General features: G+C 71.9%; 48 protein-coding genes, 3 pseudogenes and 1 riboswitch (2 of these 52 only partly in view). Of the genes and pseudogenes, 26 read left to right on the top strand and 25 right to left on the bottom strand.

The annotated features are described in order from the left end of the window. Window positions 1-4,831 carry the final stretch of a hypothetical protein gene (locus AB0D59_RS12590; RefSeq protein ID WP_362564143.1) on the top strand. 8,600 nt of this gene lie to the left of the window's left edge, so 4,831 of the gene's 13,431 nt are visible here — the last part of the coding sequence; its start codon lies off the left edge, out of view; it ends in the stop codon at window positions 4,829-4,831. A 37-nt stretch (window positions 4,832-4,868) separates the two neighbouring features. After that, complete coding sequence (locus tag AB0D59_RS12585; RefSeq protein ID WP_362564141.1) at window positions 4,869-7,391, top strand: right-handed parallel beta-helix repeat-containing protein; 2,523 nt, start codon at window positions 4,869-4,871, stop codon at window positions 7,389-7,391. 27 nt (window positions 7,392-7,418) lie between these two features. Here the strand turns inward: AB0D59_RS12585 and AB0D59_RS12580 are convergent, their stop codons facing one another. Continuing rightward, window positions 7,419-7,973, bottom strand: a complete 555-nt coding sequence (locus AB0D59_RS12580; protein ID WP_362564139.1) for a cysteine hydrolase — start codon at window positions 7,971-7,973, stop codon at window positions 7,419-7,421. Window positions 7,974-8,115: 142 nt separating this feature from the next. Here AB0D59_RS12580 and AB0D59_RS12575 point away from each other — a divergent pair, with 142 nt between their 5' ends. Next, window positions 8,116-8,742, top strand: a complete 627-nt coding sequence (locus AB0D59_RS12575; RefSeq protein WP_362564138.1) for a helix-turn-helix domain-containing protein — start codon at window positions 8,116-8,118, stop codon at window positions 8,740-8,742. An 18-nt stretch (window positions 8,743-8,760) separates the two neighbouring features. Here AB0D59_RS12575 and AB0D59_RS12570 read toward each other — a convergent pair whose 3' ends face one another. After that, the gene (locus AB0D59_RS12570) at window positions 8,761-9,399 is read right to left on the bottom strand and encodes an HD domain-containing protein (protein ID WP_362564136.1); all 639 of its coding nucleotides are present in this window, start codon (window positions 9,397-9,399) and stop codon (window positions 8,761-8,763) included. 102 nt (window positions 9,400-9,501) lie between these two features. Between AB0D59_RS12570 and AB0D59_RS12565 the strand changes: the two genes are divergently transcribed. After that, window positions 9,502-10,464: a GlxA family transcriptional regulator gene (locus AB0D59_RS12565; RefSeq protein ID WP_362564134.1), complete on the top strand. Its 963-nt coding sequence runs from the start codon at window positions 9,502-9,504 to the stop codon at window positions 10,462-10,464. A gap of 222 nt (window positions 10,465-10,686) precedes the next feature. Here AB0D59_RS12565 and AB0D59_RS12560 read toward each other — a convergent pair whose 3' ends face one another. From AB0D59_RS12560 to AB0D59_RS12535, 6 genes are all read right to left on the bottom strand, one after another. Then, window positions 10,687-11,874, bottom strand: coding sequence for a cytochrome P450 (locus AB0D59_RS12560; protein ID WP_362564132.1), 1,188 nt, complete (start codon window positions 11,872-11,874; stop codon window positions 10,687-10,689). Between the two features lie 39 nt (window positions 11,875-11,913). Continuing rightward, window positions 11,914-13,287, bottom strand: coding sequence for an FAD-dependent oxidoreductase (locus AB0D59_RS12555; RefSeq protein WP_362564131.1), 1,374 nt, complete (start codon window positions 13,285-13,287; stop codon window positions 11,914-11,916). Continuing rightward, window positions 13,277-13,486, bottom strand: a complete 210-nt coding sequence (locus AB0D59_RS12550) for a ferredoxin (RefSeq protein WP_362564130.1) — start codon at window positions 13,484-13,486, stop codon at window positions 13,277-13,279. Before AB0D59_RS12550 ends, AB0D59_RS12555 begins: the two co-directional genes overlap by 11 nt. 254 nt (window positions 13,487-13,740) lie before the next feature. Continuing rightward, on the bottom strand, window positions 13,741-14,034 hold the full coding sequence (locus AB0D59_RS12545; protein ID WP_362564129.1) for a hypothetical protein: 294 nt from the start codon (window positions 14,032-14,034) through the stop codon (window positions 13,741-13,743). Further along, entirely contained in the window at window positions 14,031-14,765 is a 735-nt protein-coding gene (locus tag AB0D59_RS12540) for a hypothetical protein (RefSeq protein WP_362564128.1), read from the bottom strand. The genes AB0D59_RS12545 and AB0D59_RS12540 overlap by 4 nt, the downstream gene beginning before the upstream one ends. Window positions 14,766-15,062: 297 nt before the next feature. After that, window positions 15,063-15,677, bottom strand: a complete 615-nt coding sequence (locus AB0D59_RS12535) for a TetR/AcrR family transcriptional regulator (RefSeq protein ID WP_362564127.1) — start codon at window positions 15,675-15,677, stop codon at window positions 15,063-15,065. A gap of 88 nt (window positions 15,678-15,765) precedes the next feature. Here AB0D59_RS12535 and AB0D59_RS12530 point away from each other — a divergent pair, with 88 nt between their 5' ends. Next, a complete protein-coding gene (locus AB0D59_RS12530; RefSeq protein ID WP_362564125.1) occupies window positions 15,766-16,581 on the top strand; it encodes an acetoacetate decarboxylase family protein in 816 nt (271 codons plus the stop codon). 517 nt (window positions 16,582-17,098) lie between these two features. Continuing rightward, the gene (locus AB0D59_RS12525) at window positions 17,099-17,764 is read left to right on the top strand and encodes a nitroreductase (RefSeq protein WP_362564124.1); all 666 of its coding nucleotides are present in this window, start codon (window positions 17,099-17,101) and stop codon (window positions 17,762-17,764) included. Window positions 17,765-17,885: 121 nt separating this feature from the next. On the opposite strand, the gene AB0D59_RS12520 is transcribed toward AB0D59_RS12525, so the two are convergent. The 3 genes and pseudogenes from AB0D59_RS12520 to AB0D59_RS12510 all read right to left on the bottom strand — a co-directional run bounded on the left by AB0D59_RS12520 (window position 17,886) and on the right by AB0D59_RS12510 (window position 23,915). Continuing rightward, complete coding sequence (locus tag AB0D59_RS12520) at window positions 17,886-21,968, bottom strand: discoidin domain-containing protein (protein ID WP_362564122.1); 4,083 nt, start codon at window positions 21,966-21,968, stop codon at window positions 17,886-17,888. Window positions 21,969-22,078: 110 nt separating this feature from the next. Next, a pseudogene (locus tag AB0D59_RS12515) lies at window positions 22,079-22,627 on the bottom strand (hypothetical protein); the annotation flags it as partial. A 10-nt stretch (window positions 22,628-22,637) separates the two neighbouring features. Beyond that, window positions 22,638-23,915, bottom strand: coding sequence for a multidrug effflux MFS transporter (locus AB0D59_RS12510; protein WP_362564120.1), 1,278 nt, complete (start codon window positions 23,913-23,915; stop codon window positions 22,638-22,640). Window positions 23,916-23,977: 62 nt separating this feature from the next. Here AB0D59_RS12510 and AB0D59_RS12505 point away from each other — a divergent pair, with 62 nt between their 5' ends. After that, a complete protein-coding gene (locus AB0D59_RS12505) occupies window positions 23,978-24,502 on the top strand; it encodes a MarR family transcriptional regulator (protein ID WP_362564118.1) in 525 nt (174 codons plus the stop codon). A gap of 123 nt (window positions 24,503-24,625) precedes the next feature. Here the strand turns inward: AB0D59_RS12505 and AB0D59_RS12500 are convergent, their stop codons facing one another. Next, window positions 24,626-24,976 carry an ArsR family transcriptional regulator gene (locus AB0D59_RS12500; RefSeq protein ID WP_362564117.1) on the bottom strand — a complete coding sequence of 117 codons (351 nt, stop codon included), beginning with the start codon at window positions 24,974-24,976 and terminating at the stop codon, window positions 24,626-24,628. A gap of 107 nt (window positions 24,977-25,083) precedes the next feature. On the opposite strand from AB0D59_RS12500, the pseudogene AB0D59_RS12495 reads away from it, so the two are divergent. Continuing rightward, window positions 25,084-25,409: pseudogene (locus AB0D59_RS12495) on the top strand (winged helix-turn-helix transcriptional regulator); the annotation flags it as partial. A 297-nt stretch (window positions 25,410-25,706) separates the two neighbouring features. Further along, on the top strand, window positions 25,707-26,102 hold the full coding sequence (locus tag AB0D59_RS12490) for a VOC family protein (protein WP_362564115.1): 396 nt from the start codon (window positions 25,707-25,709) through the stop codon (window positions 26,100-26,102). Between the two features lie 88 nt (window positions 26,103-26,190). Here the strand turns inward: AB0D59_RS12490 and lpdA are convergent, their stop codons facing one another. Both lpdA and AB0D59_RS12480 read right to left on the bottom strand, forming a co-directional pair. Next, entirely contained in the window at window positions 26,191-27,588 is a 1,398-nt protein-coding gene (lpdA, locus tag AB0D59_RS12485; RefSeq protein ID WP_362564113.1) for a dihydrolipoyl dehydrogenase, read from the bottom strand. Window positions 27,589-27,641: 53 nt separating this feature from the next. Further along, window positions 27,642-28,343 (bottom strand): SDR family oxidoreductase, encoded by a 702-nt coding sequence (locus AB0D59_RS12480; RefSeq protein ID WP_362564112.1) that lies wholly within the window; start codon window positions 28,341-28,343, stop codon window positions 27,642-27,644. A gap of 168 nt (window positions 28,344-28,511) precedes the next feature. Between AB0D59_RS12480 and AB0D59_RS12475 the strand changes: the two genes are divergently transcribed. From AB0D59_RS12475 to AB0D59_RS12445, 7 genes are all read left to right on the top strand, one after another. Next, the gene (locus AB0D59_RS12475) at window positions 28,512-29,012 is read left to right on the top strand and encodes a helix-turn-helix domain-containing protein (protein ID WP_362564110.1); all 501 of its coding nucleotides are present in this window, start codon (window positions 28,512-28,514) and stop codon (window positions 29,010-29,012) included. Between the two features lie 82 nt (window positions 29,013-29,094). Beyond that, the gene (locus tag AB0D59_RS12470) at window positions 29,095-29,601 is read left to right on the top strand and encodes an SRPBCC family protein (protein ID WP_362564108.1); all 507 of its coding nucleotides are present in this window, start codon (window positions 29,095-29,097) and stop codon (window positions 29,599-29,601) included. Beyond that, complete coding sequence (locus AB0D59_RS12465; RefSeq protein WP_362564106.1) at window positions 29,601-30,671, top strand: LLM class flavin-dependent oxidoreductase; 1,071 nt, start codon at window positions 29,601-29,603, stop codon at window positions 30,669-30,671. Before AB0D59_RS12470 ends, AB0D59_RS12465 begins: the two co-directional genes overlap by 1 nt. Window positions 30,672-31,186: 515 nt before the next feature. Then, the gene (locus AB0D59_RS12460; RefSeq protein WP_362564104.1) at window positions 31,187-31,309 is read left to right on the top strand and encodes a hypothetical protein; all 123 of its coding nucleotides are present in this window, start codon (window positions 31,187-31,189) and stop codon (window positions 31,307-31,309) included. A 48-nt stretch (window positions 31,310-31,357) separates the two neighbouring features. Continuing rightward, window positions 31,358-32,731 carry an alpha/beta hydrolase-fold protein gene (locus AB0D59_RS12455; RefSeq protein ID WP_362564102.1) on the top strand — a complete coding sequence of 458 codons (1,374 nt, stop codon included), beginning with the start codon at window positions 31,358-31,360 and terminating at the stop codon, window positions 32,729-32,731. A 448-nt stretch (window positions 32,732-33,179) separates the two neighbouring features. Next, window positions 33,180-33,962 (top strand): polysaccharide deacetylase family protein, encoded by a 783-nt coding sequence (locus tag AB0D59_RS12450; RefSeq protein WP_362564100.1) that lies wholly within the window; start codon window positions 33,180-33,182, stop codon window positions 33,960-33,962. 188 nt (window positions 33,963-34,150) lie between these two features. Continuing rightward, window positions 34,151-36,448 (top strand): FUSC family protein, encoded by a 2,298-nt coding sequence (locus AB0D59_RS12445; protein WP_362564098.1) that lies wholly within the window; start codon window positions 34,151-34,153, stop codon window positions 36,446-36,448. Between the two features lie 32 nt (window positions 36,449-36,480). On the opposite strand, the pseudogene AB0D59_RS12440 reads toward AB0D59_RS12445, so the two are convergent. The 6 genes and pseudogenes from AB0D59_RS12440 to AB0D59_RS12415 all read right to left on the bottom strand — a co-directional run. Then, window positions 36,481-36,582: pseudogene (locus AB0D59_RS12440) on the bottom strand (sugar isomerase); the annotation flags it as partial. A gap of 36 nt (window positions 36,583-36,618) precedes the next feature. Further along, entirely contained in the window at window positions 36,619-37,287 is a 669-nt protein-coding gene (locus AB0D59_RS12435) for a response regulator transcription factor (RefSeq protein ID WP_362564097.1), read from the bottom strand. Next, a complete protein-coding gene (locus tag AB0D59_RS12430) occupies window positions 37,284-38,579 on the bottom strand; it encodes a sensor histidine kinase (protein ID WP_362564095.1) in 1,296 nt (431 codons plus the stop codon). Before AB0D59_RS12430 ends, AB0D59_RS12435 begins: the two co-directional genes overlap by 4 nt. An 18-nt stretch (window positions 38,580-38,597) precedes the next feature. Next, window positions 38,598-39,437, bottom strand: a complete 840-nt coding sequence (locus AB0D59_RS12425) for an ABC transporter permease (RefSeq protein WP_362564094.1) — start codon at window positions 39,435-39,437, stop codon at window positions 38,598-38,600. Beyond that, complete coding sequence (locus AB0D59_RS12420; protein ID WP_362564092.1) at window positions 39,434-40,372, bottom strand: ATP-binding cassette domain-containing protein; 939 nt, start codon at window positions 40,370-40,372, stop codon at window positions 39,434-39,436. The genes AB0D59_RS12425 and AB0D59_RS12420 overlap by 4 nt, the downstream gene beginning before the upstream one ends. 509 nt (window positions 40,373-40,881) lie before the next feature. Then, window positions 40,882-41,457, bottom strand: coding sequence for a CGNR zinc finger domain-containing protein (locus AB0D59_RS12415; RefSeq protein WP_362564090.1), 576 nt, complete (start codon window positions 41,455-41,457; stop codon window positions 40,882-40,884). A gap of 196 nt (window positions 41,458-41,653) precedes the next feature. On the opposite strand from AB0D59_RS12415, the gene AB0D59_RS12410 reads away from it, so the two are divergent. Beyond that, window positions 41,654-42,835: an epoxide hydrolase family protein gene (locus AB0D59_RS12410; RefSeq protein WP_362564089.1), complete on the top strand. Its 1,182-nt coding sequence runs from the start codon at window positions 41,654-41,656 to the stop codon at window positions 42,833-42,835. Between the two features lie 93 nt (window positions 42,836-42,928). Continuing rightward, on the top strand, window positions 42,929-43,006 hold the full coding sequence (locus AB0D59_RS12405) for a winged helix-turn-helix transcriptional regulator (protein ID WP_362564188.1): 78 nt from the start codon (window positions 42,929-42,931) through the stop codon (window positions 43,004-43,006). Window positions 43,007-43,095: 89 nt separating this feature from the next. Here AB0D59_RS12405 and AB0D59_RS12400 read toward each other — a convergent pair whose 3' ends face one another. After that, window positions 43,096-43,770, bottom strand: a complete 675-nt coding sequence (locus AB0D59_RS12400; RefSeq protein ID WP_362564087.1) for an SDR family oxidoreductase — start codon at window positions 43,768-43,770, stop codon at window positions 43,096-43,098. A 783-nt stretch (window positions 43,771-44,553) separates the two neighbouring features. Between AB0D59_RS12400 and AB0D59_RS12395 the strand changes: the two genes are divergently transcribed. Both AB0D59_RS12395 and AB0D59_RS12390 read left to right on the top strand, forming a co-directional pair. Next, entirely contained in the window at window positions 44,554-45,654 is a 1,101-nt protein-coding gene (locus tag AB0D59_RS12395) for an LLM class flavin-dependent oxidoreductase (protein WP_362564086.1), read from the top strand. Continuing rightward, window positions 45,651-47,051, top strand: coding sequence for an NtaA/DmoA family FMN-dependent monooxygenase (locus AB0D59_RS12390; protein WP_362564085.1), 1,401 nt, complete (start codon window positions 45,651-45,653; stop codon window positions 47,049-47,051). The genes AB0D59_RS12395 and AB0D59_RS12390 overlap by 4 nt, the downstream gene beginning before the upstream one ends. Here the strand turns inward: AB0D59_RS12390 and AB0D59_RS12385 are convergent. The 3 genes from AB0D59_RS12385 to egtA all read right to left on the bottom strand — a co-directional run bounded on the left by AB0D59_RS12385 (window position 46,952) and on the right by egtA (window position 49,296). Further along, window positions 46,952-47,323, bottom strand: coding sequence for a hypothetical protein (locus tag AB0D59_RS12385; RefSeq protein WP_362564187.1), 372 nt, complete (start codon window positions 47,321-47,323; stop codon window positions 46,952-46,954). The genes AB0D59_RS12390 and AB0D59_RS12385 overlap by 100 nt on opposite strands. Window positions 47,324-47,430: 107 nt before the next feature. Next, window positions 47,431-47,829 (bottom strand): alcohol dehydrogenase catalytic domain-containing protein, encoded by a 399-nt coding sequence (locus AB0D59_RS12380; RefSeq protein ID WP_362564084.1) that lies wholly within the window; start codon window positions 47,827-47,829, stop codon window positions 47,431-47,433. 174 nt (window positions 47,830-48,003) lie between these two features. Next, window positions 48,004-49,296, bottom strand: a complete 1,293-nt coding sequence (gene egtA, locus AB0D59_RS12375; RefSeq protein ID WP_362564083.1) for an ergothioneine biosynthesis glutamate--cysteine ligase EgtA — start codon at window positions 49,294-49,296, stop codon at window positions 48,004-48,006. 359 nt (window positions 49,297-49,655) lie between these two features. Here egtA and AB0D59_RS12370 point away from each other — a divergent pair, with 359 nt between their 5' ends. Beyond that, the gene (locus AB0D59_RS12370; RefSeq protein ID WP_362564185.1) at window positions 49,656-50,477 is read left to right on the top strand and encodes a DUF1684 domain-containing protein; all 822 of its coding nucleotides are present in this window, start codon (window positions 49,656-49,658) and stop codon (window positions 50,475-50,477) included. Window positions 50,478-50,686: 209 nt separating this feature from the next. Here AB0D59_RS12370 and AB0D59_RS12365 read toward each other — a convergent pair whose 3' ends face one another. Then, on the bottom strand, window positions 50,687-51,502 hold the full coding sequence (locus tag AB0D59_RS12365) for a DUF427 domain-containing protein (RefSeq protein WP_362564081.1): 816 nt from the start codon (window positions 51,500-51,502) through the stop codon (window positions 50,687-50,689). 458 nt (window positions 51,503-51,960) lie between these two features. After that, window positions 51,961-52,074, top strand: a riboswitch (SAM riboswitch). On the opposite strand from AB0D59_RS12365, the gene AB0D59_RS12360 reads away from it, so the two are divergent. The 5 genes from AB0D59_RS12360 to AB0D59_RS12340 form a co-directional block, all read left to right on the top strand. Continuing rightward, window positions 52,053-52,226: a putative leader peptide gene (locus tag AB0D59_RS12360; RefSeq protein WP_362564080.1), complete on the top strand. Its 174-nt coding sequence runs from the start codon at window positions 52,053-52,055 to the stop codon at window positions 52,224-52,226. It overlaps the preceding riboswitch by 22 nt. A 236-nt stretch (window positions 52,227-52,462) precedes the next feature. Continuing rightward, on the top strand, window positions 52,463-54,082 hold the full coding sequence (locus AB0D59_RS12355) for an ABC transporter substrate-binding protein (RefSeq protein ID WP_362564078.1): 1,620 nt from the start codon (window positions 52,463-52,465) through the stop codon (window positions 54,080-54,082). Window positions 54,083-54,085: 3 nt separating this feature from the next. Continuing rightward, a complete protein-coding gene (locus AB0D59_RS12350; RefSeq protein WP_362564077.1) occupies window positions 54,086-55,045 on the top strand; it encodes an ABC transporter permease in 960 nt (319 codons plus the stop codon). Next, window positions 55,042-55,965: an ABC transporter permease gene (locus tag AB0D59_RS12345; RefSeq protein ID WP_362564076.1), complete on the top strand. Its 924-nt coding sequence runs from the start codon at window positions 55,042-55,044 to the stop codon at window positions 55,963-55,965. The genes AB0D59_RS12350 and AB0D59_RS12345 overlap by 4 nt, the downstream gene beginning before the upstream one ends. Beyond that, window positions 55,962-57,280, top strand: the 5' portion of a protein-coding gene (locus tag AB0D59_RS12340; RefSeq protein WP_362564075.1) for an ABC transporter ATP-binding protein. Its footprint extends 382 nt past the window's final position; only the first 1,319 of its 1,701 coding nucleotides appear in the window; it begins with the start codon at window positions 55,962-55,964; the stop codon falls past the right edge of the window. The genes AB0D59_RS12345 and AB0D59_RS12340 overlap by 4 nt, the downstream gene beginning before the upstream one ends.

The following is a 57,280-nucleotide window of genomic DNA, read 5'->3' as shown; positions in this document are numbered from 1 at the left end:
ACGGGGTGTCAGCGAATTCGACGTGCAGCTCAACCACGAACTGGTCGCCGCTCAGGACCGGTTCCGCACCGCATACCAGAACCTGCAGGACCTCGGTCTCCAGCCGACCGAGATCGAGGCCCGGATCCACGAGATCCAGGTGGGGGCCACCCGGCGCGGGGCGACGCTCGGCGCGGGCAAGCTCGACACGCTGCCCGACACCGCCCCGCCCGCGGTCAACCACGTCGCTCTGAACAACTCGGGCGTGAGCGGGCCGAACGGCCTGACCATCGAGCGGAGCGTGGGCCAGGACAACGCGGTGACGCTGCGGGTGGTCGACCAGCAACTGCACCCGGACCCGCTGCGCACGGTCGTCGCCCGGCCGGACGGCGGTTTCGACGTCCGGCACACTCCGTCGGACACCGTCACCACGTACACCGCGAACGGCGACCGGATCGCCGACGACATGCCGCTGTACGGAGCCGACGGCCGGCCCACGGGGCTGCGTCTGCACACGGATCTCAACGCCCACGGGCTGCGCCGGACCATGGCGGTGGGCGGCCCCGGCGCAGACCGGCTGACCGCCTTCCCGCTGCCCGGCGACGCGGCGCGGATCACCCATCTCGACACCGGCGCCACCCGGCGCGTGGACGCCCTGGGTCTCCGGCTCGACGAGGGCGTCCAGCTCACCGGCCGGGACGGCGTCCCCGCCGGGACCGACCGGGTGTGGGTCACCGACGGCGCCGACGTCCATGTCACCGATCTCGCGGGCAACCGTCTGGACCTGCGGGTGCAGGACCTGGGTGACGGGAACGGCATCAGGGTCACCGACGAGACGACCGGGGTGTCCGTACGCCACGACGGCCAGGGCCGCCTCCAGGAGACCGGTGTCGCGCTGACCGACCCGCAGGGCACCCGCGGGCAGCGGTTCCTGGCCGACGACGGCACGGGCCGCTTCACCCTGACCGACACGTCCGGTACCCGGCAGACCCAGACGGTCACCACACTTCCCGGCGGCACCGGCTTCCGGGTGACCGACGAGACGAGCGGCGCGACCAGCAGGTTCACGGCCGACGGCCGCTACCAGGACACCGGCCTGGCCCTGTTCGACCCGGCGGCGAACGCCCGCGGCGGCCGCATCGCCGTACCGGACGGCGCGGGCGGCCACCGTCTCACCGACACGGCGGGGCAGCCGCTGCCCCAGCGTGTGGTCGCGGTCGGCGGCAACCGGCCGCGCACGATCGACGACATCACCGGCGAGTCCGTGCTGTACAACGCCCAGGGCCACCCGGTGAGCACCTCGACCGCGCTGGCCGACCCGGCCGGCGGACCGCGCGGCGGCCGGTTCGCCGAGCCCGACGGGGCCGGCGGTCACCGTCTCACCGACGCCGACGGCAACCAGCTGCCCGACACCGTCACCGCGCTCGCGGACAACGGCGGTTTCCGCACCGTCCACGACACCGGGCACCGCACCTTCGGCGTCAACGGCGACTTCGCGGGCGACGGGCTGCGGCTGACCGGACGCGACGGCCTGCCGGCCGGGCGTCTGGACCGGCCGCTCGGCGCGGCCCCGCGTCGGCTGGACGACGCCTTCGCCCCGGACCCGGCGCGCGCGGTCACCCTCGATCCGGCCGGCCGGATCGAGATCACCCTTCCCGGCGGCGGCCGCCAGGTCTTCGACCAGGCCACCGGCCGATTCGTCCAGGAGACCGTCCCGCTGCCCGGCGGCGGCCACCAGACCACCCTGGCCGACACATCGTTCACCCGCTACGACGGCCAGGGCGCCGTCACGGCCACCGGCACCCCGCTGCCCGCGGGCCACGGCGGGCGTTTCCTCGTCGTGGAACCGCCGACCGCCGCCCACCCCGGGGCCTGGCTGGAGGACGGGGCGGGCGGCAGGCTCGCGCACTGGGACGCCGTCCGGCGGCCCGACGGCACCACCCGGATCGGGTTCGACGACCGGACCAGCCCGCGGCACGGCGAGTTCCTGCATCTGGCCGCCGACGGGACTCCGGTCCGGCAGGGCTTCAACGTGCTCGACAACGGACGGCGCACGGACTTCCGGTATGTCGTCGACCACACCGACCGCACCTGGGAGCGGATCACCCGGGGCGGGGCACCGACCTCCGCCGGTGCCTTCCATCACGGCACCGCCGACCTCTCCGGCGCGGCGAGCGGCCACATCCGGCTGCTCAGCTCGACCAGGACCCGGATGCCGATCTTCGAGCGGCGGGTGCTGCCCGGAGCCGCCGGCGACGTGGTGGACGCCTTCCGCCGTACCGACACGATCTCCTTCGCCCGTACCAACCCCCGTACCCACTGGGTGCGCTGGGACGAGACCGGCACCCCGGCCGGTACCGGCAGCCGGCACTACGACACGGCGGGCACCGGCTGGCGCGACACCGACGGCCGGGGCCGCACGGTGCGCGAGTACAGGGACGGGCTGCAGAAGTTCGACGGCCGGGCCGGGCACACCCTGGGTGTCGACAACGGCAACGGCGGCTGGACCTGGCACCGTTACGACGGCGCGGGCCAGGAGATCGCCTCCGGCCCGCGGACCCGCGAGCACCTCGGCGGCGGCTGGACCGACCGCACCACCGGCGGTGACATCGCGCAGCGGCAGTGGGGCACGGCCGAGTGGCCCGAGCGGGCCGGCCAGTATCAGGAGCACGCCATGAACCCGGACGGCACCCTGCGCGCCACCTGGGAGCGGCACTCCCCGCACGGCAAGGAGGTCGGCAGGCACGAGGCGTTCGGCGACGGCTTCCTGACCACCGACCGCTGGCGCGAGCAGCGCCCGCCGACCTGGGTGCGCACCCGCTGGCTCACCGGCGCCGAGCACACCCGGCCGCCGTACGCGCATGTCCGGGGCGACAACACCTACCAGTTGTTCACCTGGACCAAGGAGGCGAACGACGGCTCCGTCACCGCCTCCGGGGTGCGGTACGTCGGCATGGACGGCAGCGCTCTGGACCTGGCCGCCGACGGCGGTTTCGCCCGCTTCAGCGGCAAACTGCACGACGGCACGTCCCTGAAGGTCGGTGACCACGCCGGGCGTCCCGGCCACGCCCCGACGAACCCCACCGACCACCCCTGGCAGGCCGGCAACGTCAGGGGCTATCGCGAACCGCTCGCGAACGACCCGGCGGGCAGGCTCTGGCAGGACGTGTACCACGACGCCGGCGGCACCACCCGGATCGCCCGTGAGGGGCTGCCCGGCGGGGTGGTCCGGGAGTACACCGGCCTGCCGGAGAACCGTCTCTGGGTCGAGCGGGATCCGCACGGCAACCTCGTCGGCCAGAGTCACGCCAAGCCGAACCGCCCGGACCATGTGATCCAGGGTTCCGGCCGTGCCGACTCCGGCCGCTGGAGCTGGCGCGAGCTGGACGCGAACGGCGCCCAGGTCGCCACCGGCGAGCGGGAGTTCTTCCGCGGCTCCACCGACTCCCGGCTGCCCTGGGACGACTCCTACCGGGACTTCGACGCCCACGGGCAGCTGGTCCGCGAGCGCCGGATGCTCGACTCGGGCAACCACGTGGACGCCTGGCGCGACACCAACGGCTGGTGGACCGCGAACGTCTTCAAGCGCGACGGCACGGCCCTCGACCCGGCCCTGGCCAACCAGGTCCGCCGCTGGTGGCACGACGGCAGCTGGCAGGAGCAGTGGGCGCCCGGCGCCCGCCACTTCCGTGACTCGCTGCCCGGCACCGGCCAGGGCGCACCCACCGTCCTGCGCGAGACCCCGCGGCACAACGGCGGTCCGGTGCGGGTACGGACGTACGACACCGGTGCCGGTACACCGGGTTCGGTGTGGAAGGAGTACGACCACGGCGGCGTGGTCCGCGAACGGAAGGCGGACCGCGGCGGGTTCCTGGAGACCGACGCCTGGCGCGGCCAGTGGAACCGTTACGACCGGAACGGCGAACTGGTCGCCCAGCGCACCGGCAACGGGCTGGTGTTCGAGCGGGACAGCTTCGGCCGGATGCGGCTCACCGGCAACGAGTACGACTTCCGTGGCGCGCTCACCGAGATCCGCGGCTGGGGCCGTACGACCCGTGAGGCCCAGCGCATGCCCTGGTCCGGCACCGTCCTGCCGGACGGCGACGCGGCGCTGCGCGAGGCGCGTTACGAGCCGTACTGGCAGAGCGTGGCCAAGAAGGCGGCGCTCGAGTTCGGTCAGGAGTTCATCCTGGAGTTCGGCGCGAACCTCGCCGTCAACGGGATCGTGGCCGCCGTCCAGAACAAGCCGTTCACCGGCAAGGACGCGCTCAAGTCGTTCGCCAACGCGGCGGTCGGCGCGACCGTCAAGACCGGTCTGAGCACCGCGGTGCACGAGAACCGGGCCCTCGGGTTCGAGAATCTCGGCAAGTTCAAGGCCGGTGTCGCCAACGTCGACGGCGGCAAGCCGTGGACCCGGCGCCCGCTCAACCACGACAAGACCTGGGCCAACGAGTGGGCGGGCAACGAGACGCCGACCCGCTGGCGGGGCGGTGCCTACGACTTCTCGTTCGGCGTTCTCAGCAGCGCGCTGTCCGGCTGGGTCAACGGCAGTATGAACGCGGCCGTGTGGGGCGTGACCAACGCCGACGGCCAGACCGTGAAGCTGCACGGCGGGGACGCGGTCTGGGAGGGCGGTATCAACGCCGCCGCCTCGGTCACCACGGCAGCCACCACCGGACTGGTCAAGAACGTGTTCGTGATGAGCGCGGGCAGCCGGCTCTTCCACCGCCAGGGCTTCGCCGACTTCTGGATCCAGCTACCCTTCAAGATCTTCGAGAAGTCGATCCAGTCGCTGTACCTGACCAGCGCCTATCGTGCGAGCATCAATCCCACCTATTACCAGGCACCATGATCGGGACAGCGACGATCACCGAGGACTGAGGACGTAGATGACCACCCGTCACACCGTGGCGCCCAAGGGTCAGGGCGGCCGGGGCGCGTACCGGACCATCGGCGAGGCGATACGCGCCGCCTCGCCCGGCGATCTGGTGGTGATCGCCCCCGGCACCTGGACCGAGAACCTGGTCCTGGACCGTGCGGTCGTGCTCACGGCGGAGCACGGCCGGGGCAGCGTCGTGATCGCGGCGCCGCCCGGGGAGGCGCCCGCGGTGACCGTGGACGGCCCGGACTGCGCCCTGCACAACATCACCGTGTGGGGCTCCGACGCGGGCCGGCCCGCCGTGAGCGTGTCGCCCGGGGCCGGGCTGGTCCTGGAGGAGTGCTCGGTGGAGGGCGGCCGGGTGCAGGCGAAGGGCCCGGACGACGAGGAGGGCGGTACGACGGCGGTCGTCCTGCGCCGCTGCCGTCTGGAGGGCGCCCGGCTGGCCGGTCTGCATCTGGCGGGGGGTGTCCGGGCGCGTCTGGAGGACACGGCGGTCACCGGCGTCGACGGCACCGGCGTGGTGCTGTCCGGCGCCGCGAGCCTGGACGCCGTACGGCTGCGCCTGGAGCGCACGACCGGGTCCGGAGTACGGCTGCGGGGCCGGTCCCGGCTGCGGCTGACCGACTCGGTGCTGGCGGGCAGCGGCCGGGCGGGGCTGCTTCTCGAGGACGCCACCGAGGCCACCGCCGGCGAGTCGCGCATCGAGACGCCCGGGGCGGCGGGGGTCCATCTGACCGGGTCGGCGCGTGCCGAGCTGACCGACTGCAAGATCCGCGGGGCGGCCGCCAGCGGGCTGGTGGTGCAGGAGACCGCGCGGCTCAGCGCGTCCGGCTGCTCGGTGGCCGACGCGGGCGCCAACGGGCTGCTGGTGACGGGAGCGGGCGAGGCGGACCTGGCCGACTGCCGGATCGACCGCAGTGCCTTCAGCGCGGTCCACCTGGCCGGTACGGCCGTGGGGCGGCTCGCCGACTGCCGGGTGCGCGGCGGCTCCGAGCACGGTGTGCACGCCACCGGCGAGGCCCGGATCGAGCTGACCGACTGCGGGATCATCGACGTCGCGATGACCGGGGTGAGCGTCCTGGAGCGGGCGATGGCCACGCTCACCGGCTGCCGGGTCGCCGGATCCGCCGCCGGCATCGGCATCGGCTCGCCCACCGGCAGCACGGTCGCCGACTCGACGGTGACCGGCACCAAGGAGATCGGCGTCCAGGTCGCCAAGGGCGCCACCGCCTCGCTCGCCGGGATCCGGATCAGCGGCGCCGGGGCGGCCGGGCTGGTGGTCGACGAGGGCGCCGAGGCGACGGTCAACGGAGGCTGGGTCGAGAACTGCGCGGGCTCCGGTGCCGTCATCTGGACCGGCGCCAGGCCGGAGATGACCGGGCTGCACATCGACCGGCCGGGCAAGAACGGGGTGTTCCTGGCGGAGGGCGCGGGCGGCACGTTCACCGGGCTCGACGTCACCCGGGCCGGCTTCCCCGCGCTGCATGTCGCCGCGGGGGCCGACCCGGTGTTCCGGCACTGCCGGATCCGTGACTGCGCGGAGGCGCTGGGCACCGACGACGGCGCCAGGCCGGTCCTGGAGGACTGCACGGCCGACGGCACCCCGTTGACCTTCGGCACCCCGGCCGCGACGCCGGCGAACGGCACCCCCGGGACGGCGCCCTCCCCCAGGGCCGCGAAGTCCGCCGGCGCCGACGCCGAGGAGCCGCAGGAGGAGAATCTGGAGGACCTGCTCGGCGAACTCCACGAACTGGTCGGCCTGGACCGCGTCAAGCAGGACGTCGGCTCCCTGGTCAAGCTGATGCAGACGGTCCGCCGCCGCGAGGAGGCGGGGCTGCCGGCCCCGCCGCTCAGCCGCCACCTGGTGTTCGCCGGCAACCCCGGCACCGGCAAGACCACCGTGGCCCGCCTGTACGGCCGTCTCCTCAAAGCCCTCGGGCTGCTGCGCCGGGGCCATCTGATCGAGGTCGACCGCACGGCGCTGGTGGGCGAGTACGTGGGCCACACCGGCCCGAAGACCACCGCCGCCTTCAACCGGGCGCTCGGCGGTGTGCTCTTCATCGACGAGGCCTACTCACTGGCCCCGGCGCTGGCGGGCAACGACTTCGGCACCGAGGCCGTGGCGACCCTGGTGAAGCTGATGGAGGACCACCGCGACGACGTCGTGGTCATAGCCGCCGGCTACCCCGGTGACATGCACCGCTTCATCGGCTCCAACCCGGGCCTCGCCTCCCGTTTCGGCCGCACCCTGCTCTTCGAGGACTACGAATCGGCCGAACTGGTCTCGATCGTCGAGTTCCAGGCCGGACAGCACCGCTACGAGCTGACGCCCACGGCCCGCACCGAACTCCACGCCCTCTTCGAGGCCATGCCCCGGGGCGAGGGCTTCGGCAACGGCCGCTCGGCCCGCCAGATCTTCCAGGAGATGACCGAGCACCAGGCCCAGCGGGTGGCCGAGCTGTCCGCCCCGACCTCGGAGGAGCTGATCAGCCTGGAAGCCCACGACCTGCCCCACCCGGCCGCCCGCTGACGGCGCCGACGCCGGCCAGGACGAGCGTCAGAGCGTCGCCGCCCACCCGTCGACGGTCGTGACCTCCGCCTCCTTGGGGAACACCTTCTCAGTGAGCACCCGGTGGACCTCCGGGTCGGAGTCGAGGCAGCCGTCGGACAGGACGGTGAGTTCGAAGTCGAGGTCGGCGGCCTGGCGCAGGGTGGACAGCACGACGCCGCTGGTGGCGATGCCGGTGAGGACGAGGTGATCGATCTCGCCGGCCCGCAGCACCAGGTCGAGGTCGCTGCCGGCGAAGGCGCTGACGCGTCGCTTGGTCACGACGGTCTCGCCGGGTGCGGGCGCCACGTCGGGGTGCACCTGCGTGGTCGGGGCGTCGCCGGCCAGGCCGGCCGCGCGGCTCGGCATGGCGCCGAAGATCTTGTTGCGGGAGCTGATCTCCGGGTACCCGGGGCGGAAGCCGACGACCACGTAGATCACCGGGACCCCGCCGGCGCGGGCGGCGTCGATCGCCTTGGCGAGACGCGGCAGGTAGTCGTCGGCCTCGAAGCGGTCGGTGACGACCTGCTGGACGTCCATGACGAGCAGAGCTTGCTTAGGCACCGTCGATGTTCCTTTCCCACGGCCCCGTTAGTCATCAAGCGATTACTTGGTAACGTAGCCCCACCCCGGAGCCAAGTCAACGCAGGATTACTTACCGGCGGCCGCTTCCTGGGCCACGGGAATGTCCCTGAGAGGAGCCGAAGTGTCAGCGGACGAGGCACCCTCGCAACCCGATCCGGTCGCGGCCGACGGCCGCCGGCGCCGGGACGCCACGGCGACGCGGCGAGCGCTCCTGCTGGCCGCCCGGGCCCGCTTCACCCGGCTGGGGTACGACCGTACGACGCTGCGGGACGTCGCCGCCGACGCCGGGGTCAATCTGGCGCTGGTCAAGCGGTACTTCGGCTCCAAGGAGGGCCTGTTCAAGGCCGCGCTGGTGTCGACGCCCCGGTTCCTGGGCGACGAGGAGGAGTTCCCGCGCGGCCGGGCCGCCCTGGCCGAGGCGCTCAGCCGTCAGCTGGCTGCCGGGGCGTGGACGGAGTTCGGCGAGCATCCGGTGCTGATGCTGTTGCGGGACTCCGGCGACGAGCAGGTGGCCGAGCTGCGCCGGCGGGCACTGGAGGAGTTCGGCCGGCAGGTGCTCGAGGCGTCGGGTGCCGCATCGGCACCCGACGCTCTGCTACGGGCGGAACTGCTGGTCGCCCTGGGGGTCGGCGTCGCCGTCGTACGTTCGGCCGTCGGTCTGCGGCCGCTGGCCGACGCGGCACCCGAGGACCTGGTGGGCCCGCTCCGTGACGTCGTGGATGCCCTGCTCGAGCCCCCGCCGAAGTGACCTCCCACGGCAGGCCGGTCACTCCGGCCAGGCGGAACCCTTGATGACCTCGACGAAGTCGCCGCGGCGGAAGCCGGGGACGTAGTGGGCCAGTACGTCGGCCTTGACGTTGCCGAAGGTGGTGTCGGGGCGGTCCTGGATGCCCTCGGTGAAGGCGGCGAGGATCTGGTTCTTGAAGTCCGGGCGCGGGTGCGCGGCGACGACCGAGGCGCGCTGCGCGTCGGTGACCTCGTCATAGCCGATGCCCAGGACGTCCAGCTCGACCCCGCGCGTCACCAGGGCGATCTCGGGTGCCATGTGCAGCGGGATCTCCGGGGTGGTGTGCAGGGCGATGCTCGTCCAGACCCGGTCGGCGGGCTCGCCGCTGATGCCGTGGGCGTGCAGGAAGTGGCGGGCCTCGTCGGCGCCGTCGATCTCGAAGCGCTGGTCGGTGCGGCGCAGGCTCTTGGTCAGCCCGAGGTCGTGGAACATCGCCCCCACGTACAGCAGCTCGGGGTCGAAGGTCAGCCCCAGGGCCCGGCCACGCAGCGAGCCCCACAGGAAGACCCGCCGGGAGTGGTCGAACACCAGTGGTGTGGCCACCTCGCGCACCCTCTCGGTGGCCTCCCGCACCAGGGCGGTGTCCGGGATCCGTACGCCTGCGATCTCTTCGCTCATCGTCCTCAGCCTCCATACCGGATAGGTGATGTCCCTCCAGGGTTCTCCGGGGGACGTAGGCTGGGCCATGTCTCTGCTGCCGGGAAAACCACGGATTCGGACATGGCACATCGGGTGGGCTTTGTGGTCTTCGAGGGCGTGACCATGCTCGACGTCAGCGGCCCCTCGGAGGTGCTGCACCAGGCGGGCCGGCTCGCCGACCCCTATGAGCTGGTGCTGGTCTCGCCGCGGGGAGGCACGGTCACCACGTCCGCCGGGCCGGCGCTGACCGGCACGGTCCGGGCGGCCGACACCGGACCGGTCGACACGGTCCTGGTCGCGGGCGGCGACCGGCTGGCCGAGCGGCCGATCGAGGACGAGCTGCTGGCCACGGCCCGCGAACTCACCGAGCGGGCGCGCAGGGTCGCCTCCGTGTGCACCGGCGCGTTCGTGCTGGGCGAGCTGGGCCTGCTCGACGGCCGCCGTGCGACGACCCACTGGCGGCACGCGGCCGCGTTCGCCCGCCGTTACCCCCGGGTCCGGGTCGAGCCCGACGCCATCCACACCCGTGACGGGCGATACGTCACCTCGGCGGGCATCAGCGCGGGCATCGACCTCACCCTCGCCCTGGTGGAGGACGACCACGGCGCCGACGTGGCCCGGGACATCGCCCGCGAACTGGTCGTCTTCATGCAACGCCCGGGCGGGCAGTCCCAGTTCTCCACCGCCATCACCACCCCACCGGCCCGCAGCGACCTCCTCCGCACCCTGATCGCATCCGTGCTCGCCGACCCGACCGCCGACCACAGCCTGCCCGCCCTGGCGACGTCCGCCGCCGTCAGCCCCCGCCATCTCACCCGGCTGTTCCGCGCCGAACTGGGCACCACGCCCGCGCGCTGGGTGGAACGGGTCCGTCTCGACCGTGCCCAGCACCTGCTCCTCGAGGGCCACAGCGTCACCTCGGCCGCGCAGCACAGCGGTCTGGGCACCGACGAGACCCTCCGCCGCGCCTTCGCCCGCCACCTGGGCACGACCCCGACCCACTACCGCAGACGCTTCGCCACGACCAGCGGCAGCCGGGAGTAGCCGCCACCGGCAGGGCAGCCGCACCGGCAGCCGCCACGATCCGACGGTCGCGACCCCTACGGGACGGACCGGCTCGGGGTGCGCACGTCAGGTGAGGATGCAGCGTGCTCGCCGCCCGTCCCGGCGCCACCCGCGTTCGCGATCGGCGTGGTCGGTGAACCGGGCCAGGGTGAGCGGTTGGACTTGGCGGCACCGCCGCGCCCCGTCGGTCATCGACGCCCCTCACAGTTGGATCGGCAGGTGGCGGGGACCGCGCAGCATGGCGCTCTGGCGGTAGGGAGGCGGGTCCTGGACCAGGCTTGCCGTGCCCAGCACGGGGAGCAGGGCGCCGAGCGCGGTCTGGGCCTCGAGGCGGGCGAGCGGTGCGCCGAAGCACAGGTGGATGCCGCTGCCGAAGCCGAGGTGTTCGTTGTCCGGGCGGGTGGGGTCGAACCGGTCGGGATCGTCGAACCGTCGGGGGTCGCGGTTGCCGGCGGCCAGCGCCAGGATGACGGAGGTGCCCTGGGCGAGCGTCGCGCCGGCGATCGTGATGTCGGCGAGCGGTATGCGCTCGCGCATGTGGACCGGGGGTTCGTAGCGCAGGAGTTCCTCCACCGCCCGCGGCAGCAGGCCGGGGTCGCGGCGCAGGTGGTCCAGATGCTCGGGCCGGCGCAGAAACGTGAGCACTCCGTTGGTGATCAGGTTGACCGTCGTCTCGTGTCCCGCGATGAGCAACAGCACGGCGGTTTCGGCGAGTTCCTCCCGGGTGAGCCGCAGGGCCGAGTCCGGCTCGTTGACGAAGGCGGAGAGCAGGTCGTCGCCCGGGTTGCCGCGGCGCTGTTCGGCGAGGTTCACGAGATACCCGCCCATCTCGATCCGTGCCTGGTCGCCCGCCTCATGCGTCCTGGCGGAGTCGGCGTCCTCGGGCTTGAGGTCGGCTGCCGCGACCACGACGTCGGACCAGGCCCGGAAGAGCGGCTCGTCCTCGCGTGGCACACCGAGCAGGCGGCAGATCACCGTGACGGGCAGCGGGTAGGCGAAGTCGTCGACGAGGTCGATCCGCCGGCCCGCCTCGAAGGGTTCCAGCAGCTCGTCGGTGATCCGGTCGATCTCGCCGCGCATGGCGTCGACGTGGCCCGGGCTGTGCGGGGGTCCGAAGGGCCGCATGGCCAGCGTGCGCAGCCTGTGGTGTTCCGGGTCGTCGAGCCGCAGGAACGGTGGCTTGTGCGTCACTTGGCCGCGGGTGCGGGGATCGGCGCTCATCCGCGGGTCGTGGAGCAGAGCGGCGGTCTCGTGGTACCCGCCGACCAGGCAGCTGCCGTCCGCCTGTGGCACCACGGGGCCGGCCTCCCGGAGTTCCGCGTACAGCGGGTAGGGGTTGGGGCGGCTGGCGTAGTCGGTGATCCGTGCCAGCAGGGTCTCGGAGTCCATGGTGGCTCCTCGTGGTGGGAGTCGTGGACGGGACGCGGGTCAGCGCGTCGGCTGCACCACGGCCAGTCGGCGGTCGGGCAGGTATCCGGTGAGCGCCACGGTGGGGCCGTGGGAGAGCACGGAAGGATCCGGCACGTCGGACGGGATCGGGACGTCGGCCGCGGTCGCCCGGTCCGCCGCGCCCGGCGGGGGCGGGAACGGAGCGGCCGTCTCGATCAAGTGCCGGTAGTAGTCGAGCGACTTGGCCATGTCGACGGTGACCGCGGCGGTGACCCGCCCCTGGTAGCCGTAGACCATGGCCAGGCGGCGCGCCTCCAGCGAACCCTGGGCGATGACCACGTGGTCGGAGTAGGTGGGCACGCCCACCGACTTGATGTTGAGCCCGAACTGGGTCGACCAGAACGTCGGGACGGCCAGGTGCGGGCGTTGCAGCGGCCCCGGACTGACCATGTTGTGGGCCGCCACCGCGGCCTGCTCGACCGCGTTGCCCCAGTGTTCCAGGGAGAGCATCTGGTACCCGAACAGCGGGTGCGGGAAGCGGGAGACGTCACCGGCCACGAAGACGTCGTCGGTGACGATCCCGTACATGGTGAAGGCGCGGCAGCCGGCGTCGCAGGCGATCCCGCGCGGGCCCGCCGCCAGCCCGGACTCCGCCAGCCACTCGACGTTGCGGACCGCGCCCAGCGCCACGACGCAGACGTCGGCGTCGACGCGGCTGCCGTCGGACAACTGCGCGTGGGTGAAGTTCCCGTTCCCGTCCCCGTTCAGGGCGGTGACCGTCACCCCGGTGCGCAGGTCGACGCCGTGATTGCGGTGCATGACGGCCGCGAGTTTCGCCAGGGTGCCGCCGAGGGCGCCCACCAGAGGCGCGGGGCCGCGTTCGGCGACGGTGACGGCCAGTCCGCGTTCCCGGCAGGCGGAGGCGATCTCCGAGCCGGTGAAGCCGCCGCCGATGACCAGCACCCGTTCCGGTCCGGCGGCCAGCCGCTCGGCCAGTGCCCCGGCGTCCTCGCGGGTGCGCAGGGTGAACACTCCGTCCAGGGCGCCTTCCTCGGGGTTGGGCCAGGGCCGGGCGCGGGTGCCGGTGGCGATCAGCAGCCGGTCGTACGGCAGCGACTCGCCGTCCTCCAGCAGCACCTGTTTCGCGAGCAGGTCCACGCCCGCGGCGCGTACCCCGAGCCGCCACTCGGCGTCCGGATCGTGGCGCATCGGCAGCCCGGTGGTCTCCGCCGTCGCCTGCCCGAGCAGCACCTGCTTGGACAGCGGCGGCCGGTCGTAGGGCGGGTGAGGTTCGTCCCCGACCACGGTCACCGAGCCGGCGAAACCCTCGGCACGCAGTCCCTCCGCGGCCCTCAGCCCCGCCAGCGACGCGCCGACGATGACGATACGGCCGTCCTTGAGGTCACCGGGCACCGCCGCTCACCTCTTCCCCGAGGAGGATCGCCTGCACCGGGCACGCGGCCGCGGCCTGGCGCACCCGCTCCACCTGGTCGTCGGGGACGGCCGTCGCATAAAGCAGCCCCTCCTCCCCGTGCAGCTCGAACACCTGCGGGGCGAGGAACACGCACTGTGCATAACCCTGGCAGCGTGTGAGGTCCACGACGGTCCGCATCCCCACCACTCCCTCCGTTGCCGCATCCCCTCGTTGCCCGCCCCTCGGTTCCAGGATGGAGCCAGAGCTGTCCGCCCGCACGCCGCGCCGCCCGGGGCGGTGGATCGCGTTCCGTGAACAGGGCCGCAAGAGCCCCCTCGCCTTCGGCAGGACAATGCGCGGCGTGCCCGCCCGAGCCCCTCACAGAGGGGACACGGTCGTGATGACCGTGCGAGGCACCCACCCGCCAGGGGAACCCACGGGATGTCGCACAGTCACCAGCAGCCCGCACGCCACCACGACAGCCACACCCCGAACCTGAGCGACGGTGCAGCGGCTCCGATTCCTGCCGAGACCTGCGGACGGTGTCCGACCGTACGCGCCACGGCCGCCATGCCCACACCGGCAACGGCCCCACGGTCGAGCGGTGTCGAGGCGCCGTTCCAGACGTCGTGGAAGAGCGCCTCCGCGTGCGCGAAGCGGCCCTCGTGCACGGTCGGCACGCCGTGGAGACTGTGCACCGCTGCCCGCAGGTCGTCGGTGCCGGACTCGTCCGCGAGCCGGGTCACTTCTGCCGTTCGCGGTAGGAAGCGGCTTCCGCGTGCCTGCCCGCTGCCCTGAGAAGCCGGGTGAGCCACGCGACCGTGGTGAAGAGCGCCCACTCGTCCTCCTCGGTGGGCTCCAGGGCGGGTACGCCGGCCGCGGCGTCGTAGGCCTTGAGGGCACGTCGTAGTCGATCGATCCCCTCCTCCTCGCGGCCACTGATGAGCCAGTGATAGCCGAGGCGCGCTTCCAGCCTCAGCAACTGCGCGGTCCCGGCGTGGGCCGTCATGAGATCCGATGCCGCCCGCAGGTTGGGCAACTCCTCCGCGAGCTGCCGGGCCCGCTTGCGCTGCTCGCCGGATGCGAGGCCCTCGCTGCACTCCCGTACGAAACCGTCGGCCCAGGACATGAAGCGCTGCTCGGCTTCGGCCTCCGCGCCCCTCTCCCGCAGGCGGACGAGCGCGTACTCGCGCACCATCTCCAGCATGCGCAGCCTGCTCCCCCGCGGTGTGGTGACCGGCACGAGGAGGGACTTGTCGACCAGTCGGGTCAGCAGGGTGAGGGGCTCCCTCCCGCCCGGCTCCGCGTCCGCCCCGAGCGCCTCCGCGACCTCGACGGTGCAGCCGCCCACGTACAGGGCCAACTCGGTCAGCATCCGGTGTTCCGCGGCCCACCAGACGGCCTGGTACGAGGCCTGGATCCGCCGGCAGAGCTCCAGGCCGTCGAGGCGTTCGTCCGGGAGGTCTACCACCAACACGGCGCACTCCTGCTGGGATTGGCGGGACTGGAGCGAGGCCGGCGTCAGGCACCGGCTGCACGAGAGGGCGCAGTCGGCGGGCCGCTCGCCGCGTTACCGGTAGGCCGAGTCCGCCGTCGTCCGGAGTTCCGCCGGCCCGGTGGATGGCGTCACCCCGGTCCCAGCGGGTTTCGGCAGGAGGACAACGGGGTCGTTGTCGGTGTGCCCAGGAATCGGGCGGCGCGGTGCATGAACTCCCGGTTGGCCAGGGCCTGTCTTCTTGACCCCAGGAAAGGTGGACTCCCTTGGCCAGGGCGCTCAGTCGGACGAGGCGGGCGGACGGCGGGACAAGGCTGCTGTCGGGGCGTGGGTCACCAGTTCGACCAGGCGTTCGGCCAGGTCGTCGTCGAGGGGCGACCCGATCATGAGTCGGCGGTAGAGGATGGCGCCGGCCCACAGGTCCTGCACCAGTTCGGTGTCGAGGTCGGGCGGCAGGTCGCCCCGCTCCATCCCCCGGCGCAGGACGACGTCGATGTTCTGCCGCTTGCGTCGCAGGAAGGTTTCCCGGAAGCGGGCCATGAGCTCAGGGTGGGGCAACAGGCCGGCGGCGAGCGCGGGCAGTGACGCGGCCAGGTCCTCGTTGGCGTAGTTGCGGATCGTCATGTCGACCGCCTCGCGCACTTCCGCGCGGGTGTCTCCCCGGTCAGGGATCTCCTCCGCCCGGAACACCTCCGCGAGCGCGTCGGCGACGAGTGCCTCCTTGTTCGGCCACCAGCGGTAGATGGTCGACTTGCCGACGCCCGCGGCCGCCGCGACCCCCTCGATGGTGAGGGTGGAGTAGCCCTGCGCGGTCAACAGGTCCCTGGTGGCGTCAAGGATCTTGGGGGCCGAGCGCGGGGTGGCCGCCGGATCCGAGGTGAATGCGAGTCCCATGACCGCAACGATACGTACCGTTTCATTTTCGGGTCAAGACGTGTTAGCGTCGCATCGTTCGAATGAAACGGTACGTATCGTATCGATCATGGAAGGGAAATCTGCCGTGAAGGGTTACACCCTGCCCCTCTCCCCCCGCGGGACCGCCAATCTGGCGCCGGCCCCGCCGTGGCACTACGCCGGAACCGTTGTCGGCGTCGAGTTCTTCACCGACCCCGCCGCGGCCGAGGCCACGCTCCCCGAGGGCCTCGCTCTCGACCCGGACACCCCCGGACGTGGCGTGGCCATGTTCATCGACTGGCAGTACTCCTCCACGGGCCAGGAGTACCTGGACCCCGCCCGCTCCCAGTACCGGGAGTTCCTCACCACCCTGGACGCGCGTTTCGACGACATGCCCGTCGCCTGGTGCCCCTACATCTACGTCGACAACGACGCGGCCATGGCCCGAGGCTGGGTCCAGGGCTTCCCCAAGAAGCTCGGCGTCGTCCACCAGACCCGCGCGTATCCCGTCGCCAACCCCGCCACCCCGTCGGTCGCGAAGGGCGGTCGGTTCGGCGCGACCGCCTCCAGTGCCGGCCAGCGCATAGCCGAAGCCCACGTCACCCTGGAAGAGCCCCTCGGCGATCCCGCCGCCCTCATGAACCGCCCCGTGGTCAACCTCCGGCACTTCCCCCGCCTCGCCGCCGGACAGCACGACAAGCCCGCCGTTCACGAACTGGTCCTCGCGCTTCTCGACGACGTGAGCATCACCGAGGCCTGGATCGGCACCGGCGAGCTGGACTTCCTCCCGGCCCGCGGGGAAGAGCTCGCCGACCTCCCCGTCCGGCGCACCGGCAAGGGCTTCCGCTTCCATCTCGCCTACTCCGTCAACGACCTCAGGACCCTCACCGACTACGACAACTGACCACTCCCCGCGACCAGTTCGGGGCAACCCGGCAGAGCCGCGCACCTGTCCGAGGTTCCGTGTCAGGTCGGGCCCAGCCGACACGGAACCTCGCGAGTACGTCGGTCCCACGTCCCGAGAAGACGGCGCTCTGCGCCGATGCCCTCACCCCACCCCCACCCCCACCGCGCACCGCACCGCACCGCATCGCACCGCACCGCACCGCACCGCACCGCACCGCACCGCACCGCACCGCACCGCACCGGAGACGACATGCCCAGAACTGTGGCTGGTCAAGGACCATCCTCCTGAGATCCGGCAGCTCGCACGCGCCCGCTTCGCGCACCCGGCCTCACGAGCCTGGCTCCGCCGCCACGCCGACCTGCTGACCCGGGAATCCGTCGACTACGGCCACCGCCTGCTCATCGCGGGTACGGCGATCTCGGTACCGAGGGAGGCGGGCGATAGCGGCTCGCGTACCGACGTGCGCTGAAATCAGTGGGGAAGTGGCTGCCGTTGGATGAGAGGACGACAAGCCGTGGATGTGTACGAAGCCGTGGACAGCCGCAGGGCCGTGCGGGCGTTCAGCGGTCGGCCGGTGCCCAAAGAGGTACTCGAACGGGTTCTGGCCACGGCGGCGCGCGCTCCGTCGAGTGGGAACCTGCAACCCTGGCACCTCTACGTCGTGACCGGCGAGCCCCTGGCCGAACTGAAGAGGCGTGCGACGGCCAGGGCACTGGCGGGAGACCCGGGTGACGAGCGGGAGTATCCGATGTACCCGGCCGAACTGGTCTCACCGTATCTGGACCGGTTCTCCGCCGCGGCCGCCCAGCGGTACCAGGCGCTGGGAATCGACCGCGACGACCCGGACAGACCCAGGAGGATCGCCGCCCTGAACTCGGAGGCGTTCGGGGCTCCGGTCGTCCTGTTCTGCTACCTCGACCGGACGATGGGTCCCGGGCAGTGGGGGGACGCGGGGATGTACTTGCAGACGGTCATGCTGCTGCTGAGGGCGGAAGGACTGCACAGCTGTCCTCAGGTGATGTGGACGATGTTCCGCAAGACCGTCGGCCAGGTGGTCGGGGCCGATGACGGGCAGGTGCTGTTCTGCGGTGTCGCGGTGGGATTCGAGAGCGAAGGCGTGCCCCAGGTGCGCACCGGGCGGGCGGACATGACACAGACAGTGAGCTTCGTCGGAGGGTGACCGCGCGGCGGCCGAGATCCAGGGAAGCGGGGGGACCGTCGGAGGTATCGCCGCGCGGTGCACACGTGTCCCGCCGAGGGCCGTTCGGTGGTGCCCTCGGCGGGAACGCGCGGTCCTTCGGTCAGAGGCGGATCGTCGTCGCGCGGCTGTTGTAGGCCTCCGCCTTCAGCGCCGGACGGCGTGCGGGGAGGGCCCCCGACGGCCAGGACAGGGTGACGGTCTGCGATTCGCCGGGCAGCAGCCACAGGTAGTTGTGGCTGTAGAGCGTCGGCAGCACCCGGTGGCCACCGTCCTCGTCCACCAGCGACAGCCGGACCATGGCGGCGACGGCCGAGCCGCGGTTGCGGACGGTGGCGGTCAGTTCGTGACGGTCGCCGGTCCGGGACACCTGCCCGATGGAGCCGGACACGTTCACCTGCTTGGCCTTGTTGAGGGCCTGCATGGCGGCGGGTTCGCGGTGGCGCCAGTAGGTGTTGCGGGAGAGCTCCCTGCCGTGGGCGTCCTCCAGGGTGAGCCGCAGCAGGTGCAGGTCGGGCAGGTCGTCGGTCCAGCCGGCGGTGAACGCCTCCGTCGTGGTGGCCCGTGCCACGTCCACCCGGGCGGTCCTGCTCTCGCCGAGCTGCCGGCCGGCCAGGTCGTACAGGCGAGCCGTGACAGTGGCGTTCCTGAGGTCCGTGCGGGTGTGATTGACCGCCAGGACCTGCCACTTCACCGGGTCCGCCTGGACGTGCAGCGGCTCGCAGGCGGAACGGGCGCCGTAGTAGGTGCCGTTGACGTCGAAGTCGTAGTCGTAGGTCTGCCAGACGGTGCTGTGCCAGGCCGGGTGGGACATCCACAGCATCAGGCCGGTGGCGTTGTCCCAGAGGTTGGCGTTCCACGCCTCGAACATGGCCCGGGTGTTCTCGTAGTTGACGAACTGCGCCTTGCGGGCGAAGTCGTCGAGGCCGGCTGCCTCGCCCAGGCGGGCCTCGACGGCGGCCTTGTAGTTCTGCGGCGCCTGGTTCCCGCGCTCACTCCAGTCGTGGTAGTACCAGGCGCCGCGGATGGGCCACTCGGGCTCGTCGCCCGTCATGTTGCGCAGGCTCGCCGCGGTGGAGACCACCGGCATGCCGATCTCGGTGTGGAAGCCGAAGTCCTTGCTGCCGTAGGTGTCGGGGTCGAAGTACTTCTCCGGCTCGACCCAGCCGTAGGGGCCGCCGCCCGTGACGATGCCGCCGGCCGAGTTGTTCTGGTAGAGCAGGCCGGGAACCTGCTGCTCGACGGCCTCGCGCATCCCCTTGTCGACGGCGGCGGGCGGGTTGCCCTCGTTCGCCCCGCACCACACGGCCACACAGGGATGGATGCGATAGCGCAACACGGTGTCCCGCGCGGTCGAGTTGAACGCGTCGTGGTCCGGCGGATCCATGCCCCAGGCGTTCGGGAAGTCGTTCCAGACGAGGATGCCGTGCCGGTCGCAGGCGGCGAAGAACTCCTCCCGGTCGCTGCTGCCGACCCAGTTGCGGATCATGGTGAAGTTCATGTCGCGGTGCATCCGCACCGCCGCGTCCATCCGCTCCGGCGGCATCCTGCGCAGCAGCTCGTCCCAGCCCCAGTTGCCGCCGCGGGCCAGCACCCGCACGCCGTTGACGGAGATCTTCAGCGGATCGGGCGTGTTGGACACGGACTTGACGTCGGTCCACTGCTCGCCGTCGTCGGACACCTGGACGACGTACGTCTTCGGGTACGCCGTCTCCCAGACGATCGCCACCCGGTCGAACTTCTGCGCGGAGCCCAGGTCCACCTGGATCCACTGGTGGTCCTCGTACTGCGACGACCAGCGGGTGCCCGCGTCACCGTCGGTGGCGTGCGTGGCGGGGTGGTCGGAGTCCTCGGTCGAGGCCTTCGCCATCTTGTGCAGGGCGAGGTCGGTGCCGGGGGCGGCACGGTCGACGACGCTCAGGGACCACAGCGAGTTGCCCCAACTGGTGTTGCGAAGTCCGCAGTTGATACGTATGTAGCGGGCCGTCCGCTGGTCGAAGTCCTCGACCTGGAGGCTGGCGTCGCCGTTGTTGAACGGCAACGGCACGGCTCCGTTGTCCACCGACTTCACGTCGGTCCACTCGGAGCCGTCGGCCGAGACCTGCACCACGAAGGCCTTCGCGTAAGCCTGCTCCCAGGTGAGGTCGACCCGGTCGAAGGACTGCGCCGAGCCCAGGTCGACGCGGATCCACTGGTCGTCCTCGTACGCCGAGGACCAGCGGGTGCCCGGATCGCCGTCGGTCACATGGGCCGCGCCGTGGTCGTCGCCGTCGGTGCTGGAGGCGTCGGCGGGCGCGTGCAGGGCGAGGTCGGTGGTCGGCCGGATGCTGTCCCGCACGGCCAGGGTCCACAGGGAACTGCCCCACGAGGTGGCCCGGGTACGGCAGTTGATGCGGACGTACCGGGCCTGTTGCCGGTCGAAGGTGACGGACTGGAGGTAGGAGTCGCCGGACGCCGTGAACGGCAGCGGCACCTCGTACTCGTAGCCGAACTGGCGGATGCCGAAGCGGGTGGTGCGCCGGTCGCTCTCGGTGCCGTCGACCGACGCGATGAGCGTGAGGTCGTGCAGGTTCGGCTCGCCCAGGCCGTTCGGCCACCACAGCCTGGGGTCGCGCAGCCGCAACTGCCGGAAGGCGTCGGGGGTGAAGACCACGTCGACGCTCTCGCCGGCCGGAACGGTGACGACCTCGGACACCCGGATGCCGTCGAAGGCCGCCGAGACCGTCGTACGGCGGTCGGTGGAATCGGCGTTCCGCACCGGGACGACGATCGTCAGCTCGGCGACCGAGACGTCCGGCAGCTTCGGCAGGACGGTGTCCACCCGCGGGTCGCCGATGACGACCTGTCCGGTGGATCGCAGCCGGACGTGGTTCCAGATCCCCGCCGCACGGTCGCGGACGGCCGGCATCCAGTCCCAGCCCGAGGAGGCCAGGTAGGTGGGCGAGTTGAGGTTCATCTGCTGGGCGCCCGCGTCCACCCAGGACTCGCCGAGGGGGCCCTTGTCGCCGGGGCTGCCGGGCACCGGCATCGGCGTGATCTTGACGGCCAGCGCGTTCGCGCCGTCGGCGGCGAGCAGCCGGGTCACGTCGTACGAGGAGCGGGCGAACGGGTACGTCAGGTCTCCGGCCCGCTGACCGTTGAGCCAGACGTCGGCCTGGTGGTTGACGCCGTCGAACTCCAGCCAGATCCTGCGGCCGGACCCGGTCCGCAGGCCGTGCGGCAGCTCGAAGTCCCGCTTGTACCACCAGGAGTGCCGTGACAGCGCCTCGGGGATGCGCAGGTTGTTCAGCCCGGCGACCGGGTCCGGCAGCTTGCCCTGGTCCACGAGCGAGGCCAGGACCGTGCCGGGGACGGTGGCGGGCAGCCAGCGGCTGGTGTCGACGGAGGTCTTCGACAGACCGGGACCGTCGGCGCCGGCCCAGTCGTCCAGGGTGAGCCGCCAGCCGGACTCCACCGGCACCGTGCCGTCGTCGGCAACGGTCAGCCGGGGCGCCTCGCCGTGCCGGGTGCCCCAGTCGGTCCAGCCCGTCGCGGCGGGACGGTGGCCGTCGGGAGTGCCGTACACCTCGAAGCCGTTGAGTCCGAGGGGCAGGGGGCTGGAGCGCTTGCGGGACGTCATGCGCACCCAGCGCGCCGGCACCGGGCGGGGAAGCTGGATGTCCACGGCTCCGCCGGTGCCGGCGGTGGTGCGGTAGACACTCGTCCATGACTTCCTGTCAAGGGAGGTCTCGACCACGCAGTCCACCGCGTAGCTCGACAGGATCTCCTTGCCGGTGGTGCCGTCGGCCGGGTTTCCGCTGGTGGGCGGCGTGAACACCGGGTCCGCGGCGTCGGCTTCGAAGGTCAGGCGGATCCAGGTGACCTTGCACGCGGCCTGCAGATCGACAGTGATCCACTGCGGGTCGCCGGCCTCCGCCCGCCACCCGCTGCCCCGCACGCCGGGTGCGGTGAGCCGGTCGACCGCGAAGGACCCGGGCGTGGCGGCGTAGGCCGTCGAGGAGACCGAGACGGGACGGTTGAGCGCGAGCTCAAGAGGCGAGTCGGGTTGTGCCGGTCGGCCCGTGGCGGCGGCCGCGGTCGCGGCGGGGAGCGACGAGCTGAGTCCGAACCCTGCCAACAGGGTGGAGCCCGTGGCGACTATGGACCGCCGCGACGGATTGCGCCACGGATCCGATTGATCGGTCATGAATCTGACGTCCCATCAAAAAGCGGCGGAGTGAGCCGAAGCGGCTCCGCGCACCCCGCCCCGAGCAGAATGACAACGTTGCCAAAGGCTGTGGCGTGAGGAGCTTCCTGTCAACCCCTGGTGCGGACATCCGTGCCGAGCCGCAGGTGGGGAGGCTCCAGGGGAAGCGTCCGCGGGTGCGACGTCGCTCGTATGCCGGACCTACGCCGAAGTGGGTGAAACGCACGGCTGGGCGGAGACCGTGATGCGGGCGCCGGGGACCGGTCGTGGCCGTCACACGTATGCCGCACCCGCGACCGCAGTAAGCGAAACGCACGGCCGGGCGGAGACCGTGAAAGTGGCGCCGGGGACCGGTCGTGGCCGTCACACCCCGACGTGCGTGAACGCCCCGAAGTGCTCTTCCCGGCCAGGACGTTCGGCCCGCACCTGGTGCGGGGCCGCATGCGGCGCGAGGGCGGGACCCATGTCGGCCGAGCAGCCCGCCGGGGGTCGAAACGGTCGTGGAGCGCCTGGGCCAGGGCCGGCGCGATGTCGTCGGCGAGAGGCCACTGCGCGGCGACCACATGACGGAATTGGGCGAGCCGGCAGGCGGAGGCCACGCGCAGGGCTTCCGCCAGGTCGTCGCCGCCCCGGGCGGTCTCGCAGGCGCCCAGGTAGGCGAACTCGGCGTCAGGCGACCGGTACCGGTTCCCCCTTCCCCTCCCACGGCCTGGCCAGGCCCGTCAGCGCCAGCGCCGCCGCCACCAGCGAGATCAGCATGATGAGCGCCATCGGCCGGGAGCTGTCCTCCCCGAACACCCCGACCAGCGGTGCGGCCAGGGCGCCGAAGAGGAACTGGAGGCCGCCCAGGAGTGCCGAGGCGGCGCCCGGTGCCGTACGTCCGACCGTCTGGCCGATGCTCATGGCGCTCGGGAAGACCAGGCCGATGCCTCCCGCGGTCACGAACAGGGTGCTCCAGGTTCCCGCGAGGGTCTCGCCCGCGGTCAGCACCAGCACGACCTGGGCGAGCGCGCCCAGCAGGGCGATACCGACTCCGGCCGAGAGCATGGTGTTCAGGCGTGTGCCACGCCCGGCCAGGCGGGCGAAGGTCGCCCCGCCGGCCAGCATGGCGACGGCGATGGTGGCGAAGATCAGGGAGTACGTCGTCGACGAGACCCCGTGGAGGTTCTCGAAGACGAAGCTGGAGCCGCTGATGTAGGTGAACATCGCGGCCGAGACGAGGGCGACGACCAGGACGTAGCCCATGAACGTCCGGCCGGCGAGCAGTGCGCCCATGGCCCGGAAGGTACTGACGAGTCCGCCGTCGTGACGCCGCTCGGGCGGCAGCGACTCGGGCACCGCCCGCACCACGGCGAGCAGGAGCAGCACGCCGAGCACGGCCAGGACGGCGAAGACGGTCCGCCAGGTGGAGACGGCCAGGACGGCCCCGCCGAGCACCGGCGCGGCAACCGGAGCCACGCCGATCACCTGCGACAACACCGCGAAGTAGCGCGGCAGTTCGGGTCCGTGGAAGCAGTCGGTGAGGACGGCCCTGGCCAGCACCATGCCCGCCGCACCGGCCACGCCCTGCAGGAAGCGGGCGCCGGTCAGGACGGCGATGTTCGGGGCGACGGCGCAGGCGACGGAGAACAGGACGAACCCGGCCGTCCCGGCCGTCAGCAGCCGACGCCGGCCGAGCCCGTCACTGAGCGGGCCGATGACCAGCTGGCCGATGACGAGTCCGGCGAGGAACGCGGTCATCGTGAGCTGCACCGCCGAGCTGCTCGCTCCGAGCGCCTCCCCCAGCGCGGGAAAGCCGGGGACGTACATGTCGGTCGCGAGCGGGGCGACGGCGGTCAGCGCGCCGAGCACGGCGATCAGGAGGGTGGCCGTACGGCCCGATGGCGCTGGTCCGGTGGTATCGGGGACGGCGTCGGAGCCGTTGCGCGAGGATGACGGGGCTACCATGGAAATAAAGGTAACCGATAGTTCACCAGCTAACAAATATCCGGAACGAGAAGACGAGCCGCATGCCCACTCCCACCTCCCCGTCCCCCACCCCCACCCCCTCCGCGGCCGACGTCGGCGCCCAGTGGTCCGCCCACAACCCCGACCTGGACACCTCCCCCATGGAGCTGGTCGGCCTGCTCAAACACGCCACCGGCCTGCTCAACCGCGCTGTGGAACCCCTCTACGCGGGCGCCGCCCTCACCGCACCCGAGGTCGACATGCTGATCCCCCTCCGGCACGCGACCGCGCCGTTCATCGCCCGCAGCCTGGCAGAGCGGCTGGGGCTGTCCCGGGCGGGCGTCAGCAAGACCCTCGGCAAGCTGGAGAAGCGCGGCTTCATCGCCCGCACCCCCAACCCCGCCGACCGGCGTGCCGCCCTGGTCACCATCACCGAGGCCGGAGCCAAGGCGGTCGACGACCTCTTCCCCCGGCAACTCGCCATCGAGATCGGCCTGCTGGCAGGGCTGGGAGAGGACCGCGAGCAGGTGACCAAGGCGCTGCACCGGCTGGTGGGAGCCATGGAGGCGCATGTGGGGCACCTCTGATCCACGGTTGACGCATGGTCGGGGCAACGCCCCGCGGGCGGATCCGGGGCTCGGAAGCTGCCGGGGGTTACGGCACGAGGGTGCTGTCCGGATCGCCGGGGCTCGGCGCCCCGCACTCGTACCTCAGACCTCGCGCGCCCTTTCCTCCGCGGCCGAGGCGGCCAGCACGGCTGTCAGCAGGCCGGGAAAGCGCCGCTCCATCTCGTCGGCGCGGAGCGTGTTCATCTTGGCCGTCCCGACGTAGTACTGCCGGATCACGCCGGCCTCGCGCAGCACGTTGAAGTGGTGGGTCAGCGTCGAGAGCGACACCGGCGCCTCGAACGTCCCGCAGCTCAGGTCCTCGCCCGCGCGGACCAGCTGCGTCACCACCAGACGGCGCACCGGGTCCACCAGCGCCTCCAGCACCTGCTGGAGCGAGACCTCCGACAGCTCGGGGTGCTCCACTGTGCGTGTGGTGGTGCGGGGGCGGGCCACGGTGGCTCCTCGGGGCGGTTTCCGGACGGTCACGTCATAGTACGACCGTCATCGAAACGACCGGCGAGCCCGAGATCATTCCCGCGAGCCGCGCGCCGGCGGTTCTCCGGCCCTACCGGACGAACCCGGTCCGGCGCGAGTACGTCCGCACCGAGCGCGGCGCTCCGTGCGGCCCGTGATCGTCGCCCTGGCCGCCTGGGGCGACCAGCGCCTCGCCCCGGAGGACCGCTCGATGGTCCTCGTCGACGCCGAGGCCGGCGCGGAGGCCGAACCGATCCTGGTCGACGCGCGCACCGGCAGAAGCCTCGACGACAGTGAGGCGTATGCGTCCACCGCGGGTCCGGCCGCCGGTGTGGCGATGCGGGAGCGCCATGCGGAAACGGACCGGCGGCACGGCACGCGCGGCGCCGGCCGCCGAGCGGGTACGGCCTGACCGCACGCCGGACGGCCGCGGCCGTGCGGAAACGCCACAACTGCGTTGCCCCGGCCCGTGACGGTCGCTAGGGTCGGCCGGGTGACTGCCGGGTCGGCCATGGGCCATGCACGAGTGAGGTTCCCGGCCTCGGCGTGAGCCCGAGGCGGGCCAGAGCCCCGCCGTCTTCTCCGCGTCTTCGCCACCGGCGCCCGTACGCCCGAATGCGGCGCCCAGCCCGAGCAGATCCCAAGACCGGAGACTTCCTTGTCCTTTGAGCAACAGCGCCCGCATGACCAGACGCACCCTCACGCATCCGTGCCGTCGGTGGGCGCCGTCCAGTTGAACCACACCGCCGTCTACGCCAGCGACCGCCGCGGTTCCGCCGAGTTCCTCGCCACTGTCCTGGGCCTGCGGGTCGGCGCCCCGCTGGGTCCGTTCCTGCCCGTCGACCTCGGCAACGGCGTGACGCTCGACTACTACGAGAAGCGGGACGAGCCGATCCAGTCCCAGCACTACGCCTTCCTCGTGCCCGAGGAACGGTTCGACGGCATGATCGCCCGGCTGGAGGCGGCCGGCGTCACCTACTACGCCGATCCCCACCACACCCGACCCGGGGACGTAAACGGCCTGTTCGGCGGTCGGGGCGCCTACTTCGAGGACCCGGACGGCCACAACATGGAGATCATGACCCGGCCGTACGTCCGCCCCTAGCGGACCGGGGCGGTGTGTCCGCGCCGTCGCCGTCTCGTGCGACCGACGGCACGGACACACGCGCGCTCGGGTCCGGAGGGGCCCGACGTCAGAGGTTGATCATGTGTCCGGCGAGTCCGTGCAGGGCGTCCTGGACCGCCTCGCTCAGCGTCGGGTGGGCGTGGACGTTGCGGGCGAGTTCGGTCACCGTGAGGTCCCACTTCTGGGCCAGCGTCAGCTCGGGCAGCAGCTCGGTCACGTCCGGGCCGATCAGGTGGCCGCCGAGGAGTTCGCCGTAGCGGGCGTCGCTCACCAGTTTCACGAACCCGACCGTGTCGCCGAAGCCGTGGGCCTTGGCGTTGGCCATGAAGGGGAACTTCGCCACGCGGACGTCGAACCCCTCGGCGCGGGCCTCCGCCTCGGTCCAGCCGAAGCTGGCGATCTGCGGCTGGCAGAACGTGGCCCGCGGGATCATGCGGTAGTCCAGCTCCATGGTCTCCGCGCCGGCGATGCTCTCGGCGGCGACGATGCCCATCGCCTCGGCGGTGTGCGCCAGCATCAGCTTCGCCGTGACATCGCCGATGGCGTAGATGTGCGGCTGGCTGGTACGGCAGTACCCGTCGACGTCGATGGCACCGCGCTCGGTGAGCCGTACGCCCGTGGCGGCCAGTCCGTAGCCGGCCGTGCGCGGCTGGAAGCCGGTGGCCTGGAGGACCTTCTCCGCCTCCAGGACCTGTTCCGTGTCGCCCTGCCGGACGGTCACGCGGACGTTCTCCTCGGTCTCCTCGATGGCCTGAACGGCCGTCGAGGTCATCACACGGATGCCCTGCCGTTTGAAGCGCCGGGTGAGTTCGGCGGAGACCTCCTCGTCCTCCAGGGGCGCGATCCGGTCCAGGAACTCCACCAGCGTGACCTCGACGCCGTAGGACCGCAGCAGATAGGCGAACTCGATGCCGATGGCGCCGGCACCGGCGATGACCATGCTGGCGGGCAGGCTGTCGGAGAGTATCTGCTCCTCGTAGGTGACGACGCGCCGGCCCAGGGTGGTCCCGGGCAGCAGCTTCACGGTCGAGCCGGTCGCGATGATGCAGGAGCGGAAGGAGAGTGTCCTCTCGCCGTCCTGCATCCGCACCTGCAGGGTGTGGGGGTCCAGGAAGGTGCCCTGCCCCTCGAACTGCTCGATCTTGTTCTTGCGCATGAGAAAGCCGACGCCCTTGACACGTCCGTCGGCCACCACCCGGCTGCGTTCGTAGGCGGCGCGGTAGTCCAGGCCCACCTCGCCGCTGATCTTCACGCCGAACTTCTCCGCGTCGTGCAGGATCAGCTGGGCCACCTCGGCGTTGCGCAGCAGCGCCTTCGCCGGGATGCAGCCGATGTTCAGGCAGACACCGCCCCAGAACCGGCCCTCCACGATGGCGGTGCGCAGGCCCAGCTGGGCGGCCCGGATAGCGGCCACGTAGCCGCCCGGCCCGGCTCCCAGGACGACGACATCGAAGTCGGTTTGCATGGCTCCACCTCACCCTTGGGTTGAGTCGGTCTGCTGACTCCACCGTCGCACGATCAGGCGGTGCCGTAGATGAGATCGAGCGGCCCCGACAGGGCGGCGCGAACCTTCCGGGTCGTCTCGTCGACCAGCACTTCGGGCTCGTCACGGGCGATGGCGTCCATGGTCTGCGCCGCCACTTCGGCCGGGTCGATCTTCGGGCCGGCGATCTCCGTGGTGGCATCGGTTTCCACATAGCCGACGTGCACACCGACGACCAGGGTCCCCTGGTCCCGCAGGGCCAGGCGCAGCGCGTTGGTCAGCGACCACTGAGCTGACTTCGACGCCGCGTAGCTGGGGAACCGGCTGTTCGCCCGCCAGGAGGCCACGGACAGCATGTTCACCAGGGCTCCGCCGCCGTTGGCCGCGAGGACCGGCGCGAAGGCCCTGGAGACGGCCCAGGTGCCGAGATAGTTCACCTCCAGCTCCCGCCGGGCCCCGTCCAGGGAGCCGTTCTCCAGCAGGGGCGGCCCACCCTGGATGCCCGCGTTGTTGATCACGATGGTCGCGTCGGACGCCGTCCGCGCGGCGGCCGCGACCTGGTCGTGGTCGGTGACGTCGAGGCGCAGCGGTTCCAGTCCGGGCTCGGCGAGGTCCTCGGGCCGGCGGACGCCCGCGTACACCTTGGACGCGCCCCGGGCCAGCAGCGCACGCGCGAACGCCAGCCCGATCCCGCGGTTCGCTCCGGTCACCACCGCGACCGATCCCTCGATCCTCATGGTCGGACACCTCGTCTCGCCGCAGGGAATCCGTCATGACCAGTCAAAGCGCACTGGGCATCGCTGTCCACGCGGCCCGTACGCGGTCGGTCGTCGGCAAGCCGGTCCCCCACGTCATCGCCATCATCGTCAGCTGAGTTTTTTCATGAGACTCGCTATCGTAGGGACATGAAACGGACGTCGTTCGCCAAGTGGCCGTGCTCCATCGCACGGACCGTCGATCTGCTGGGTGACCACTGGACGCCGCTGGTGGTGCGGGAAGCGTTCTACGGGATCCGCCGCTTCGACGAGTTCCAGCAGGAACTGGGCATCGCCCGCAACACGTTGACCGACCGGCTGCGCCACCTGGTCGACGAGCGGATCCTGGAGAAGCGGCTGTACGAGGCGGAGCCGCCGCGCTACGACTACGTCCTCACGGAGAAGGGGCGGGACCTGTTCGCCGTGCTCGCCGCGATGTCCGCGTGGGGCGACCGCTGGCTGGCCGGGGAGCGCGGGGTGCCCGTGGTGTTCCATCACGACGCGTGCGACCACGACACCGCGGCGGAGGTGGTCTGCGCCCAGTGCCGGACCCCGCTGCGGGCCGAGGAGACCTCGATGCGGATGGGGCCCGGCTATCCCGAGCGGCTCAGGCAGCGGCCGGACGTACGACGGCGGTTCGGCACCGACTGAGCACGGTGCCCCCTCTTGACAGGGAGAGTCTCGGAAAGCAACTCTGGAGGTCAGACCCTTGACGGCGAGGAGGCCGACGACCTTGGAGTGGACGGGCGCACGCTACGCGGACAAACCCACGGTCGAGGTGCGGACCTGGATCGACGCCCCACCGGAGAAGGTGTGGGCCCTGGTCAGCGACATCGAACTGATGCCGGACATGAGCGAGGAACTTCGGTCCGTCGCCTGGCTGGACGGCGCGGCCGGGCCGGCGGTGGGCGCCCGGTTCGTCGGCCGCAGCGAGCACGAGGCGCTCGGCAACTGGGAGACCACGTCCCACGTGATCGAGTGCGAACCGTCGTCGGTGCTCGCCTGGGCCGTGCAGGACCCCGCCGAGCCCTCCGCGGTCTGGCGGTTCCGGCTGCGCTCCGAGAACGGCGGGACCGCACTGTCGCAGTGGATGCAGCTGGGACCGGGGCGTTCGGGGCTGTCGGTGGCGATCGACCGGATGCCCGACAAGGAACAGAAGATCGTGTTCGTACGGCTGCGGGAGTTCGAGCGCGGCATCACCGCCACCCTCGCGCAGATCAAGCAGCGGGCGGAGGCGTGATGCGGACGGCGACCACGATCGAGGCCTCGGGCGGCGAACACTGGTCCCAGATGGGCGACTTCGTCGTCGAGTCGGAGAAGCTGGGCCTGGACATCTGCTGGGTCGCCGAGGCCTGGGGCTCCGACGCGCCCTCCGCGCTCGGCTACTACGCGGCGCTCACCGACCGGATGCTGCTCGGCTCCGGTGTCATGCAACTGGGCACCCGGACCCCGACAGCCGTGGCCCAGACCGCCGTCACCCTCTCCAACCTGTCCGGCGGGCGCTTCCTGCTCGGCCTCGGCGCCTCCGGCCCGCAGGTGATCGAGGGACTGCACGGCGTGCCCTTCGCCCGGCCGCTGCGGCGTATGCGCGAGACGGTGGAGATCGTACGGCGGGTGCTCGACGGCGGCCGACTCGCCTACTCCGGCGCCGAGTTCAACGTCCCCCTGCCCGGCGGCGAGGCCGTTGCGATGCGGCTGTCGATGCGCGCCGAGCACGAGATCCCGATCTATCTCGCCGCCCTGTCCCCGGCCATGCTGCGGCTGACCGGCGAGGTCGCCGACGGCTGGCTGGGCACCAGCTTCGTGCCCGAGGGCGCGGCCGACGCCTACTTCGCCCACCTCGACGAGGGCCTGGCCCGCAGCGGTCGTACCCGCGCCGAACTGGACGTCTGCCAGGGCGCCGAGGTCGCCTTCGCGCCCGACGAGGAGGCGCTCGGCGCGATGGTCACCGGACGTAAGAAGGAACTCGCCTTCAGTCTGGGCGGCATGGGGTCGGCGTCCACCAACTTCTACAACGGCGCGTACAGCCGCCAGGGCTGGGCCGAGGTCGCCGCCGAGGTCCAGGAGCGCTGGCAGGCCGGCGACCGGGACGGCGCGGCCGCCCTCGTGACCGACGAGATGGTGCTCGGTACGACGCTGATCGGCACGGAGTCCATGGTGCGCGACCGGCTGGCCGTCTGGCGCGACGCCGGCGTCGACACCGTCCGCCTCTATCCGGCCGGCACGACCCTGGAGGACCGGCTCACCACCCTGGGAAGGGCGATCGAGTTGGTCCAGGAGGCCGACGGGGAGGCCGACGGGGCCGCCTGAGCCGACGGTGTCGTCCGGCGCGTCGGCCCGACGACACCCGGCGCAAGGAGCGCTGCGTCTCGCCGCCGCCAAGGGCGCCCTGCACGGCAGTTGACCGACCCGCGCCCCACCGTCGGAGGTCCTCGCACCGAGGGCCTCCGACTGTTGTGTCCCCCCGCTTTTCATGTATTCCCAGAGTCCCTCGGCCGATATACCGCGCGCATTCCAGGATTCTAAGGAAAACGACAGGAAATTCGCGTCCGCCGTTCAGCTGGGCCGACGAGATGATTTCGCCGCGCGCAATCTTAGATCCCGCGTCACCTCTGTTGACGGTCTCTCACCCCCGATGCAACGCTCACGGCGCGTCGGCACAACAATGTGTGTTCCTTTTCCCGGCGTCCGCTCGGCCGCCCGCTCGACCCGCGTTTTCTCGTCATATACCGCTGGGTCCAATCCGTGCGGTCAATTGATTTCAGCCGGAGGAGAGAAATTTTGACGCCGACCAACGACGGCTGCTGGAGGGCGGCGCCGAGGACATGGCGGACGCCCGGAGCTACGCCCGTGTCCCGTACGAGGCGATGGACTCCTCGTACGCCCAGGGCCCGGCCGAGACCCTCGCGGCCGAGATCTCCGACCCGCTCCGCTCACCGCGCGGCTGACCCCACCGTCGTACCCCCACCCTCGTCCCACCGATGAAGGAGTTTGTCTTGGTAACCAGGCGCACGCTCATCGCCGGCTCCGCCGGGATCGGCACCGTGGCCGCACTCGGCGGCACCGCCGTCGCGGCCGCCTCCCCCGACCCGACGGACCCGGCATCCGGGGCCGGGCACATCGTCGGCGCCACCGCGATCACCAAGGTCTACGGCGTAGGGCAGAAGCTCATAGCGGTGGCGGTCGAGTACGACCATGCCATCGCCGGCTCCTCCCTTGCCGCCTCGGCGTTCGCGGTCACCGACCGCACGGTCACGAGGGTCTACGCCAACACCTCCGCCGCGCTCGCCGAGCGGGGCAGGGACGGCCGCCATGTCATCGTCGAGCTCTCCCCCGACGACAGGGCCGCCCTGCTGTGGGGCAAGGACGCGGTCGGCGCGTCGAGCAGCCCGGCCCCCGCCCCCAGCGGTTCGGGCGGCCCGGGCGCCGGCGGTCCGACGGCCGGCGACACGACCCCCGGCGGCCCCATCGTCCCCGCGAAGGCCACCGTCACCCAGACCGGCACGGTCACCACGACCCACGGCAGGTCCTACGCGCCAAGCGGCACGGCGGTCGCCACGAGTGCGGTGGTGAGCCCGATCGTCGACGACTTCGAGCAGTTCACCTTCGACGACCCGGAGACCGGCAGGTCGCTCAAGTACAACCTCTTCACGCCCAAGAACTACGACCCGCGCAGGAAGTACCCGTTGGTGCTGTTCATGCACGACGCCAGTGTCGTCAACGTCGACACCGTCGGCCCCCTGGTCCAGGGGCTCGGCGCGGTGTGCTGGGCGAGCCCCGAGGCCCAGGCGCGGCACGAGTCGTTCGTACTCGCGCCCGAGTACGGCGAGGTCGTCATCGACGACACCTACCAGCCGACCTCGCTGTTCGAGACCACCGTGCATCTCGTCGAGGCGGTGTCGGAGCAGTACAGCATCGACACCAAGCGGCGGTACACCACCGGGCAGTCGATGGGCGCGATGCTGTCGCTCGGGCTGAACATCCGCTACCCGGACCTGTTCGCGGCCGCCTACATCGTCGCCGGGCAGTGGCCGGACAGCCAGGCCGCGCCGCTGGCGGAGAAGAAGCTGTGGATCGTCGTCTCGCAGGACGACGACAAGGCCTTCCCCGGCGAGAACGCCATCACCTCGGTCATCCAGGCGGAGGGGACCGAGGTCGGCACAGCGGTGTGGGACGCGGGCTCCACGGCCGCGCAGTTCGCGGCGGACGTACGCAACCTGGAGAAGCAGCGGGCGCCCGTGAACTACGCGACCTTCCAGACCGGCACGGTCACCGGCACCACCGGCGCCACGAGCGCGCACATGGGCACCTGGCAGATCGCCTACTCCATCCCCGGAATCCGTGACTGGATCATGAAACAGTCCCTGTGACCCGACACATGGGGTGCCCGCCGGCCTACGACCGACGGGCACCTCGGCGTTTCCCGGTGCCGGGGATTCCTGGTCGGCGGCTGGACGGCCGGACCGACAGGAACGAGCGAGCGGTCGGGCGGCGTCGAGGATCTCCGGCTCACGCTGCTGCGCGGCCGCCGCGCCGAGGGCGAGTCGGACTCGCGAACGGAAGCGTCGCACAACCCGGTTGCGTTGATGGTCGCCCCAATGGCGCAACCGTGTTCCGCCCATGACCGTGTTCCGCCCATGACCGTGTTCCGGTCCGCCAACACCGATCGCTCCACCCGCCGTTATAGGACACGCGGGGAGCCTGTCGCAGATCTCTCGCGGAATTGTCCGTGATCGGTAACGGATGGATCCGGTGCCCGCCGCCTTCCGTCTGGACGGGTGCACGAGATCAACGGAACGACACAGATCGGGGCGGAAGATGGCACGGCGCGGCGGACGAGGTTGGTACGGCCAGGTGGCCGCGGCGGCGATGGGGGTCACGGCGGTGGCCGTGGCCGCCTCGCTGTGGACCTCGCCGTCCGGTCCCGTCGACGGGAGGACGGGAGCCGGGACTTCGGCGCATCCCGCGGCACCCGGCGCCGACCGGGAGGCGGCCGCGGTGTCCATGGAGATCGCGCACGCCTCGGACCGCGGCAGCCGGGGCGTGAACATCACCATCGACGACGGCCCGGACCCGGTCTGGACCCCCCGGGTGCTCCAGGTGCTCAAGGAGTACGGCGTGAAGGCCACGTTCTGCATGATCGGCCCGCAGGCGCAGGCGCATCCGGACCTGGTGAGGGCGGTGGTGGCGGCCGGGCACCGGCTGTGCGACCACACGGTGTCGCACGACGTCACCATGGACACCAAGTCCGAGGCCTACCAGTCCCAGCAGATCCTCGACGCGGAACGCATGATCACCGAGGCGTCGGGGGGTGTACGGCCGCTCTACTACCGCGCTCCGGGCGGCGCCTTCACCCCGTACAGCAGGAAGCTCGCCGCCTCCCACGGTATGCGCCCGCTCGGCTGGAACGTCGACTCGAAGGACTTCGAACGGCCCGGCACGTCCGCGATCGTGGCCACCGTCAAGGACGAGATGCCCAACGGGCCGACGATCCTCTTCCACGACGCCGGCGGCGACCGCTCCGAGACCGTGGCCGCCCTGCGCGATGTGCTGCCCTGGCTCAAGGAACAGGGGTACGCGTTCGGCTTCCCGGTGCGGTGAGCCGGGCCGCGTCGGCTGTGGTGCGCCGAGCTTCGGATCGGTCGGACATCCGCTGCGCGGGGTGCCGTTGCGCTCAGGGAGTCGTACCGTCCCGGTAAATGTTGCGGACCGCCGGGTGGTGGCCGCATATGGGTGGTGTGCGCGGTGCGGCGGCGGGGCCGACTGCCCTGGGCCAGCGGGAGGTGTACATGTCGGGGCGGGCACCGCGCTGGGTGACGTGGTTGCGCGACCGGGACCCGGACCTCGCGGCGACCCGGCGGGCCGGGCGTACCGCGCTGGTGATGCCCGCACTGTTCGCCCTGAGCAGCGAGGTCTTCCACAACCCGACGATGGCGAGCTTCGCCGCGTTCGGGACGTTCTCGATGCTGCTGCTGGTCGACTACTCCGGTCCGATGGTGGAGCGGCTGCGGGCGCAGGCGGCTCTCGCGGTGGCGTGGCTGGTGCTGATCTGCGTCGGGACGCTGGTGGCAGCCGAGATCTGGCTGGCCGTGGCGGCGACGGTCGTGGTCGGGTTCGTGGTTTTGTTCTCCGGTGTGGTCAGCTCGGTCCTGGCCGGCAGCTCGACGGCGCTCCTGCTGGCCTTCGTGCTGCCGGTCAGCGCACCGGTATCGCTGTCCCAGCTGCCCGACCGTCTCGCCGGCGCGGGCCTGGCTGCGGCGGTGGCGCTGCCGGCCGTCGCCCTGATGTGGCCGCGTCCCGTCGCCGATCCGCTCAGCGCCCCGGCGGCCGCCGTCTGCCGGGCCGCCGCCGGATATCTGCGCACCCGCGCCACCGTGCCGGCGCCGGCCGGGTCAGTGCCCTTCGCCGAGCGGTGCAGAGCGGCGGCGGAGGTCACCTCCCGTACCGGCGCGGACCTGCGGGGAGCCTTCGACGCCACCCCCTATCGCCCCACCGGCCTGTCCGCGACCTCACGTGCCCTGGTCCGGCTGGTGGACGAACTCACCTGGCTGTGCGCCGTCCTGGTGGACCGGTCCGACTACACCGACGAGCCCCCCGGCTGTGATCCGGCCGCACACAGCGTGCGCCGCGCCGCCGCACAGGTCCTGGAGGCGGCCTGCGACCTGCTCACGGACCTGACCGGCGACACCGGCCCGCTGCGGGTCCGCGCCGAGGAACTGCGGGCGGCACTGACCGGGATGGAGCACAGCTCCACCGTCCGGGTGCCCGCCGAACACCCGGGCGGGAACAGCACGGCGGAGATCTACGGGTTCATCGCCACGCTCGACGTGTCCTTCCGCGCCCAGGAGCTCGGCTTCGCCGTGCTGCAGATCGCCGACAACGTGGACATGGCGGCCACCGCCTGGCAGCGCAGCTGGCCCGAACGGCTGCTCGGCCGGGACCCGGGCGCGCTGGCCGCACCGCTGGCCTCCGCACGGGAACGGGCCGCCGCCCATCTCAGGGCCGACTCGGTGTGGCTGCACAACAGTCTGCGCGGCGGCGTCGGTCTTGGCATCGCGGTGTTCCTGGCCGGAGCGACCGGCGTGGGGCACTCCTTCTGGGTCCTGCTGGGCACCCTGTCCGTGCTGCGTTCCAACGCGCTCAGCACCGGGCAGAACGCCGCTCGCGCCGTCCTCGGCACGGTGGCGGGCTCCGTCGTCGGCGCCGGGCTGCTGCATCTGATCGGCCATCACGGCACCGCGCTGTGGTTCGTGCTTCCGGTGGCCATCCTGTTCGCCGGCATCGCGCCCGCCGCCATCTCCTTCGCCGCCGGGCAGGCCGCGTTCACCGTCACGCTCGTGGTGCTGTTCAACATCGGCCACGACCCCAACTGGCATGTCGCCCTGCTGCGTGTCCAGGACATCGCGTTGGGGTGTGCGGTCAGCATCGTCGTCGCCGTGTTCTTCTGGCCGCGCGGCGCCCAGGCCGCCGTCCACAAGGCACTCGCCCAGGCGTACGACGACAGCGCCCGTTACCTCGGCGGCGCCGTCGACTACGCCCTCGGCCACCGCCACCCCGCCGACCCGGATCCGCAGAGCCGTGAGGCGGCGGCCTCCGCCCGCCGCCTCGACGACGCGTTCCGCAGCTTCCTGGCCGAGCGCGGCGCCAAGCCGCTGTCGCTGGCCTGCACGACCACCCTCGTCTCGGGAGTCGTCGGGCTGCGCCTGGCCGCCGACGCCGTCGTCTCCCTGTGGCAGGGGGAGGACCTGGCGCGCGTCCAGGCCGTGCGGGCCGACGCCCACTCTGCCGTCCTCGGATCGGCGGCCCTGGTCACCGGCTGGTACCACGGGCTCGCGGCCAGCCTCGGCGACCACTCCCCCGTCCCCGACGTCGTCCCGCTGCGCCCCGAGGGTGCCGCGCGGCTGGTGGAGTCCGTCCGCACCGAACTCAGCGACGGTCAGGGCCGGGCCACGCCGGTGGCGGTCCGGATCATCTGGACCGACGACCATGTCGACGCCGCCCGCCGCCTCCAGCCCGGCCTCGCGGACGCGGCGAAGGCCCGGACGCGGGCACACCACGGCTGGCCGCGGAAGAGGCCCGCCGGCTGACCGCGGTCATGGGCGCACCGGCGGTCCAGGCTCCCGGGGAGTGCGAGGAGGGCGTCGCCGCGCCGGGCCGCGTTGTCGAGGACCATGTCCGCCAGGTCGGCGAGCTCCTTGCCGCTGGGGTGGCCGGCCGGGAGCACGCGGGTGTCGGCCTGCCGCCGCCGTGCGTCGGCTCAGTCCGCGTTGGGGCGGGCGAGGCCCTGGTCGTAGGCGAAGATCACGGCCTGGACGCGGTCACGGGCGCCGATCTTGGCCAGGACGCGGCCGACGTGGGTCTTGACGGTGGACTCGGACAGGACGAACCGGGTGGCGATCTCACCGTTGCTCCAGCCCTTGCCGATGGCGACGAGGATCTCACGCTCGCGGTCGGTGAGGGAGCCGAGTCTCGGGTCCTCGGCACGGTCTCCGCGGTGGGCGGGGACGTAGCGGGTGAACTCGTCCAGGAGGCGGCGGGTGAGGGCCGGGGCGATGACGGCGTCCCCCGCGGCGACGGCCCGGATGCCGGCGAGGAGTTCCTCGGCGTGCGCGTCCTTGAGGAGGAATCCGCTGGCTCCGGCGCGGAGGGCGGCGTGGACGTATTCGTCGAGGTCGAAGGTGGTGAGCACGAGGACGCGCGAACGCTCGCCGGCGGCGACGATACGGCGGGTGGCCTCGATGCCGTCCATGCCGGGCATGCGGATGTCCATCAGGACGACGTCCGGGCGCAGTTCGGCGGCCTTGCGGACGGCCTCGGCGCCGTGCGCGGCCTCGCCGACGACGTCGGTCTCGGGAACGGACTCCAGGAGCATCCGGAAGCCGTAGCGCTGGAGCGGCTGGTCGTCGACGATGAGCACGGTGGTCACCGGGCACCGCCCTGGGGGGTGAGGTCGAGGACGGCCTCGACGCTCCATCCTCCGCCACGCGCGGGACCCGCGCTGACGGTCCCGCCGTACAGAGCCGCTCGTTCCCTCATGCCCACCAGTCCGTGTCCTTCCTCGTTCGGCGGTCCGGACGGCTCGGCCGGGCCGGTGTCCTGGACCCGGATGGTCAGCCGGCTGCCCTCGACGAGGATCGCCAGGTGCACCCGGGCGCCGGCGTCGGCGTGCTTCAGGGTGTTGGTGAGGGCTTCCTGGACGATGCGGTACACGGTCAGCTGTACCCCGCCGTCCAGGGCGTCCACATCGCCGGAGGTGCGGTAGACGACCTCCAGTCCGGCGGCGCGTACCTTGGCGCACAGCGCGTCGAGGTCCGCGATGCCGGGCTGCGGGCTCAGCTCCGGGCCACCCTCGGAGCCGTCCGCCGTCTCGCGCAGCACGCCGAGGACGCGCCGCAGCTCGCCGAGGGCCTGCCGGCCGGTGTCGCCGATGAGCCGCAGGGCCTCCTTGCCCCGCTCGGGCGCGATGTCGGTGGCGTAGGCGCCGGCGTCGGCGAGCGTGATGATGACGGACAGGTTGTGGCCGACGATGTCGTGCATCTCGCGGGCGACCCGGGTGCGTTCGGTGGCCGTGGCCAGCCTGCTTCGCTGGTCGCGCTCGATCTCCAGCTGGGCGGCCCGCTCCCGCAGCCCGGCGAGCTGGGCCCGGCGGATCCGTACCGTCAGGCCGACCGCGAGGGCCGCGGTGGCCGTGCTCAACAGGAAGAACAGCGCGTCCCAGACCGACACGACCCGGGAGACGCGCACCGCCACCAGCGCCATGGCGCCCGCCATGACCCCGCACGCCCACGGCAGCCGCCGCAGCCGCCCGTGCAGGGTCAGGCTGTACAGGGCGACGAAGAGCGCGACGTCCGCGCGCAGCGCCGCGCCCAGGGCCCACTGGAGGACGAACACCGCGGCGATGACGCCGAAGGCCGCCTCGGGCCTGCGCCGCCGCCACAGCAGCGGCAGTACCAGGCCGACCTGCACCGCCAGCATTCCCGCGACGGACAACTGGGTGAAGGCGAACCGGAAGTGGCGCGGGCCGTCACCGTCACCGTCGCCTTCACCGTGGTGGAACAGGTCGGGCACGCAGAACATCAGGAAGACCAGGACCACGACGCCGGCGTCCAGCACCCACGGATGCCTCTGGTCGGCCTGCCGCAACCGCTGGCCGCCCCGGGAGAGCCGGGCGACCAGCGGTACCGTCCCGCTGATGTCGTCGATGGTCACGGATGTCACGCTGCCATGGTGCGGGTGTCAGACGTCGCTGCGCGCGAGCCGGTACGCCGCGCCGCCCAGCGCCAGCGCCGTCCAGCACAGGAAGACCAGCAGTCCGGCGCCCGGCGACAGGGCCGTGGAGTCGTGGGTGAGGGCGAACATCGACTCCCCCGCGTTGGACGGCAGGTAGGGGCTGATGTTGTCCTGCCAGGAGCTCGGCAGCAGCGAGATCAGGCCCGGGACCAGCATCAGGGTGGCCACCAGCACCGAGATCCCGCCGGCCACCGACCGCAGCAGCGCGCCCAGGGCGACGCCGATCACCCCGACCAGGCCGAGGTAGAGCCCGGCACCCAGCAGGCTCCGCAGGACGCCCGCGTGGGAGAGGCCCATGGCCGCGGGCGTGCCCGACACGATCCCGCTGCCGAACAGGAAGGCGACGAAGGCGCCCAGCGTTCCCACCGCCAGCGCGACCAGCCCGAACACGGCCGCCTTGGACCACAGCACGGGCAGCCTGCGCGGCACCGCCGCGAGCGTCGAGCGGATCATGCCGGTCGAGTACTCCCCCGCCGTGACCAGCACGCCGAGGACGCCCAGGGCCAGCTGGGCGAAGTTCGTGCCGAAGAGGGAGAGGCTGACGGCCGTGGCGGTGGCGAAGTCGCGGTCCTGGTGGCCGGAGTTGATCCCCGACTTGTAACGGCTCGCGGCGATCAGCCCGAACGCCACCAGGAACAGCAGGCCGAGGCCCAGGGTGATCCAGGTCGAGCGCAGGGACCACAGCTTGGCCCATTCCGAGGACAGCACCCGCCGGCCGGTCACCCGGTAGGCGGGGCGGGCAGGAGCGGTCCGGGGTTCCTCGGCGGTTGCGGTGAGGGTGCTCATGCGGGCCTCCCGAGGGTCTCGATCCCGGTCGTGGAGCCGTGGTACTCCACGGCATCCCTGGTCAGATCCATGAACGCCTCCTCGAGCGACACGGTCCGCGAGCTCAGCTCGAACAGCGCGATCCCGTGCTCGGCCGCCTTCAGCCCGATCTCGCGGGCGGTCACCCCGGTCACCTGGAGTTCCTCGGAGCCGATCCGGCCGGTGACGTCGACGCCCGGTCCCGCCAGGACGTCCCGCAGCCGCGCCGGATCCTGCGTCGCCACCGTCACGGTGTCACCGCCCGCCTCGCGGATCAGGTCTCCCACGGTGGTGTCTGCCAGCAGCCGCCCGCGGCCCACGATGATCAGGTGGTCGGCCACCAGGGCCATCTCGCTCATCAGGTGCGAGGACACGAACACCGTCCGGCCCTCTTCGGCGAGCGTCTTGAGCAGGTTGCGGATCCAGAGCACGCCCTCCGGGTCCAGGCCGTTGACCGGCTCGTCCAGCATCACCGTCTGCGGATCGCCCAGCAGCGCCGCCGCGATGCCCAGCCGCTGTCCCATCCCGAGGGAGAAGGCACCGGCCCGCTTCCTCGCCACGCTGCCCAGCCCGGCCAGTTCGACGACCTCGTCGACCCGGCGGCGCGGAATGCCGTGGGTCAGCGCGAGGGTCCGCAGGTGGTTGTACGCCGAGCGGCCCGGGTGGATCGACTTCGCCTCCAGCAGGGCGCCGACCTCCTGGAGCGGTGCCTGGTGACGGGCGTAGGGGTGGCCGTTCACGGTGACCGTGCCGCTCGTCGGGGCGTCGAGGCCGACGATCATGCGCATGGTCGTGGACTTGCCCGCGCCGTTGGGCCCCAGGAAGCCGGTCACCGTACCGGGCTTCACGACGAAGTCCAGGCTGTCGACGGCCGTCTTCTCGCCGTACCTCTTGGTCAACTGCCGTGCGTCGATCATGCGCGTGTCTTTCTGTCGGCCTCCGGCGTCACTTGTTTCCGACGCCGCACGGCAACGCTAGGCGCCGGATCACCCCGATCCCGTCGTACCGGGAGGCCGACCTGGGCCAAGCGGGTGGTACCTCGGTACCACGCGTCCACCTGCGGTGCCTTCCGTGCTCACCGGCGTCACGGTTGTCGCAGCAGGCGTCCGGTCCCGCGGAAGCCGGTCCGCCCGCGCCGCACCCGTCGCCGCGCCGTTGGCAGCGCAGGCGTCCGGGGCCGGCCGCGCCGCCCGTCGCTGCTGCACGGCTCGCGCGCGACGATCGAGTGCGACACGCCCGGCCTCAAGCAGCGGGACGGTTCGCGTGGGGTCCTGGCTGGAGACGTGCCGTCGTCTCCCGCCGGCTGTACTGACCGAGCATGTTGACCGAAAGCCACGGACGGCTCTCGGCAGTGCCGTTGGAGTGCCTTCAAAGCGACAGGTGTGCCGCAGACGTGGGGCCCACCTGGACGCACCGAGAGCAATGACTACTTTGCCGATCCGGGGTTTTCGTGCTTGTAGGCATTGAAGCGCGCCTTCTTCTGACGATTCCCGCACGTGTTCATGTCGCACCATTTCCGGGTGCGGCTCTGGCTGGTGTCGAAGAAGGCCGCTCGGCAGGTTGGCGATGCGCACAAGGCCAGTTTTCCGTCTCGTTCGCCCGCGATGATGCTGATCGCGTCGGCGGCGACAACGCCCAGGGCATCCTCCACGGAGGAAGCCGAGCCCAGTCGCCATTGCCGATTGCCCTCGGGCGTCAGGACAGCCGCGGCCCGACCCTGAATGCTGCAGTCATTGATGACCTGGACAGCGGACACAGGGAGAGGATCTCGGCGCGCGGCCGCTGTCGCAGCGGCGTGAATCGACTCCCTCAGCTCCCGAGCGCGTTCGAGCTGGGCGGTGGTGCAGGACTCCACGGCGAGGCCACTCACCGCCAGCCAGTCGACTAGTCGGTTCGGCGTGGGGATGCGCTCCACAGAGTCGCCACGACGCTCCGTCAGGGTCCCCGTGAAGCTGGTCGCCAGCACCTTGCCGAGACGGAAGTCAGGGAACCGAGCGCTCATGGAACCACCTTAGCCGGTTGCAGGCCGACACGGAGACCTGTTAGAACCGTCTTAGCCGGTTCCGGCAGATCTCAAGCCGTTTCCATCGATGACCAGGGGGTCCCATGTCCACGCACTGGCGCGTCACCGACGCTGCGGCCGCCATCGATCGCGGCGTTGTCACCACGTCGTCAGCTCACCCCGGCGGGGGCGTCTCATGAACCGTCGAACCAGCGACGTACAAGCATGCGAAACCCACGCAACCGACGCTGACCTCGACGACCTGCGCGCGCGACTGGCCGCGGCACGGCTGCCGGAGGCCGAGACGGTCCATCGCGCCGCGCCCGACCCGCGCCGATGGGATCAGGGCGTCCCTCTCGCCGACCTCGTCGATGTCGTGAACTACTGGCGCACCGGGTACGACTGGCGGTCGTTCGAAACGCGCCTCAACCGGATCGGCCAGTTCCGCACGACCATTGACGATCTGGGAATCCACTTCCTGCACCGTCGGTCCACCCGCCCGGACGCCACCCCTCTGATCTTGACGCACGGCTGGCCAGGCAGCATTGCCGAGTTCACCCATGTAATGGACGAACTGGCGGATCCGAAAAGCGCAGACGCACCAGCGTTCCACGTCGTAGTGCCGTCGCTGCCAGGTTTTGGTTACAGCGACAAGCCGGCCACCACCGGGTGGGGAATCGAAAAGATCGCGGCCGCGTGGGTGGAACTGATGGGAAGGCTCGGCTACGGCAAGTTCGCAGCCCACGGCGGCGACTGGGGAGGTGTGATCACCACGGTCCTCGGCGGCAGGTTCCCGGAGCACGTTCTCGGCATCCACACGACGACCGCCCAAGCACCGCCCGGGTTGACAACGGACGGGCTGACGGCGGCCGAGCGCACATGGACCGAGGAGACCCGCGACTTCTGGCGCCACCACGCGGCGTACGCGAAGCAGCAGGCGACCCGACCGCAGACCATCGGCTACTCGCTCGTCGACTCACCGGTCGGGCTTCTTGCCTGGATCCTTGACAAGTTCGCCGAGTGGACGGATACCGAAGACAGCCCGTTCGAGACGATTTCCAGGGACAGCGTTCTTGACGATGTCACCCTGTATTGGCTGACACGGACCGGCGCATCGTCGGCCCGCATTTACTACGAAAGCCACAACTCGCTCGACCCCGAACTGCGGGTCGACGTCCCGTCAGCAATCAGTATGTATCCCCGCGACATCGAGAAGTGTCCGCGCGCCTGGGCACAGGAGCGGTACCGACAGATCGTCCGATGGAGGTCGCCCGAAACCGGGGGACACTTCCCGTCGCTGGAGGTTCCCGAGTATTTCGTCAAGGATCTGCAAGAAGGCCTCGCGGCAGTGCTGGCCGCCGGCGGTGGTCGGTCATGACGTTGTCGACGCCGGCGTGGAGGCGCGAGGCCGGGGGCTGATCGCCGCAGGCGGTGTGGGTGCCGATGGTGGTTGCAGTGGTGGACCCGGACGATGTATCCGGAGGCGCCGCCAAGGGTCGAGTACGCGCTCACCGAGGTGGGCCACACTCTCGGGCACTGGCTACCGTGAGGCCCACTCTCGCGCTCAGACCCCTCCCCACACATATGTGGGCGACACGCCCTAGCCGGTGGCGCGCTCCGTGCTGGTGAGTCGTGCGGTCAGGAACTGTCCGGCCCTGTCCAGCGCGGCGCCCGCTTCCTCGAGAACCGGCTGGTAGGCCTGGAAGACGTGCGGCACGCGCGGGGTGATCTCCAGGGTGACCATAGGTTCTTCTCGATCCGGCCGACGTAGTAGCCCTGCGCGTTGACGGCGGGACCGAGCGCGGACGGCGGGACCGGCGCGTAGTCGGGCAGCGTGGCGGCCGACGCCTGACCGGCGAGCGCGCCGTCGGCCAGCGCGGCGACCGTGGGTACGGTGGCCAGCGCCGCGCCGCGGGCGAGGAACGAGCGGCGGTTCGTGGATGACATGGTGCTTCCCTTCCGCCAGTGGTGACGTACACGGGGTGGGTGGCGTACCGGGTCCGACGGGTCCCAGCGGGGTCCGGCGTGGAAGGGGGCCTGGCCGCGACGATCGGACCAGGCGCCGCAGGCAGGCACGATCGCGCCGCTGACGTGCGCCGCGAGAGCGCCGACGAGGAAGGCGATGACGTTCGCGATCACCTCCGGCCGGACGGCGTGGGCCGGCGCCTGCGGAGGGAACACCGCCCGGTTCCTGGCCGTGTCGAGGAGTTGTGGCGCCACCGCGTTCACGCGGATGCCGTCGAGGCGCAGCTCCAGGTCGAGGACGCGGACCAGATGGTTGAGTGCCGCCTTGCCGACGCTGTAGGCGGCCATGCCGACGGGCGTTGCCGAGGTCTGCGCTGTTCATGTCCCATGGCGTTCCCCTTTGTCCCTCGGGTTCCGGCGACCACACGTGGACCTGGGGGCCGGTGCGCAGGTCCGTGCCGCGTGCCCAGGTTCGCCGCGGGACAGGTGAGAGGTCCTCACCGGATTCCGGTGATCTCCTGGAGGCATGTCGGCGGGGGGGCGGGAAACCGTCGTGCGGCCGCGACCGCCCACCGCGGAACAGATCCGGCGGCTACCCCGCCACCCATCACCACGCGGCAGGCCCGCCCCGCCGATGCGCTGTACCCCCGGATCCCGCGGCCTCGCCGTTCAGTCGGTCTCCACCTGCCCGCGGCGGGTGTGGGTCGGGTCGCATGTCCTTGACACCCGTGGGGGCGAGCGACGTACGGTGAACCGATCGGTTTCTGACGGGTGGAGGCCCTTGATGCACGTATCCGGCGCGGCACCGCGAGGTGGGCGCTGTGGCGTGCGACTGATCATGCGCCGGCATGTCGACTACTGCCGCACCTGCTCCGCCGTCTGTCCTTCCGGACACCGCCTCTGACTCCTGCGGCCCGTCCCGCAAGCCGGTCCCGCAGGCCCGTCCGCAGGTCCCGTACGCCGTGTCCACGCCCGGTCCCGGGCGCCGTCGTCACACCCGACACCTCTCGGCGTCGCCACGCCCTGCTCGCACGTCGTGGCCTCGTCCGCCTCTCGTCCGCTGCCGTCGCCCGGCTCGCTCGTCGTGGCCGTGCGGCCGCGAGTTCCCGTGTTTCCCGGAAGGAACGTCCATTGTCCGGCCCCGCCCTGCACCTCGCCGTCGAGATCGACGGTGACGGCGCCCACCCCGCGGCCTGGCGCCGCGCCGCCCACTCACCCGACCAGCTGCTCACCCCGCGCCGGGTGGCCGCGCTCGCCGCCGTCGCCGAGAACGCCGGGTTCACCCTGATCACCCTGGACGACGGGGTGCTGCCGCCCGGTGCCGGGCCGGATCCCGTCGGCCGTATCGGGGCGGTGGAGCGGGCGGCGTTCGTCGCCGCGTCCACGACCACGATCGGGATCGCGCCCGTCGTCCCGGTCACGTATGCCGAACCCTTCCATGTCTCCGGCCAGTTGGCGTCCCTGGACCACATCTCCGCAGGCCGCGCTGGGTGGGTGGTAACCGAGGAGAGCCACCCTGAGGCGGCCCGGGTGTGGGGGCGCCCTCCGGTCGCCGACGCGGCCGGGCGGGCCCGGGAGTCCCGGGACGGGGTGGAGGTGGTCCGCGCCCTGTGGGACTCGTGGGAGGACGACGCGGTCATCCGGTCCGTGGCCACGAGCCGCTACCTCGACCGCGAGCGGCTGCACTACGTCGACTTCACCGGGGACACCTACGCCGTCAAGGGCCCGGCGATCGTGCCGCGCCCGCCGCAGGGGCAGCTCGTCGTCCTGGGCCGGGCGGACCGGGTGCCCGCCGCGCGGCTCGACGTCGCCCTGGTCCAGGGCCGCGACCCGGCGTCGGTCGCCACGGCAGCCGCCGGCGCCGGTACGCCCCGTGTTTTCGCCGAGGTCGAGGTGGCGCTGGACACGCCGGACGCGACCGGCGCCGAGCGCGTCGCCGACCTGGAACGCCATGCGCCGTGGGACGACCGCGGGCGGCTGCGGCACGTCGGCTCGGCGGACGGACTGGTGGCTGTTCTCGACGAGTTGAGCCGTCACGTCCACGGGGTGCGGCTGCATCCCCTGGTACTGGACGAGGATCTGCCCGTCCTCTCCCGCCTCGTCCTGCCGACCCTGTCCGCACGGCGCCTCGTCGCCCGCCCGCTGCCCGGCACGTCCCTGCGCTCGACCCTGGGTCTGGAGCGCCCCGCCAACCGTTTCGCGGCCGCGGCCGTCCAGGAGGAGACCCGATGACCCGCACCGACCCCCTCGACGTCCCCCGGCCGGACGCCGAGCTGCATTTCGGCGTGTTCTTCCAGGGCGTCAACCACTGGACCATCTGGTCCGCCCCCGACAGCGGCTCGCAGATCGACCCCGCCTCCTTCCGGCGGGTCGCCCAGACCGCCGAACGGGGCCTGTTCGACGCGTTCTTCCTCGGTGAGGGACTGCGGCTGCGCGAGGTCGACGGCAGGATCCACGATCTCGACGTGGCCGGACGGCCGGACGCCGTCACCCAGCTCGCGGCGCTGGCCGCGGTCACCCGCCGGATCGGCCTGGTCTCCACCTCCAACTCCACCTTCAACGAGCCGGCGGACCTCGCCCGCCGCCTCTCGGGCCTCGACCTTCTCTCCGAAGGCCGCGCCGGCTGGAACGTGGTGACCACCGACAACGCCTGGACCGGCGCCAACTTCCGCCGCGGCGGCTACCTCGACCACGCCGACCGCTACCGGCGCGCCGAGGAGTTCCTCACCGTGGCCCGCGCCCTGTGGGACGGCTGGGACGATCAAGCGGTCGCCACGTCCGTGGCCGCGCCCGCCTGGTCGGTGCCCGGTGCCGTGCGCCAAGTTCGCCACCGGGGGCCGCAGTTCGACGTCGACCTCGCCCCCACCCTGCCGCGCAGCGCCCAGGGCCACCCGGTGATCTTCCAGGCGGGTGACTCCGGCGAGGGGCGCGACTTCGCCGCCCGCAACGCCGACGTCATCTTCTCCGCGCACGGCAACGACTTCGACGACGCGCTGGCCTTCGCCGAGGACATCCGGCGCCGGCTGCGGGCGGTCGGGCGGCCCGACGACGACCTGCGGATCCTGCCCGGCACCGAGATCATCATCGGCGCCACCGAGGAGGAGGCCCAGGAGAAGAAGCGCTGGATCCGGCTCCAGCAGGTCACGCCCGCCACGGCGCTGGGGATCGCCGGGCTGCTGTGGGGCATCGACCTGTCCGACCGCGACGCCGACGGCCCGCTGCCCGCGGAAGAGCCGGTCGTCGCCGAGAACGACGGCTCCTTCGGGGCGCGGCGCATCGCCGACCCGCGCACGGTGGTGGCCGAATGGCGGGCGAAGGCGGCGGCGCACGGCTGGTCGCTGCGCGAGACCGTCATCGCGCTCGGTCCGCAGCGTGGGCACGTCGGCACGCCGTCCGGCCTGGCCGACAAGTTCGCGCGGTTCGTGCGGCACGGCGCGGTCGACGGCTTCAACGTCACGCCGTATCTCATCCCCGACGGCCTCGACGACATCGTCGACCTGCTCGTCCCGGAGCTGCAGGAACGCGGCGTCTACCGCACCGGGTACACCGGCAGCACACTGCGCGAACACCTCGGTCTGCGGCCACCCCTCACCCACCGCTCCGCACTGGAGCAACAGCAGGCCGGCTGAACACGTCTCCCCCGTCGCAACGGACCGGCACCGGCTCCTCGCTCGCCGGTGCGACGGGGGAACGCGCCGCCCGGCTCAGCCCGCTCCGCGCCCCGTGAACGCAGGCCGGCGTGGCGCACCGGACCGCCGACGGGGTCCAGCACCAGGTCCACCCCGCGCCCGGCGGTGGCCTCCCGGACCGCGTCCTCGAAGTCCTCCCGGACAAACAGCGCGTCGTAGCCCAGTTCGGCGGCCAGCTGTGTCTTCGTCGCGGAGCCGACGGTGCCGAACACCCGGGCGGCGCCGCGCGCTCGCGCGATCCGCGCCGCGGCCGAACCGACTCCGCCGGCCGCCGCGTGGATCAGGACCGTCTCACCCTCGTGCAGCCGCCCCGCGTCCGTCAGCACCCCGTAGGCCGTCGGATAGACGCATGGCACCCCGGCCGCGTGCGCGAGCGGAAGCGCAACCACCGGCCGGACGAGTCCGCGTCGACGACGGCGAACTCCGCGTATCCGCCGAAGCCCGGAAGGTAGGCCGCGACCTGTTCGCCGACAGCCGGTCCCGCCGCCCCGCTGCCGAGCGCGGCCACCGTGCCGGAGACTTCCAGCCCGGGCACGTCGTAGCCGCCGGGGCCGTCGGGCTCGCCGAACTCGCCCCGTCGGTGCTGCACCTCGGCGAAGTTCACGCCGGCGTACGCGACCTCGATCAGCACCTGTCCCGGGCCCGGCCGCGGGGTCGGCACCTGGATCTCCTCCAGGACCTCCGGTCCGCCGTTCGACTTGAATCCGTATGCACGCACGTGGCGTCCTTCTCCACTCGATCGATGCGCAGGCCCGAGGCCATCCCGCGGAGCGCCGTCGGCCCATCCCCCCGACTTACCGTCCCCGCAGGCGTCCTGACGACCTGAAACCTTTCTGCGGCAACGGCACGGAGCGCGGCGTCATTCCGCCCGGGGGCGCCGAGATCGTCCGGGTCACCGCCGGGCCCGGCGCCGTGGGGACGCGTCCCGGTCGCGCTGCCGGTCGAGCACGTCGTCGGCCGGGCAGCGGCCGCGGCGGACGTAGCGGTCGGTGTGGGCGGCGACGGCGTCCATGACCCTGGTGCTCGCGCCCAGCCGGGGCAGGGCGTCCAGTGCCGCGGCGAAGCAGGTCACGGCGGCGCGCTTCAGCTCCGGGTCGGCAAGCCCGTGGCACGCCGCGTCGGTCCACAGCGGATTGTGCGGTGCCGGGGCCCCGGCGGCCCGCTCGGCCAGGGGCTCCACCGCCCGGTTCGCGATCACCGCGGCACCGGGGTCGTCGAACAGGGCCGTGACCACGGCGAGCGGCACGATCCACCCGTCGTCGCCGGGCTGTGCGTCGATCATGCGCAGTTCCAGGTGCCCGCGCGGCCTGACGGGCGGAAACAGTGTGCTGATGTGGTAGTCGAGGTCCGCGTGGGTCGGCGGGCGCATGGTGCGCGAGCGGGTCCACTCGCGGAAGCTCACTCCGTCCGGCACCTCCCAGGGACCGTCCCGCCGTACGCACATCACCGGTGCGTCGAGGACCCGCCGGACCCAGGCGCGCCGCGGGTCGGGTACCAGGGAGGGCCCGCCGGCCCGTCCCGGATCGAGTTCCGCCCACATCAGCTGCCGCGTGGACAGCCAGCCCGTGGCGCGGCCCTTGGCCATGGGCGAGTTCGCGAACGCCGCGACCAGGACCGCGCCCAGGTGGTGTGCCAGCCACCAGCGGCGCGCGAACCCCATGACGCCGGGTTCCTCCCGTCCGGCGTCGAGGCACACCTGGACGGAGGCCGAGGTACACATCAGGGTTCGTCCCGCCGGACCCGTACGGTCGAGGCAGGCCTCCATGGCGTCGTAGCGCCGCTCCCGCAGGAACCGTCGAGGCGGCAGCCAGGGATCGACGCCCATCCCGGCCAGTGTCAGACCGCGCTCGCGCAGCGCGGTACGCACGGCCGCAAGATCGGCCGAGACCTCCGAGACGCACTGGGCCAGCGACGGTGCCGGCCGGGAACTCAGCTCCACCTGACCGCCGGGCTCGACGCTCAGCCCGGACGTCAGCGGCAGGGTCCGCAGTACGGCGTGGGCCGCTTCCAGGTCTTCCCGGCCCACGCTGTCGTGCGGTACACGCTCCCGGTGGACGAGCCACTCCACCTCGACCCCGACGCTGCGCGGCGGGCCCGTCTTGAAGCAGACTCCCTCGACCAGCGCCTCCGCCTCGTGTTCGCTGACAGCAGGACCGTCAGCGCCGCACTCCGGTGAAACCGACATCCGCGAGCCTCCTGAGCCGCCTCAGGGCCGTCGGGGCTCCGACGTCCGCTGCGCGTACCGCTGTGCCTGCTGCCAGGGTCCGCCGTCCTGCCCTGTCATGACAAGAGCGCACTTTCCAGACGACCGGGCATGCGGCGACCCGCAACGGACGACCCGGGAGGTCCCGGGCCACCCTCAGCCCGTCTGGGCCCATGACCGGTCGTCCCGGCGTACCTTGCGCAGGATGCGCGACGGAGCAACTGCTCGTCCGGTCGATGGGCTGGCGGCCCTTGGCCAGGAACGACTCGGCCCTGGCGGGATGATCCGTGCAGGCGCGGCTGTTGCACGAAGGACAGGACATGCAGCGGGAGGGAGCCGACATGACCGTCCAGGACGTCGACCGGATGAGCTTCGTACAGGAGTGGGAGGAGTGGCACCGGCAGAAGGAGGCGGTGCTGGCCGGCCCGCACGGGTTCCTCGCGATCACCGGCCTCCACTGGCTCAGCGACGAGCCCACCCGGTTCGAGGACGCGCCCGGTGCCTGGTCGAGCACCGCCGACGGCGTGGTCGTGGAGTTGGACGAGGGCGAGGAGGTGGCCATCGACGAGCAGATCGTGCACGGCCGCCACGACTTCGGCGTCCTCGCCGAACGCGCCAGTGTGTACGTCAGCTGGGGCGACGCGGTGATCGAGGTCGCCAAACGCGGCGGACACGACATCGTGCGCCCCCGCCACCCCGGCAACGCGCTGCGTACGGCGTTCACCGGGACACCTGCCTACGAGCCCGACGCACGCTGGGTGCTCTCCGGCCGCTTCCTGCCCTTCGACACCCCGCGCCCGGTGACGGTCGGTGCCGCCGTCGAGGGTCTGGAGCATGTCTACGACTCCCCCGGCCAGGTCGAGTTCGAACTGGAGGGCACTGCGCACCGGCTCACCGCGTTCAGCGGCCGGACGCCCGGAGCCCTGATGGTGCTGTTCACCGACAGGACCTCCGGTGTGACCACCTACGCGGCGAACCGCTCCCTCCAGATCCCCGCCCCCGACGCCGAGGGCAGGGTGACGATCGACTTCAACCGCGCCGCCAACCTGCCCTGCGCCTACACGGACCTGGCCACCTGCCCGCTGCCGCCGACCGAGAACCGCCTGCCGGTCGGGATCGAGACGGGCGAGAAGATCCCGCTGGAGCGCGGCGGACGCCCCTGACGGGACGCGCGTCTCCCGGCCCCCCCGCCGCCGTAGCCGTGGTCCGCGGTCGGCGGCGGGGGCTGTCCGCGGGTGCCGGCCGCCGCGATCCCGTGGTCCGGGCGGCGGCAGCGCCGGGCCCGGTTGTCCGGTGACGCCACCGGCCGTGGCGGTGTGGCCGACCGTGGACCGGCGCACCCCGTCGAGACGGATGCGGCGGTCGTCTCCCGTCAGGTGTGCTGTTGCTCCGAGAGCGCCTTGGTGAAGTGGGTGACGGGGCGCGCCACCCGTTCCCCGTCGAGGGTGATGTCGACCGCCTCGTTGTAGAAGGCGAGGAGCCCCTGGACGGCACCGACCGCGGGCAGCGGGTCCGGGTAGCTCCAGACGACGTTGGGCGGGACGTCGGCCGCAGCGCGCCACGACCAGTACTCGGCGGTGCCCTTGTAGGGGCAGCCGGTGTGATGGTCGGTGGCTTCGAGCAGGTCGAGGCGGACGTCCTCGCGCGGGACGTAGTAGCGGGTGGGCAGACCGGTCTCGAAGAGCAGGACCGGCCGGCGGGTGTCCGCGACGACCGTGCCGTCGATCTCGACCACCAGGTGACGGCTGCTGGGGATGGCGTCCACCCGCTTGTGCGGGTCACGGGGGTGGATGAAGATCTCTTCCTCCTCCTCGTACCAGTGGTCCAGGCCCCGCCCGACACGCCGGAACCACTCGAAGGCGATGTGATCGGCCAGGTCGGCGGCCGGGAAGGTCCAGGCGGCGTTCTCCAGCAGTTCGCCGTCGACCTCGACGTCGTAGAAGATCTGCGAGCCCGTGTGCGTACCGGTCGGCGGGTTCTTGGCGGGGCGGAGGAGTTCCTCGCGCACCTCCGCGCGCGGGAACGCGTACAGCGGTACGGGAACACCGGGCTCCCAGACGAGGACGGGGTGGCGGCTGTCGACGACCGTGACGTCACTCTTACGGCCGCGCACCCAGCGTTCGCTCGGCTCCCACAGGAGCCCCTCGGGGGTGGTCCGCACGGTCTGCGCGGTGGGGAATGGGGACATGACCGGCTCTCCTTCGGCTTGCTCAAGCGGTGACTTCGGCTTGCTCACGCGCTGAGTTCGGCGACGTAGGGACGGTTCTCCGGCCAGGCCGCTGGCTGCTCGGGGCGGCCGAAGACCCGTGGGTACTCCACTGGCACGCTCCCACACCGAGACGGGTTCGAAGGCGGCACGAGTCTCCCGCGCCCGTTGCCGGATCCACTTCGAGGAGAAGGAGCTGAACTGAAAAGAGCGAGTGGTCAGCGACAGGTCTGGGCGAACTGGTCGGCGCGGCGGCCCGCCCAGAACGGGTCGAGCGGCACGGCGCGTGCCTGACCTGCGGTCTCCATGGCCGGATCAAAGCACACGGCACAAGGTGCGTCCACCATGCGTCCCGGCACGTGAGACGGTCGCGTCTTCTCAAACCGCCAGTCCGGGTGCGGCATTGACGTACGCCAAAACCGATCCGTACGATCGCCAACGGCATTGAGTGTCAGCGTCAAGCCCTGGCTCGCTGACCGGCAACCCTCCCGCGCGGTGGGGTGCTCCAGGTGAAAGCCCGGCGGGATCACCGATGACTCCCGCAAGCGCGTGCCCCCGTGACCGGGGCCGGAGACGAGGAGGGACCGGCATGCGACACAGCGATGACCCGGCTGCCTCCCCCGCCGACGCCACGGCGTACTCCCGGCTCTCGCGTCGGCGTCACATCGATCTGAAGCGCTCGACCAGCTGCCTCTGTCGGCTCTGACCGGTCCGCCTGCCGCCGGCTGACCTCCGTCACCGGCCACGGCCCCTTCGCGCCGCCCTTCCCCTCGCCACCGGTCCCCGGTGTCGTCCACGTGCCCTCCGTTCGCCTTCCGTCTGCACAGCGCTTCCCCCGGCCGGCGCCGATCCGGCGGGGGCCGCACGCCCCTGCACGGCCGTGCCTCGCGCCCCGCAGCCCGGCACCCCGTGCCGGGTGCCACGAGTAGGAGAAAGCCCTCCGTGACTGCACTCCCGGATTTCAGACCCTCCCGATGGGCGCCCCTGGCCGCGCTCCTGACCACCAGCGTCCTGCTGACCGCGTGCGGTTCGGGCGACGACGGCTCCGGCGGCGGAAGCGGCCAGGCGAAGTCCGGCGGCACCCTGACCTTCGCGGTGGGCTCCGACGCCGGCTGCGTGGATCCGCAGCAGGTCGGCAGCAACGACACCATCTACTCGGTGCGCCAGATCGTGGACTCCCTGACCGACCAGGACCCGAAGACCGGCAAGATCGTGCCGTGGCTCGCCAAGAGCTGGGACATCAGCACCGACGCGACGACGTTCACCTTCCATCTGCGGTCGGGGGTCACCTTCAGCGACGGGTCCAAGCTGACCGCGCAGGTGGTCAAGGACAACTTCGACGCGGTGCCGGACCTCGGCGCCCTGGGCACCCTCGCCGAGGGCTATCTGAGCGGTGTCAAGAGCACCAGCGTGATCGACCCGCTCACCGTCAAGGTGGCCTTCAAGCAGCCCAACGCCCAGTTCCTGCAGGCGACTTCGACCCACTCGCTGGGCATCGAGTCGTCGGCGAGCGTGCGGAAGTCCCCGCAGCAGAAGTGCAGTGACGGCGTGGTCGGCTCCGGGCCGTTCGTGCTGAAGCAGTACGTGCAGAACCAGTCGGTCACCCTGGCCAGGCGAACCGGGTACGGCTGGGGTTCCTCGCTGTGGTCGAAGAAGGGCGAGGCCTACCTGGACAAGCTGGTGTTCAAGGTCGTGCCCGAGGCGGGGGTGCGGGCCGGCAGTCTCCAGTCCGGGCAGGTGGACGTGATCAGCAGCGTCGGCAAGGCCAACGAGGCGGCGCTCAAGGGCGGCCAGGTCGCCCTCCGGAGCCGGGCCAACCCCGGCGTGGTGTTCGGTCTGGGACTCAACAACTCGCGGCCCCTGCTGAAGGACGCGAAGGTGCGCCAGGCGATCCTGGCCGCCGTCGACCGCAAGCAGATCGCGGACACCGTCTTCCCGACCGGCACCCAGCCGGCGACCAGCATCCTGGCGCACACCACGCCCGACTACACCGACCTCTCCACTGACCTCGCCTTCGACGCGGCCAAGGCCAAGTCCCTGCTGGACGAGGCCGGTTGGAAGTCCGGCGGCGACGGAGTCCGCACCAAGGGCGGTAAGAAGCTGAGCCTGACCATCAGCTGGTTCCCCAACGCGGCCACCAACCAGCCCGCGCTGGAGCTGGTCCAGCAGCAGCTCAAGGCCGTCGGGATCGACGTGGTGCTCAAGCAGCTCCCGGTCACCCAGTTCGCCACCACGCTCCAGTCGGGTGACTTCGACGTGGTGTGGGGGAACACGACCCGCGCCGACCCGGACATCCTGCGCAGCTCCTTCTCCACCCAGCTGGCCAACTTCTACCACCTGCCCGCCAGTTCGCTGGACACGGCACTGTCCTCGCAGGCCGCGACCACGGACACCGCGAAGCGCAGGCAGCTGGTCGCTCAGGCGCAGCGGCTGCTCGTGCAGAACGCGTACGACGTGCCGGTGGTGGAGCTCCAGACCCAGCTCGGCGTCTCGAACAAGGTGCACGACCTCACATTCGACTCCGGCAGCCGCGTCCAGCTGCACGACACCTGGATCGGCTAGCGGATGCGCCGCTATGTGATCAAACGGCTGGCGCAGGCGGTCGGGGTGCTGTGGGCGGCCTACACGGTGTCGTTCCTGGTGCTCGACTTCCTGCCGGGTGACCCGGTCTCCGCGATGGCCGGGGCCGGGATGGACTCGGGGCAGGTCGATCCGGCCCAACTCGCCGAGTTGCGGCACGAGTACGGCTTCGACAAGCCCGTGCTGGTGCAGTACGCGGAGTATCTGGGCCGGGCGGTGCGCGGGGACTTCGGCGACGCGGTCTCCACCGGCCGCCCCGTGACCACCACGCTGGCCGACGCGCTGCCGCAGACGCTCCAGCTGACCGGTGCCGCGCTGCTGCTGGCGATGGTGCTCGGCGGCGGCCTCGCGGTGGTGGCGACGTACACCTCGCAGCGGTGGCTGCGGCAGCTGCTGCTGTCGCTGCCCCCGCTGGGGGTGTCGGTTCCGACGTTCTGGGTGGGTCTGCTGCTCGTGGAGGCGTTCTCGTTCCGGCTGCACTGGTTCCCGGCGTTCGGCAACGACGGGCTGAAGGGATTGGTGCTGCCTGCGCTCACGCTGGCGATCCCGACCGGCGCGCAGGTCGCGCAGGTGCTGGCCAAGAGCCTGCTGACCGCACTGGACCAGGCCTATGTGGAGACCGCGCGGGCCAAGGGCGCCGGCCGGTGGCGGGTGCATCTGCGGCACGCGCTGCGCAACGCCTCGCTGCCGGCGCTGACGGTCGTGGGCCTGCTGGTCGGGCAGTTGATCGCCGGTTCGGTGGTGGTAGAGACGGTGTTCTCCCGCGACGGTCTGGGCCGGGTGACCGCGGCGGCGGTCACTACCCAGGACATCCCGCTGGTCCAGGGAGTGGTGGTGTTCGGGGCGCTGATCTTCGTGGCGACGAACCTGCTCGTCGACCTCGTCTATCCGCTGCTGGACCCGCGGATCGTGGTGGCCTCGGACAGGAAGGCGAGCTTCGCATGAGTCAGAGCCTTGTCGACGACCAGGCCGAGGCCGCCCTCGGCCTCGCCCGGCCGGTCGAGACGGGACCTCCCGCACAACCCGGACGGCCCGCCGACATCCGCCGGGTGCTCCGCTTCCTGCTGCGCCGCCCCGGTCTGCTGCTGTCCGCCGTCGTCCTCGTGCTGGTGGTGCTGGCCGCCTTCTGGCCGGGTCTGTTCACCTCGCAGGACCCGCTGACGGGGGTGCCGTCCCAGAACTTCCGCGGCCCGAGCGGCAGTCACTGGTTCGGCACGGACGAACTGGGCCGCGACGTCTTCTCCCGCGTGGTGCACGGCGCCCAGCTCTCCCTCAAGGCCACGCTGATCGCGGTCCTGGTCGCGTTCGTGGTCGGCGGTCTGCTCGGCGTGGTCGCCGGGTTCGTGGGCCGCTGGGTGGACGACGTGCTGATGCGCTTCGTCGACGTGCTCCTCTCCATCCCCGCGCTGTTCCTGTCGCTGGCCCTGGTCACCGCGCTCGGGTACGGGACGGTGAAGGTGGCCGTCGCGGTCGGCATCGCCAGCGTCGCCTCCTTCGCCCGGGTGGCGCGGGCCGAGGTGCTGCGGGTGCGGCAGGCGGTGTTCGTCGAGGCGTCCCGCTCCTGCGGGACCCGCTGGTACGCGGTCCTCGGCCGGCACGTCCTGCCCAACGCAGCGGGCCCGGTGATCGTCCTGGCCACGCTGGACTTCGGCTCCTCGATCCTGGCCGTGTCGGCGCTGAGCTTCCTCGGCTACGGCGCGCCGCCGCCCGCCCCGGAGTGGGGGACGTTGATCTCCGACGGCCGCAACTACCTGGCCAACGCCTGGTGGCTGACCGCGCTGCCCGGGCTGGCGATCGCCGCGACCGTGCTGGCCACCAACCGCATCGCCAGGGCGCTGGACGGCGAATGGGCGCGGCAGCGATGACCGACGACGCACACGAGAACGGTGCCGCACGCGAGAACGGTGAGAACGTGACCACACCACTCCTGGAGATCCGCGGCCTGTCCGTGTCCTACCGCACCCGGAGCGGTACGGTCCCGGCCGTACGAGGCGTGGACCTCGACGTATGGCCGGGGCAGGTGACCGCCGTGGTCGGCGAGTCCGGCTCCGGCAAGAGCACCACCGCGCACGCCGTCACCCGGCTGCTGGCGGCGAACGGCACCATCGACGCGGGTACGGTCCGCTTCGGCCGGCACGACCTGGCCACGCTGTCGGAGGCGGAGCTGCGTACCGTGCGGGGCGCGCAGATCGGGCTGGTCCCGCAGGATCCGACGGTCTCGCTCAACCCGGTCGAGCGGATCGGCGACCAGGTCGCCGAGGTGCTGCGCATCCACGGCCTGGCGACCCGTCGGGCGGCGGCCGCCGAGGCGGTCGCCGTCCTGGACCGGGCCGGACTGCCCGACGCGGCCGTCCGGGCCCGGCAGTACCCGCACGAGCTGTCCGGCGGCATGCGGCAACGGGCCCTGATCGCCGTCGCCATCGCCGCGAACCCCCGGCTGATCATCGCCGACGAGCCGACCAGCGCGCTCGACGTCACCGTGCAGCGGGTCATCCTCGACCATCTCCAGCACCTCACTGAGGAGTCGGGCACCGCGATCCTGCTCGTCACCCACGACCTCGGGGTGGCCGCCGACCGGGCCCAGCGCCTGGTGGTCATGGAGCAGGGCAAGGTGGTCGAGGCGGGCGAGACCCGTGCCGTCCTCGCCGACCCGCAGCACGAGTACACCCGGCGGCTGCTGGCCGCCGCCCCGAGCCTGACCACGGCCCGCCCCCGTACCCCGGTCCCCACCGCCCCGGCCGACACGGCGACTCCCCTGGTCGAGGCACGCAACCTGGTCAAGGAGTTCAGGCTGCCGCGCGCCGGCGGCGAGGCCCGGACCCTGCGCGCGGTCGACGACGTCAGCCTCACCCTGCGGCGCGGCCAGACCCTCGCCCTGGTCGGGGAGTCGGGATCGGGCAAGTCCACCACCGCCCGGCTGGTGCTGCGCCTGGCCGAGGCGACCTCCGGGCAGGTGCTGTTCGACGGCACCGACGTCACCACCGCCAAGGGCGCCGAGGTCCGGCAGCTGCGCCGGCGCGCCCAGCTCGTCTACCAGAACCCCTACGCCTCGCTCGACCCGCGCTTCTCCATCGGCGAGGTGGTCACCGAGCCGCTGCGGGCGTTCAAGGTCGGCGACCGCGCCGCCCGGCTCGACCGCGCCCGCGAACTCCTCGACCGGGTCGCGCTGCCGGCCTCGAC

Source organism: Streptomyces sp. NPDC048417, assembly GCF_040651615.1.
Classification (GTDB): domain Bacteria; phylum Actinomycetota; class Actinomycetes; order Streptomycetales; family Streptomycetaceae; genus Streptomyces.
This window is presented reverse-complemented; position numbering and strand designations above follow the sequence as displayed.

Coding starts and splice junctions, on each gene's coding strand:
- AB0D59_RS12585 (WP_362564141.1), top strand. CDS start 4,869: ATGACCACCCGTCACACCGTGGCGCCCAAGGGTCAGGGCGGCCGGGGC.
- AB0D59_RS12570 (WP_362564136.1), bottom strand. CDS start 9,399: ATGAGCGAAGAGATCGCAGGCGTACGGATCCCGGACACCGCCCTGGTG.
- AB0D59_RS12565 (WP_362564134.1), top strand. CDS start 9,502: ATGGCACATCGGGTGGGCTTTGTGGTCTTCGAGGGCGTGACCATGCTC.
- AB0D59_RS12560 (WP_362564132.1), bottom strand. CDS start 11,874: ATGGACTCCGAGACCCTGCTGGCACGGATCACCGACTACGCCAGCCGC.
- AB0D59_RS12550 (WP_362564130.1), bottom strand. CDS start 13,486: ATGCGGACCGTCGTGGACCTCACACGCTGCCAGGGTTATGCACAGTGC.
- AB0D59_RS12535 (WP_362564127.1), bottom strand. CDS start 15,677: ATGGGACTCGCATTCACCTCGGATCCGGCGGCCACCCCGCGCTCGGCC.
- AB0D59_RS12530 (WP_362564125.1), top strand. CDS start 15,766: ATGGAAGGGAAATCTGCCGTGAAGGGTTACACCCTGCCCCTCTCCCCC.
- AB0D59_RS12520 (WP_362564122.1), bottom strand. CDS start 21,968: ATGACCGATCAATCGGATCCGTGGCGCAATCCGTCGCGGCGGTCCATA.
- AB0D59_RS12510 (WP_362564120.1), bottom strand. CDS start 23,915: ATGGTAGCCCCGTCATCCTCGCGCAACGGCTCCGACGCCGTCCCCGAT.
- AB0D59_RS12505 (WP_362564118.1), top strand. CDS start 23,978: ATGCCCACTCCCACCTCCCCGTCCCCCACCCCCACCCCCTCCGCGGCC.
- lpdA (WP_362564113.1), bottom strand. CDS start 27,588: ATGCAAACCGACTTCGATGTCGTCGTCCTGGGAGCCGGGCCGGGCGGC.
- AB0D59_RS12480 (WP_362564112.1), bottom strand. CDS start 28,343: ATGAGGATCGAGGGATCGGTCGCGGTGGTGACCGGAGCGAACCGCGGG.
- AB0D59_RS12475 (WP_362564110.1), top strand. CDS start 28,512: ATGAAACGGACGTCGTTCGCCAAGTGGCCGTGCTCCATCGCACGGACC.
- AB0D59_RS12465 (WP_362564106.1), top strand. CDS start 29,601: ATGCGGACGGCGACCACGATCGAGGCCTCGGGCGGCGAACACTGGTCC.
- AB0D59_RS12460 (WP_362564104.1), top strand. CDS start 31,187: ATGGCGGACGCCCGGAGCTACGCCCGTGTCCCGTACGAGGCGATGGAC.
- AB0D59_RS12450 (WP_362564100.1), top strand. CDS start 33,180: ATGGCACGGCGCGGCGGACGAGGTTGGTACGGCCAGGTGGCCGCGGCG.
- AB0D59_RS12445 (WP_362564098.1), top strand. CDS start 34,151: ATGTCGGGGCGGGCACCGCGCTGGGTGACGTGGTTGCGCGACCGGGAC.
- AB0D59_RS12425 (WP_362564094.1), bottom strand. CDS start 39,437: ATGAGCACCCTCACCGCAACCGCCGAGGAACCCCGGACCGCTCCTGCC.
- AB0D59_RS12420 (WP_362564092.1), bottom strand. CDS start 40,372: ATGATCGACGCACGGCAGTTGACCAAGAGGTACGGCGAGAAGACGGCC.
- AB0D59_RS12415 (WP_362564090.1), bottom strand. CDS start 41,457: ATGAGCGCTCGGTTCCCTGACTTCCGTCTCGGCAAGGTGCTGGCGACC.
- AB0D59_RS12410 (WP_362564089.1), top strand. CDS start 41,654: ATGAACCGTCGAACCAGCGACGTACAAGCATGCGAAACCCACGCAACC.
- AB0D59_RS12405 (WP_362564188.1), top strand. CDS start 42,929: ATGTATCCGGAGGCGCCGCCAAGGGTCGAGTACGCGCTCACCGAGGTG.
- AB0D59_RS12400 (WP_362564087.1), bottom strand. CDS start 43,770: ATGGCCGCCTACAGCGTCGGCAAGGCGGCACTCAACCATCTGGTCCGC.
- AB0D59_RS12390 (WP_362564085.1), top strand. CDS start 45,651: ATGACCCGCACCGACCCCCTCGACGTCCCCCGGCCGGACGCCGAGCTG.
- egtA (WP_362564083.1), bottom strand. CDS start 49,296: ATGTCGGTTTCACCGGAGTGCGGCGCTGACGGTCCTGCTGTCAGCGAA.
- AB0D59_RS12370 (WP_362564185.1), top strand. CDS start 49,656: ATGACCGTCCAGGACGTCGACCGGATGAGCTTCGTACAGGAGTGGGAG.
- AB0D59_RS12365 (WP_362564081.1), bottom strand. CDS start 51,502: ATGTCCCCATTCCCCACCGCGCAGACCGTGCGGACCACCCCCGAGGGG.
- AB0D59_RS12360 (WP_362564080.1), top strand. CDS start 52,053: ATGACTCCCGCAAGCGCGTGCCCCCGTGACCGGGGCCGGAGACGAGGA.
- AB0D59_RS12350 (WP_362564077.1), top strand. CDS start 54,086: ATGCGCCGCTATGTGATCAAACGGCTGGCGCAGGCGGTCGGGGTGCTG.
- AB0D59_RS12345 (WP_362564076.1), top strand. CDS start 55,042: ATGAGTCAGAGCCTTGTCGACGACCAGGCCGAGGCCGCCCTCGGCCTC.